General features: G+C 57.4%; 52 protein-coding genes and 1 tRNA gene (1 of these 53 only partly in view). 23 read left to right on the plus strand and 30 right to left on the minus strand.

Features of this window, described 5'->3' with window-relative positions; genetic code table 11:
- From VA599_RS06420 to VA599_RS06440, 5 genes are all read right to left on the minus strand, one after another.
- Positions 1-1764 (minus strand): ABC transporter ATP-binding protein, encoded by a 1764-nt coding sequence (locus tag VA599_RS06420; protein ID WP_166439565.1) that lies wholly within the window; start codon positions 1762-1764, stop codon positions 1-3.
- Positions 1754-3496 (minus strand): ABC transporter ATP-binding protein, encoded by a 1743-nt coding sequence (locus VA599_RS06425; protein WP_346787994.1) that lies wholly within the window; start codon positions 3494-3496, stop codon positions 1754-1756. Before VA599_RS06425 ends, VA599_RS06420 begins: the two co-directional genes overlap by 11 nt.
- Before the next feature lie 67 nt (positions 3497-3563).
- Positions 3564-4481, minus strand: coding sequence for a bestrophin family protein (locus VA599_RS06430; RefSeq protein ID WP_346787995.1), 918 nt, complete (start codon positions 4479-4481; stop codon positions 3564-3566).
- 96 nt (positions 4482-4577) lie between these two features.
- Positions 4578-6416, minus strand: a complete 1839-nt coding sequence (locus VA599_RS06435; RefSeq protein WP_346787996.1) for a lipoprotein N-acyltransferase Lnb domain-containing protein — start codon at positions 6414-6416, stop codon at positions 4578-4580.
- Entirely contained in the window at positions 6416-6778 is a 363-nt protein-coding gene (locus VA599_RS06440; protein WP_021478321.1) for a hypothetical protein, read from the minus strand. The genes VA599_RS06435 and VA599_RS06440 overlap by 1 nt, the downstream gene beginning before the upstream one ends.
- 737 nt (positions 6779-7515) lie before the next feature.
- Here VA599_RS06440 and VA599_RS06445 point away from each other — a divergent pair.
- Both VA599_RS06445 and VA599_RS06450 read left to right on the plus strand, forming a co-directional pair.
- A complete protein-coding gene (locus VA599_RS06445; RefSeq protein WP_104945506.1) occupies positions 7516-8160 on the plus strand; it encodes a hypothetical protein in 645 nt (214 codons plus the stop codon).
- Between the two features lie 49 nt (positions 8161-8209).
- Complete coding sequence (locus tag VA599_RS06450; RefSeq protein ID WP_346787997.1) at positions 8210-9292, plus strand: radical SAM protein; 1083 nt, start codon at positions 8210-8212, stop codon at positions 9290-9292.
- 26 nt (positions 9293-9318) lie between these two features.
- On the opposite strand, the gene VA599_RS06455 is transcribed toward VA599_RS06450, so the two are convergent.
- A complete protein-coding gene (locus VA599_RS06455) occupies positions 9319-9678 on the minus strand; it encodes an NADH-quinone oxidoreductase subunit A (RefSeq protein ID WP_021478318.1) in 360 nt (119 codons plus the stop codon).
- A 552-nt stretch (positions 9679-10230) separates the two neighbouring features.
- On the opposite strand from VA599_RS06455, the gene VA599_RS06460 reads away from it, so the two are divergent.
- Positions 10231-11709, plus strand: a complete 1479-nt coding sequence (locus VA599_RS06460) for a hypothetical protein (protein ID WP_346787998.1) — start codon at positions 10231-10233, stop codon at positions 11707-11709.
- A gap of 31 nt (positions 11710-11740) precedes the next feature.
- Here VA599_RS06460 and VA599_RS06465 read toward each other — a convergent pair whose 3' ends face one another.
- Entirely contained in the window at positions 11741-12148 is a 408-nt protein-coding gene (locus VA599_RS06465) for a hypothetical protein (RefSeq protein WP_346787999.1), read from the minus strand.
- 232 nt (positions 12149-12380) lie between these two features.
- Entirely contained in the window at positions 12381-12785 is a 405-nt protein-coding gene (locus VA599_RS06470; RefSeq protein ID WP_346788000.1) for a DUF1484 domain-containing protein, read from the minus strand.
- Positions 12786-13054: 269 nt separating this feature from the next.
- On the opposite strand from VA599_RS06470, the gene VA599_RS06475 reads away from it, so the two are divergent.
- Positions 13055-13318: a helix-turn-helix domain-containing protein gene (locus VA599_RS06475; protein WP_346788001.1), complete on the plus strand. Its 264-nt coding sequence runs from the start codon at positions 13055-13057 to the stop codon at positions 13316-13318.
- Between the two features lie 686 nt (positions 13319-14004).
- On the opposite strand, the gene VA599_RS06480 is transcribed toward VA599_RS06475, so the two are convergent.
- From VA599_RS06480 to VA599_RS06505, 6 genes are all read right to left on the minus strand, one after another.
- Positions 14005-14700, minus strand: coding sequence for a methyl-accepting chemotaxis protein (locus VA599_RS06480; RefSeq protein ID WP_346788002.1), 696 nt, complete (start codon positions 14698-14700; stop codon positions 14005-14007).
- Positions 14697-15002: a hypothetical protein gene (locus VA599_RS06485; RefSeq protein ID WP_346788003.1), complete on the minus strand. Its 306-nt coding sequence runs from the start codon at positions 15000-15002 to the stop codon at positions 14697-14699. Before VA599_RS06485 ends, VA599_RS06480 begins: the two co-directional genes overlap by 4 nt.
- 1774 nt (positions 15003-16776) lie before the next feature.
- On the minus strand, positions 16777-19629 hold the full coding sequence (locus VA599_RS06490) for a DUF927 domain-containing protein (protein WP_346788004.1): 2853 nt from the start codon (positions 19627-19629) through the stop codon (positions 16777-16779).
- 105 nt (positions 19630-19734) lie between these two features.
- Positions 19735-19911, minus strand: a complete 177-nt coding sequence (locus VA599_RS06495; RefSeq protein WP_346788005.1) for a hypothetical protein — start codon at positions 19909-19911, stop codon at positions 19735-19737.
- A gap of 589 nt (positions 19912-20500) precedes the next feature.
- Positions 20501-20713, minus strand: coding sequence for a helix-turn-helix transcriptional regulator (locus tag VA599_RS06500; protein ID WP_346788006.1), 213 nt, complete (start codon positions 20711-20713; stop codon positions 20501-20503).
- Between the two features lie 25 nt (positions 20714-20738).
- Positions 20739-20945, minus strand: coding sequence for a helix-turn-helix transcriptional regulator (locus VA599_RS06505; RefSeq protein ID WP_346788007.1), 207 nt, complete (start codon positions 20943-20945; stop codon positions 20739-20741).
- Between the two features lie 589 nt (positions 20946-21534).
- Here VA599_RS06505 and VA599_RS06510 point away from each other — a divergent pair.
- Positions 21535-21987 carry a hypothetical protein gene (locus tag VA599_RS06510; RefSeq protein WP_346788008.1) on the plus strand — a complete coding sequence of 151 codons (453 nt, stop codon included), beginning with the start codon at positions 21535-21537 and terminating at the stop codon, positions 21985-21987.
- Between the two features lie 630 nt (positions 21988-22617).
- On the opposite strand, the gene VA599_RS06515 is transcribed toward VA599_RS06510, so the two are convergent.
- From VA599_RS06515 to VA599_RS06530, 4 genes are all read right to left on the minus strand, one after another.
- Positions 22618-24630, minus strand: coding sequence for a T6SS phospholipase effector Tle1-like catalytic domain-containing protein (locus VA599_RS06515; RefSeq protein ID WP_346788009.1), 2013 nt, complete (start codon positions 24628-24630; stop codon positions 22618-22620).
- Between the two features lie 2 nt (positions 24631-24632).
- Positions 24633-25343: a DUF3304 domain-containing protein gene (locus VA599_RS06520; protein WP_346788010.1), complete on the minus strand. Its 711-nt coding sequence runs from the start codon at positions 25341-25343 to the stop codon at positions 24633-24635.
- A gap of 643 nt (positions 25344-25986) precedes the next feature.
- A complete protein-coding gene (locus VA599_RS06525; protein WP_346788011.1) occupies positions 25987-26715 on the minus strand; it encodes a DUF4123 domain-containing protein in 729 nt (242 codons plus the stop codon).
- A gap of 53 nt (positions 26716-26768) precedes the next feature.
- Positions 26769-29384, minus strand: a complete 2616-nt coding sequence (locus VA599_RS06530; protein WP_346788012.1) for a type VI secretion system Vgr family protein — start codon at positions 29382-29384, stop codon at positions 26769-26771.
- 476 nt (positions 29385-29860) lie between these two features.
- On the opposite strand from VA599_RS06530, the gene VA599_RS06535 reads away from it, so the two are divergent.
- The 3 genes from VA599_RS06535 to VA599_RS06545 all read left to right on the plus strand — a co-directional run bounded on the left by VA599_RS06535 (position 29861) and on the right by VA599_RS06545 (position 33283).
- Positions 29861-31735 carry an ATP-binding protein gene (locus tag VA599_RS06535; protein WP_346788013.1) on the plus strand — a complete coding sequence of 625 codons (1875 nt, stop codon included), beginning with the start codon at positions 29861-29863 and terminating at the stop codon, positions 31733-31735.
- Between the two features lie 242 nt (positions 31736-31977).
- Entirely contained in the window at positions 31978-32865 is an 888-nt protein-coding gene (locus VA599_RS06540; protein WP_346788014.1) for a DUF6731 family protein, read from the plus strand.
- A complete protein-coding gene (locus tag VA599_RS06545) occupies positions 32849-33283 on the plus strand; it encodes a hypothetical protein (RefSeq protein ID WP_346788015.1) in 435 nt (144 codons plus the stop codon). Before VA599_RS06540 ends, VA599_RS06545 begins: the two co-directional genes overlap by 17 nt.
- 317 nt (positions 33284-33600) lie before the next feature.
- On the opposite strand, the gene VA599_RS06550 is transcribed toward VA599_RS06545, so the two are convergent.
- The 4 genes from VA599_RS06550 to VA599_RS06565 all read right to left on the minus strand — a co-directional run bounded on the left by VA599_RS06550 (position 33601) and on the right by VA599_RS06565 (position 37931).
- Positions 33601-35094 carry an aldehyde dehydrogenase gene (locus VA599_RS06550; protein ID WP_346788016.1) on the minus strand — a complete coding sequence of 498 codons (1494 nt, stop codon included), beginning with the start codon at positions 35092-35094 and terminating at the stop codon, positions 33601-33603.
- Between the two features lie 72 nt (positions 35095-35166).
- Positions 35167-35913: a class I SAM-dependent methyltransferase gene (locus tag VA599_RS06555; protein WP_346788017.1), complete on the minus strand. Its 747-nt coding sequence runs from the start codon at positions 35911-35913 to the stop codon at positions 35167-35169.
- The gene (locus VA599_RS06560) at positions 35910-36605 is read right to left on the minus strand and encodes a helix-turn-helix transcriptional regulator (protein ID WP_346788018.1); all 696 of its coding nucleotides are present in this window, start codon (positions 36603-36605) and stop codon (positions 35910-35912) included. The genes VA599_RS06555 and VA599_RS06560 overlap by 4 nt, the downstream gene beginning before the upstream one ends.
- 30 nt (positions 36606-36635) lie before the next feature.
- Entirely contained in the window at positions 36636-37931 is a 1296-nt protein-coding gene (locus tag VA599_RS06565) for an MFS transporter (RefSeq protein WP_346788019.1), read from the minus strand.
- A gap of 366 nt (positions 37932-38297) precedes the next feature.
- Between VA599_RS06565 and VA599_RS06570 the strand changes: the two genes are divergently transcribed.
- Positions 38298-38705, plus strand: a complete 408-nt coding sequence (locus VA599_RS06570; protein WP_346788020.1) for a hypothetical protein — start codon at positions 38298-38300, stop codon at positions 38703-38705.
- A gap of 209 nt (positions 38706-38914) precedes the next feature.
- On the opposite strand, the gene VA599_RS06575 is transcribed toward VA599_RS06570, so the two are convergent.
- The 4 genes from VA599_RS06575 to rsmI form a co-directional block, all read right to left on the minus strand.
- On the minus strand, positions 38915-39424 hold the full coding sequence (locus tag VA599_RS06575; protein WP_346788021.1) for a hypothetical protein: 510 nt from the start codon (positions 39422-39424) through the stop codon (positions 38915-38917).
- Between the two features lie 253 nt (positions 39425-39677).
- Positions 39678-40889: a tyrosine-type recombinase/integrase gene (locus VA599_RS06580; protein ID WP_346788022.1), complete on the minus strand. Its 1212-nt coding sequence runs from the start codon at positions 40887-40889 to the stop codon at positions 39678-39680.
- A 532-nt stretch (positions 40890-41421) separates the two neighbouring features.
- A tRNA-Leu gene (locus tag VA599_RS06585) sits at positions 41422-41506 on the minus strand.
- A gap of 58 nt (positions 41507-41564) precedes the next feature.
- Positions 41565-42461: a 16S rRNA (cytidine(1402)-2'-O)-methyltransferase gene (gene rsmI / locus VA599_RS06590; protein ID WP_346788023.1), complete on the minus strand. Its 897-nt coding sequence runs from the start codon at positions 42459-42461 to the stop codon at positions 41565-41567.
- On the opposite strand from rsmI, the gene VA599_RS06595 reads away from it, so the two are divergent.
- From VA599_RS06595 to VA599_RS06610, 4 genes are read left to right on the plus strand one after another with little or no spacing between them, the layout of a single operon-like run.
- Positions 42456-43598, plus strand: a complete 1143-nt coding sequence (locus VA599_RS06595) for a penicillin-binding protein activator (RefSeq protein ID WP_346788024.1) — start codon at positions 42456-42458, stop codon at positions 43596-43598. The two genes, rsmI and VA599_RS06595, sit on opposite strands and share 6 nt — an antisense overlap.
- The gene (locus VA599_RS06600) at positions 43595-43933 is read left to right on the plus strand and encodes a YraN family protein (RefSeq protein ID WP_021475807.1); all 339 of its coding nucleotides are present in this window, start codon (positions 43595-43597) and stop codon (positions 43931-43933) included. The genes VA599_RS06595 and VA599_RS06600 overlap by 4 nt, the downstream gene beginning before the upstream one ends.
- A gap of 24 nt (positions 43934-43957) precedes the next feature.
- A complete protein-coding gene (locus VA599_RS06605) occupies positions 43958-44548 on the plus strand; it encodes a phosphoheptose isomerase (protein WP_021475806.1) in 591 nt (196 codons plus the stop codon).
- Positions 44549-44551: 3 nt separating this feature from the next.
- On the plus strand, positions 44552-45139 hold the full coding sequence (locus tag VA599_RS06610) for a BON domain-containing protein (protein ID WP_046158529.1): 588 nt from the start codon (positions 44552-44554) through the stop codon (positions 45137-45139).
- A 61-nt stretch (positions 45140-45200) separates the two neighbouring features.
- On the opposite strand, the gene VA599_RS06615 is transcribed toward VA599_RS06610, so the two are convergent.
- From VA599_RS06615 to tsaA, 3 genes are all read right to left on the minus strand, one after another.
- The gene (locus tag VA599_RS06615) at positions 45201-46403 is read right to left on the minus strand and encodes a sensor domain-containing phosphodiesterase (RefSeq protein ID WP_021475804.1); all 1203 of its coding nucleotides are present in this window, start codon (positions 46401-46403) and stop codon (positions 45201-45203) included.
- Positions 46404-46573: 170 nt separating this feature from the next.
- Positions 46574-47590, minus strand: a complete 1017-nt coding sequence (locus tag VA599_RS06620) for a Tim44 domain-containing protein (protein ID WP_346788025.1) — start codon at positions 47588-47590, stop codon at positions 46574-46576.
- A gap of 54 nt (positions 47591-47644) precedes the next feature.
- Positions 47645-48343, minus strand: a complete 699-nt coding sequence (tsaA, locus tag VA599_RS06625; protein WP_346788026.1) for a tRNA (N6-threonylcarbamoyladenosine(37)-N6)-methyltransferase TrmO — start codon at positions 48341-48343, stop codon at positions 47645-47647.
- A 130-nt stretch (positions 48344-48473) separates the two neighbouring features.
- Here tsaA and VA599_RS06630 point away from each other — a divergent pair, with 130 nt between their 5' ends.
- Complete coding sequence (locus VA599_RS06630) at positions 48474-48932, plus strand: hypothetical protein (RefSeq protein WP_346788027.1); 459 nt, start codon at positions 48474-48476, stop codon at positions 48930-48932.
- 61 nt (positions 48933-48993) lie between these two features.
- Here VA599_RS06630 and VA599_RS06635 read toward each other — a convergent pair whose 3' ends face one another.
- Positions 48994-49755: a GNAT family N-acetyltransferase gene (locus VA599_RS06635; RefSeq protein ID WP_346788028.1), complete on the minus strand. Its 762-nt coding sequence runs from the start codon at positions 49753-49755 to the stop codon at positions 48994-48996.
- Between the two features lie 193 nt (positions 49756-49948).
- Here VA599_RS06635 and mnmG point away from each other — a divergent pair, with 193 nt between their 5' ends.
- The 9 genes from mnmG to VA599_RS06680 form a co-directional block, all read left to right on the plus strand.
- Positions 49949-51847, plus strand: a complete 1899-nt coding sequence (gene mnmG, locus VA599_RS06640; RefSeq protein ID WP_346788029.1) for a tRNA uridine-5-carboxymethylaminomethyl(34) synthesis enzyme MnmG — start codon at positions 49949-49951, stop codon at positions 51845-51847.
- Positions 51844-52473 (plus strand): 16S rRNA (guanine(527)-N(7))-methyltransferase RsmG, encoded by a 630-nt coding sequence (gene rsmG / locus VA599_RS06645; protein ID WP_021474880.1) that lies wholly within the window; start codon positions 51844-51846, stop codon positions 52471-52473. The genes mnmG and rsmG overlap by 4 nt, the downstream gene beginning before the upstream one ends.
- Positions 52470-53261: a ParA family protein gene (locus tag VA599_RS06650; protein WP_021474881.1), complete on the plus strand. Its 792-nt coding sequence runs from the start codon at positions 52470-52472 to the stop codon at positions 53259-53261. The genes rsmG and VA599_RS06650 overlap by 4 nt, the downstream gene beginning before the upstream one ends.
- 4 nt (positions 53262-53265) lie before the next feature.
- On the plus strand, positions 53266-54123 hold the full coding sequence (locus tag VA599_RS06655; RefSeq protein WP_346788031.1) for a ParB/RepB/Spo0J family partition protein: 858 nt from the start codon (positions 53266-53268) through the stop codon (positions 54121-54123).
- 91 nt (positions 54124-54214) lie between these two features.
- A complete protein-coding gene (locus VA599_RS06660) occupies positions 54215-54577 on the plus strand; it encodes an ATP synthase subunit I (RefSeq protein WP_021474883.1) in 363 nt (120 codons plus the stop codon).
- 10 nt (positions 54578-54587) lie between these two features.
- Positions 54588-55400 (plus strand): F0F1 ATP synthase subunit A, encoded by an 813-nt coding sequence (atpB, locus tag VA599_RS06665; protein ID WP_021474884.1) that lies wholly within the window; start codon positions 54588-54590, stop codon positions 55398-55400.
- Between the two features lie 64 nt (positions 55401-55464).
- Positions 55465-55752, plus strand: coding sequence for a F0F1 ATP synthase subunit C (atpE, locus tag VA599_RS06670; protein ID WP_021474885.1), 288 nt, complete (start codon positions 55465-55467; stop codon positions 55750-55752).
- 58 nt (positions 55753-55810) lie between these two features.
- Complete coding sequence (locus tag VA599_RS06675; protein ID WP_021474886.1) at positions 55811-56281, plus strand: F0F1 ATP synthase subunit B; 471 nt, start codon at positions 55811-55813, stop codon at positions 56279-56281.
- Between the two features lie 7 nt (positions 56282-56288).
- A protein-coding gene (locus VA599_RS06680; RefSeq protein ID WP_021474887.1) for a F0F1 ATP synthase subunit delta crosses the window boundary here: on the plus strand, positions 56289-56343 show its start. Its footprint extends 482 nt past the window's final position; the window shows 55 of its 537 coding nt (coding positions 1-55); the start codon lies at positions 56289-56291; its stop codon lies off the right edge, out of view.

A 56343-nucleotide genomic window follows, 5' to 3' on the forward strand; every position in this document is an offset into this window, starting at 1 on the left:
TCACGCGTCTTCTTCCTCCGGCTGCAACTGCTGCAGCAGGTAGAGCTTGTGGTAGATGCCGCCGTGCCGCATCAGCGCGTCATGGTCGCCGGATTCGGCGATGCGGCCGTGGTTGAGCACGACGATGGCGTCGGCGTCGCGGATGGTGGACAGGCGGTGGGCGATGGAGATCAGCGTGATCTTGCCGGCCAGCCGCGCCAGCGCCTGCTGCACCAGCTGCTCGGTTTCGCTGTCGATGCGCGAGGTGGCCTCGTCCAGCAGCAGGATGCGAGGCTTGCCCGCCAGCGCGCGGGCGATGGCGATCAGCTGCTTCTGGCCGCTGGACAGCCGCGCGCCGCTCTCGCCCATATCGCTGTCGTAGCCGTTTTCCAGCGACAGGATCAGCTCGTGCACGCCGGCGGCGCGGGCGGCAGCCTCTATCTCGCCTTGCGGCAGGCCGCGGCCCATGTCGATGTTTTCGCGCGCGCTGGCGGCCAGCAGGAACGGGTCTTGCGGCACCAGGCCGACGCCGGCGCGGAAGGCGGCGTCGCCGATGTCGTAGAGCGGCTGGCCGTCGACTAGGATCTCGCCTTGCTGCGGCCGGTAGAAGCGCAGCAGCAGCGACAGCAGCGTGGATTTGCCGCTGCCGGTGTGGCCGACGATGCCGATGAAGCTGCCGGCCGGAATATCCAGGCTCAGATCGTGCAGCACCGGATGCTCGGCCTGGTAGCCGAAGCGCAGGCCGCGGAAGCTGACCGCGCCGTCGGCGATATGGCCGGCTTCCGAGGCTTGCGGCGCGGCCGGCTCGGCCAGCAGCTGGCTGACGCGGCTGGCGGCCACCACCGCCTGCTGCAGCTGGCCGAATTGCAGCGTGATCTGGATCAGCGGCTCTACCACCCGGCCGATGTAGCCAACGAAGGCGTACAGTACGCCGATCTCCAGCCCGTCCAGCGGGCGCTGGCCGTAGCTGTGGATCACCGCGACCAACAGCAGCACGTTGAGCAGGTCCAGCGCCGGGCGCAGCAGCCAGGCGTTGGCGCGCAGCTCGCGCAGCCGCGCGTGGTAGTAGCGCTGGTTGGTGTCGTCGAAGCGGCCGATGAAGCGGCCCTCGGCGTTGCTGGCTTGCAATACCGAGATGCCGGAGATGGATTCCGCCATCTGGGCGTTGATGTCGCTGCGCAGCGCGCGGGCGCGGGCCACCGATGGCGCGCTCAGCCGCTGGTACAGCCACACGATGGCGAGGGTGGCCGGGAACAGCAGCAGGGAAACCAGCATCAGCCGCCAGTCCAGCCAGGCCATCGCTGCCAGCGCGCCCAGCACCACGATGCTGCTGTTGAGGATGACGAACAGCGCCTGCACGTACAGCGCTTTGACGGATTCGGTGTCGTTGGTGACGCGGCTGACCAGCTGGCCAGTGATCGCCTTGTCGAAGAAGGCCATCGGCAGCCGCATCACGTGGCCGTACACCCGCTCGCGCAGCCGCAGCACCGCGCGCATCGCCACGCCGGCCAGCCGCACCAGCTGGCGGTAGCGCAGCGCGGCGGCGGCCAGGCCCAGCAGCAGGCTGCCGGCCAGTAGACCGGCGATGGCGCTCCAGTCCAGCCGGTGCGGCAGCAGGTAGTTGTCTATGAATACCTTGCCCAGCAGCGGCGCGCCGGCTTCCAGCAAGGCGGCGATCATCAGCCAGAATCCGCCCCGCCACAGATGGCGGCGGTCCGGACGGGCGGCGTCGATGAGCAGGGAGACCGCTTCGCGGGTTTGCAGGCGGTTGGCGTCAGATTTCATCGAGGCTGGCCTCCAGTTGTTGATAGCGCCATTGGCTGGCGTACCAGCCGTTTTGCCGCAGCAGCTCGTCGTGGCTGCCTTGTTCGGCGATGCGGCCGTGGTTCAGCGCCACGATGTGGTCGGCGTCGGCCACCGCCGACAGCCGGTGGCTGACGATGATGACGCTGCGGCCGCGCCGCGCCTCGTGCAGATGGCCGAGGATGCGGCTTTCGGTATCGGTGTCCACCGCCGACAGCGCGTCGTCCAGCAGCAGCAGCGGCGCGTCGGCCAGCAGCGCGCGGGCGATGGCCAGGCGTTGGCGCTGGCCGCCGGACAGGGCGACGCCTTTTTCGCCCACCGGCGTCGCGTAGCCTTGCGGCAGCCTGAGGATGTCGTCGTGCACCGCCGCCAGCCGCGCCACCCGCTCGATCTCCTGCGGGCCGGCGTCCGGCCGCGCCAGCGCGATGTTCTCCGCCACGCTGGCGGAGAACAGGAAGGCTTCCTGCGGCACCCAACTGATCGCGCCGCGCAGGGTGTGCAGCGAGTAGTCGTCGATGTCGGTGCCGCTCCAGCGTATCGCGCCCTGCTGCAGCGGATATTGCCGCATCAGCAGCTTCAGCAGCGTGGATTTGCCGCTGCCGGTGGGACCGACCACGCCCAGGGTCTGGCCGGGCGGCAGTTGGACCGACACCTGGCGCAGCGCCGCGGCGGCGTCTGTCGAATAGTGGAAGGTGAGGTCGTCGAAAACCAGCGCGCCGGGCGCGAGCTCGGTCCGGCCGCCGTCATCGGCGACGTCGGGCTCGGCGTCCAGCACCGGCTGCAGCCGGCGCCAGGCGGCGGCGCCGCGCTGCAGCAGCGACAGCACCCAGCCGGCGGCGAACATCGGCCAGATCAACTGCACCAGGTACATGCTGAAGCTGGTGAGCGCGCCTATGGTCAGTTGGCCGTGCCAGACCAGGTAGCCGCCCAGCGCCAACGCGATGGCGGTGGCGGTGACCAGGGCGACGCCGACGGCGGGCTCGAACGCGGCCTCCCAGCGCTGGGCCTCGAAGCTGCTGTCCGACGCCGCAGCCGCCAGCCGGGATAGCTCGGCGTCGTTGCGCGCCTCCAGCCCCAGCGCGCGCAGCGTGCGCACGCCGGACAGGGTTTCCTGCACGTGGTCGTTGAGCTGGCCGAAACGGGAGAGGGCTTCGCCCCATTCGCGGTGGATGTGGTCGGAAATGCGGGCGAAGGCCCAGGCCATGAAGGGAAAGGGCAGCAGCGCCGCCAACGCCAGCCGCCAGTCCACGCCCAGCGTCATCATCGCCAGGACCAGCGCCAGGGTCAACAGGCCGTCGAAACCGGCCAGCATCGCTTCGCCCGCCGCCATCTCCACCGAATCGATGTCGTTGGTGGCGCGGGCCATCAGGTCGCCGGTGCGCTGGCGCTGGAAGAAGGCCGGGCCTTGTCCGGCCAGGCTGCGGTACAGTTTGCCGCGCAGCTCCACGCCCAGCTTGTATGAGGCGGTGAACAGCTGCAGCCGCCAGCCCACGCGCAGGGCGTAGATGGCCAGGCCCATCGCCAGCAGCCGGCCCAGCTCCATCAGCAGCGCATCGCCGGACAGCCGCCGCGTCACCAGCGCGTCGACGATATGGCCCACCTGGCGCGGGATCATCACGGTCAGCACCGCCACCGCGGCCAGCATCAGCGCGGCCAGGATGTATGAGCGCCAGTGGCGGGAGACGAAGCTGAACAACAGGCGGGTCAGGGACATGGCGGCGCCGGGAATAGTTCGGAACCGCCCATTCTATGCAAACTCCAATGTCATTGCCACCCGACGCTCAGTGCAGGTATACGCCGCGCTTGGGCGGCGGCGGCGCTTCCATCGGCAGGCCCTGCATCTCGCGCAGCGACGATTCGATGGTGTGGCACAGCGTGGACAGAGGCAGGTCGTTGCCCTCGGTGCCGAACGGCTCCTCCAGCTCTTCGGCGATCTGCTCCAGCGCGAAATAGGTGTAGGCGATGAACACCGCGATCGGCGGCGTTAGCCAGCCTATGCTGCTGGCCAGTCCGGCGGGCAGCAGCAGGCAGTAGATGGTCACCGTGCGGTTCAAGAGCACGCGGTAGGTGAAGGGCATTGGGGTGGTGGCGATGCGCTCGCAGCCGCCCAGGATTTCCGACAGCGTGTTCAGATTGCGGTCCAGCGCATGCCATTGCAGCTCGCTCAGCCGCCCCGCGCGCTGCAGCCGCTGCGCCTCGCGGCCCAGCCAGGCCAGGATCAGCGCCGGGCGGAAGCCGCCGGCCATGATCCGCTCCCGCTCTTCCGCCGGCAGCAGCCGTTTCAGGTGCTGGTCGGCGTCGTCGCCGCGCAGCTGCGCCTTCAGCGCGTAGGCGAACGCGCAGGCGGCGTCGATAAAGCGGCGGCTGTCGGCGTCGTCGCCCAGCGCCGCCAGCATCTGCCGCCCCAGCGAGCGGCTGACGATCAGCAGACTGCCCCACAGCTTGCGCGCTTCCCAGAAGCGGTCGTAGCTGACCGAGTTGCGGAAGCCGAGAAAAATCGCCAGCGACACCCCCAGCAAGGTGAAGGTGGGGATGCCCAGCGACGACTCGCGCAGGCTGGCCAGCCACCAGTGGCGGATGGAGGCGGCGGCGATGGCCACCGCCAGCACCAGCATCAGCCGCGGCAGGATGCGCGGCAGCACCGAGCCTTGCCAGACGAACAGCAGGCGGAACCAGGACGGAATGTTGCGGACTATCATGGCGGAACAGGCGGGATGGGTACGTTAAAATGGTACACAATAATCCCGGCCAGGTTGTTACGTGTCGGGAATATTTCCGCTTCGCCCGCCCGTTTTTCAGAACAGCTGCTTGTAGCCCAGCTGCCATTCGCGGCGGACGCGGTCGCCAGACTGCTCCTGTTTCCAACTGGCCGACAGGCTCTGGTTCCGGTTCAGGTAGCGGATCTGCCGCAGGCTGACGCGGCTGAATGCGCTGCCGCTGTCCGCCTGATTGAAATGCCGGCTGACCGACAGCCAGGTTTTCATGTCCCATAGTTCGCGCACCATCACGCCGCCTTCCAGTTCGCCAAAGGCGTAGCCTTGCCTGCCGGCGGTAGCGAGCCCGCCGCCCGCCAGCGCGTAGAAGTCCGCGTCGCGCTGGACGCGCCGGGCCAGGCCGAGCGCGCCGTTGATCTGCGCGACGGACCGTTCCTGCAAGTTTTGATCCAGCTGCTGTTGGTAGGCGATGTTCAGCCGTCCCGCCAGACCGCCGGCGATCGGGTCGCGCGGCAGCAGGGTCTGCATGCCGTACAGCACGAATTGCCGCAGCCTCGGCGATCCGCCGCGCAGAGGCATCCGGAACGTCGGGGCCAGGATTTGCAGCTCGTTCTCCTGGTTGTAGCCGCGGTTGTCGTCGTCCAGGCGGTGGGAGGCGGGCACCAGGCTGATTTCCAGGTTGTCTTCGCCGTCGCGCCGCAGCCAGGACAAGCTGGCCTGGGAGGAGGGCGGCGTGAACATCGGACCGAATCCCTTGCCCATGTCCAGAGACATCCCGGGGTAGCGCTCCCGCTCCAGGGCTTCGAGCCGCGCGGCGTTGGACAGCCAGCGTTCGCGGGCCAGCTGTTGTTCCAGGTACAGGTGCTGGTTGAGCGCCTGCGCGTGCTGCAGTTGCAAAAAGCCCTCAGGGTTGGGCGGCTGCGCCAGGTCGGCGGGTATTTCGCCCTCCGCCAGCGCGCGCTGGTTTTCCCGGCGGCGGGCGGCGGGCAGCGTTTCATCCAGGGTCCGCACCAGCCAGCGGCTGGGCGCGATCATCCTGCTGGCCTGGATCAGTCCGGCGTCGCTCGCTTCGCGCACCAGCTCCATCGGCGCCAGCCAGCGCTTGGCCGGCAGCGGCTTGCCGCTCAATCCCATGATGAAGTGGATGACAGTCGCGCAATTGTACTTCTGGAAAAAATAGGTCAGCCGCGCCCGCTTCAGTTCCAGCAGGTGCAGCCGGACCAGCTCGCGCTGCCAGGCGTCGAACGACAAATCGTATTCCCAGACGCTGCGCTGCTCCTGATCGACGTAGCGCCGCAATTGCTCGTGATAAGGCGACAGCGCGAAGTAGCCGGTCTTGCCGATGAGCAGGCTGTCCACCAGCAGCTTGGGCAGGTTCCAGGTATCGGCGTCGGTATAGAAGGAGATCGCGTGTTCCAGGGGTTTTCCGTCCGGCTGCGTGCCGGCAATCTTCAGGAAAGCATGCCCCAGCATGCTGGCGGGCAAAGCCTGGTTTTCGCTGGCGAATACCAGGCTGATGCGGTCCATCGGCGCGCGCGCGCGGAAATCCGCCACTTCCCGGCATTGATCCAGCGGCAATTCCGGCGCGTCCAGCGTTTTTCGCAGCCACCAGTAGCGGGCAGGGAAGCGGCAGACCGCGTCCTGAGCGCCGCCGTACAACAGGCGCAGCGTCGCGTCGAGCTCCCGGGCTGCGGAGAAGGGCTGGCCGGAGAGGAGAAAATCCGGATCGGCGACGAGGGGCTCGCCATTCTGGCTATGCAGCAGAGATTGCCACTCTATGGTTTCGGCCAGACGCGCGGAGCGAGCCGTGGCGATCAGCTGCTCGGGCAGGCTGTCTTCGGCCTGGGCGCACTGTCCCGCCAGCAAGCAAAAAAGGGCGGCAATGCTGCCGCCCTTGGCGATGATATCGCGTAGATTCATTATTTCCGGCAAGAAACAACGATGTTGTCCGAGTACTTCCACATTTTTTCGGTGGAGTAGTCGGTGGTGGAGCCAAATGCACCGCCGCTCAGGATGTTGATGAAGAATTTCGGATCGACCGTTTTTTCCGCGACGGTTTGCTGAGCGCAACCTTCGGTTTCGGTCATGATGATCTTGTTTTTGTTTTCACGCTTCAGGTCGACGATGCCGGGCGCTTTGAATGCTTGGCCATCGATGGTGCCCTTGATTTCAGTGCCGGTGGAGCTGGACACGTTAACTTGTTGGGTTTGGTCGTTCAGAATCGAGGCGCAACCGGTCAGGCCGAGGGCCAACAGGGCGGCGGGCAGCAGCAAGTGTTTCATTTTATTTTTTCACGGAAATTAAGGCGGGAATGCCTAGCTTTACGAGGGTGTCCCCGTAAAGGGCGTTGATGCTAATTGAAAAAATATTGGGGCGCAACTTGAATTATTTACCAACCAGATTGTTGCGAATCTGATTTTTTACTGCCGCAGGTAAATCACACTTTACGCATGTAAATTTTTCTGAATATTTGAATTGTTTTAAGTACGCCGAGTGAATTCTGAGTATGCCATTGATGATGGCGTCTCTTTTAAGTTAGAGCATATATTTTAATTTTATAAATTGAAGTAATTGCTCTTTATTATATTTCGTCTTTGCGATTTGTATTGGACGGAATTACCTTTAATGAATTCCGTTTGGCATTTTTGTTCCACTGGGTTTTTCATGTCGGCGCAAGAGCTTAATGTAGTTTTTGCTCTAAATGGCGGTGAAGCGCTCTGCGCGCGATGCTTGCTGTTTAAGCAGCCATGGCCAATGGCATGGGAGGCCGGCGCATTCTGGCCGCGGCGGCGCGCCGGGGGGGCGAGCGACGCCAGCCGTTGCAGGGCGAAGATATGGCGTAACTGTCATAAAGAACAGGTTGTTCTGATAGTGATGGTTCTATCATGAACGAATTGCGCAAAGGGGATGTCCGCGCGGCCAGTTCTGGGCGCGCGATGTGCCGCGGCGATGCGGACGGCGGCTCCGCCGTTTTCACGCCACCGCCGCGGAAGTTCCGTGTTCCCTAACGGGAGGCATCATGAAGACCACCACCATCCAACCGATCAAGTCCGCGCGGAGCGCGCCGCTGGTTTTGCCGGCCGCGCAGCTGCGCAACAATGCCCAGGCGCTGTTCGCCCAGTTGGACAAGGATCCGGCGGCGCGCGCCGAATTCATCCGCAACCCCACCGGCGTGTTGACGGCCAAGGTCAGCCAGCGCCAGCTGCCTGCCCAACAGGTGTCAGACGTCAACCGTCTGCTGTTTTCCATGCTGGCCAACGACGGCTTCCGCCAGTGGATGGACGATTATCCCGCCAGTCCGGCAGGCAAGCCGGTCAGCGAGGAGCAGTTCAGCAAGGACTTCGCCGCCGCCGTGCTGAAGTACGCCGACGCCGACCTGATCCGCGCGATGTTCAAACTGGCCAGCGACGGCTTCGGCCTGCCGGGTTTCGGCAATTCCGCCGAACAGCTGCTGATCGGCCCGGAAAAGAGCGTGGCCACGCCGCCGGCGACGCCGTCCACCTCGGACCAGACCCTGCGCTCCAGCCAGAACTTCAATGGCTTCGCATCCGGCTTGCCGTTTGGTTTCGGCGGCGTGGCCGACGCGGCGCTGCTGCGCACGGTGATCGGCCAGCTGGTGGACCAGGCCAAGCAGATGCAGGCGGCCGGCCAGCTCAAGGTCTGAACTCGGGCCGCTGCGCGCGTTCTCCGCGCGCCGCGGCGGGAGATCGCTAATGAACCTGCCTGTTCCCGGCCTGTTTCGCGGGCCTAAGACCTTATCCATCATGCCCACTTACGCCTGCCCGGCCGCTTGCGAACACTGCGCGTCGATGAGCCATCCCAAGGCGCGAGAGAACCTGGCGCTGCAAGCGATGTTGTCGGCGATAGACCAGGCCAAGGCGCTGGGTTTCTACAACGTGGTGTTCACCGGCGGCGAGGCCACGCTGCGCTGGCGCGATCTGCTGGCTGCGATCCGCCACGCCAGCGGGCTGGGCTTTCCGGTGCGCTTGGTCAGCAACGCCCACTGGGCGGTCAGCGTGAAAAGCGCGGACCGCCGGCTGGACGCGCTGCTGGAGGCCGGGCTGACCGAGATCAATTACAGCACCGGCGACGAGCACGCGCGCTTCGTGCCGCTGGAGCGGGTGGTGGAAGGCTGCCTGGCCGCGGTGCGGCGCCGGCTCAAGGCCTGGGTGATGGTGGAATTGCGCGCCGCGCGCGCGGTGACCGCCGCCTCGGTCACCGGACATCCGCGCATCGCCGCGCTGGCACCGGAGGACAGGGCGCTGATCGAGATCGTCGAAAGCCCGTGGATGCCGCTGGACCCGGGCCTGCTGGAGGACTACCCGCCCGGCGTGGCCGCCGACAACCACAATTTCAAGTCTTTCCGCGTCTGCTCCAATGTGCTGCAGACCTACACCATCCAGGCCGACGGCCGCGTGGGCGCCTGCTGCGGCATCGGCATGCGGCAGATACCGGAGCTCAGCGTGGCCACCGTCGATCAGCCGGACTTCCTGTCCCGCGCGGTGGAAGCGGCGGAAGGGGATTTCCTCAAGCTGTGGCTGCATTACCTGGGGCCGGAGCGAGTGCTGGCCTGGGCCGCCGCGCGCGACCCAAGCATCCGCTGGGAAGGCATGTACGCCCACCATTGCCAGGCCTGCGCCCGCATCTACCGCGACGAGGCGGTGCGCCGGCTGGTGCGCGAGCACTATGAGGAAATGATCGCCGAAGTGCTGCAGGCCGCCTGGCTGGACGAGCATCACGTGCCCAGCCAGTCGCGCGGGATGGCCGAGAGACGGCGGGCCTGCGCGCAGGCTTGAGCCGGCGGATCAAGCCTGGGGCGCGCTCAATCCCACTGCAGCGCGCCCTTTTTCCATTCGTAGACGAAGCCGATGACCAGAATGGCCAGGAACACCGCCATCGCGCCCAGGCCGAACAGGCCCAGTTCATCCTTGAGCGTCACCGCCCACGGGATCATGAAGGCCACTTCCAGATCGAACAGGATGAACAGGATGGCCACCAGGTAGTAGCGCACGTCGAAGCGCTTTCGCGCGTCGCCGAAGGCATTGAAGCCGCACTCGTACGGCGACAGCTTTTCCGGGTCCGGCCGGTTGGGGCCGAGCAGCTTGCCCAGCATCAGCGGCAATACGCCGACCAGAAGGCCGACCAGGATGAACAGCAGGATGGGGAAGTAATTCTGCAGCATGGTTCAGCGGGTTCCTGCGCGGGTGGGGAAACAGGAATAGACCGCCGCAGGCCGCCGAGTGCCGCGGCAAACGGTAAAAGTTTGGTAAAAGCCGGATGGCATGGCGGGAACCGCCGGCCATAACAAAGGCCATCCTGTGGATGGCCTGAGTTGATGTTGTCGCGCAGAGCGCTGGCAATCTGGCGTCGCTGCCGCCTGTCGTCTCGCAGTGTGACCGTTGCCGGAGTCCTTGCCGGAATAGCGGTCTGGTGGGTGCTGCGGATGGCGGTGTGGCGCGGCGCAACCAATCAGAATGCGGGATCGGAAGGTTCGCCTGAGTTTGCCGGTATGCGTCGCTCCATGGTGAGATGATCGGGACTTCTTGTGCTTTATATCGGTCTTTTATAGCCATCCTAAATAGCTGTTTTTCTTATTTTTTGTTACGGCTGGTACGTTTCTTGTCTGGGCCGTTTGCCCTTGTCCAGCTGGCCATGCTGCCACGCCGCCATCCTTCCGGTTTCCCTTCGTCGCTGTTACGGTTATGTCGTTGTCAAAATGCGAATGGGAGCGAATGTGAAATCGATACTGGCTTTGGCCTGCCTGCAACTGTCGCTGGCGCTGCTGCCGCTGGGCGCGCGGGCGGAGGCGCCGCTGGGCGCGGCGCAGCAAAAGACGAATTACCAGGCGACGCGCGCCTATTACCAGCAGCTGCTGGCCGACAAGGGGCGAGGGGCCGAACTGGGCATGCTGATGAACATGCTGCCCAAGGGCGGCGATCTGCATCACCACTACACCGGCGCGCTGTACGCCGAAACCTATCTCGATTGGGTGGACAAGCAGAAGTACTGCGTCTACCAGGCCACGCTGAGAATAGAAACCAAGCCGGAGCAGGCGCAGCCGGGCGCGCCGTGCCTGAGCGGCAGCCAGATCAAGGACGACAACGCCTTGTACCGCAAGCTGCTGACGCTGTGGTCGGACAAGGATTTCGACAACCACAGCCATGACCAGCCGCCGCCGGACAAGCAGTTTTTCGATACCTTCGGTTATTTCGGCGGCGTTTCCGGCTATTCGCCGCGCGAGGGCCTGCAGCTGCTGAAAACCCGGGCCAAGGCGGAAAATCTGCAATATCTGGAAACCATGCTGCGCGGCGCGCCGTCCGGCAACAGCGCGCTGGCCGCCAATCTGGACAGCCTGGCGCCGGACGCCGCCCCAGCCGCCATCGAACAGGCGCTGGGCCAGGCCGCAGCGGCGCTGGCGGCGGACGCCTCCACCGCCGAGCAAGTGCAGCGCTACCGCCAGGACTTGGCAGGCTTCGCCCAGGGCATGGACGACGACGACTTCACGCTGCGTTTCCAGACCTATGTCTCGCGCAACAACAAGCCGTCCGTCACCTTCGCCGGCCTGTACGCCGGCTTCGCCGCCGCGCGCGACAACCCGCTGGTGGTGGGGCTGAACATTGTCGGGCCGGAAAACGGCATCGTGGCGATGCGCGATTACGCGCTGCACATGCGCATGATCCATTTCCTCAAACAGCGCTTTCCCGACGTGAAGCTGGCGCTGCATGCCGGCGAGCTGGTGCTGGGCATGGTGCCGCCGGAAGGCCTGCGCGACCACATCCGGCTGGCGGTGGAGCTGGCCGGCGCGCAGCGGATAGGCCACGGCATCGACGTCGGCCATGAACGCCGGCCGGACAGCCTGCTGAACGAAATGCGCCGCCGCGACGTGGCGGTGGAAATCAACCTCACCAGCAACCAGTTCATCCTGGGCGTGCAAGGCGCCGCGCATCCCATCCTGCTGTACCGCAAGTACGGCGTGCCGTTTGTGATCTCCACCGACGACGAAGGCGTGTCGCGCAGCGACATCAGCAATGAATACCTGCTTTACGTCAACCGCTACCAGCCCTCGTACGACGAGTTGAAGCGCACGGTCTACAACAGCATCCGCTATTCCTTCCTCAGCTCGGCGGACAAGGCGCGGCAGAAACAGCGGCTGGAGCAGCGCTTCGCCCAGTTCGAAGCGCGGGCGGCGGAGCTGCGCAAGATGGGGCGTTGATGCGGAGCGGAAACAAGGGGGCGGCGGGAAATCAGCGCGGCGGCAGCCGGCTGATTTCCATCACGCCGGCCATCTCGCTGTAATAGAAAAAGTCCGACACATTGTCTTGCAGCCAGGGAATGTCGGCGCGAACGCGCTTGGGCACCTGGCAAAACAGATCGTCGCCATTGCCGGCGCATTGCGCCGCCGCGCTGCCCGCCGCCGGCCATCCCATCCTTTGCCAGAAAACGGCCCGTTCCTCTGCCGATAAGTTGCGCAGCGATACGGGCGGGGCTCCGTCATTGCCGCTCAACTCTAGTCCAGCGCCATCCTGGCGCAGGTTCCAGACGGGTTCGCCAGTTTGCGCTGTGTATTCGTGGCCGTATGCCCCGGCCGGAAAGTCCTGAGCCTGGACGAAGCCGCAGCACAGCAGCAGGAAGGTGGCGATGAGTGGTTTCATGGCGGCGTCGCTTGATTTGGAACGGCGGATTATGACGGTAAACAGGCTGACGGGCCATTGGCGGCGGGGCGGCAGGCGTGTCGTAAATGTAGAAAGTAGGGTGCAATACCCGGCCAGAAATCTGCCGATGCAGCTACCTGTCAGCCGGACATGGCACCGCCCGGCAGATCGAAGAGACCAAAACAGCCAGTCGCAGTGAAGCGGCTGGCTGTTGGCTTTTACGGGGCAGGGCTTACAGCACGCGGGTAAGCAGGGCTAGGGACTGGTTCATCCGTTTATCCAGCGGCGCCAGCAATTCCTTGATGCGGCTGGACGGCAGGCGCACGTCGTCGCCCAGGCAAGCCAGAAGATCGATCACGGATTGCAAACCCAACTGGCCGTGGGACAGGTGGCAGATGGACTCTACCACCGCCTGCTCGATGTCGTGGCACAAATGCGCCACGCGCGCGGCAGGTGCCTGATCCTTGCCGGCCAACTGCTCTTGCAAGGCGGCAAAGGCTTCGTGCAGCCGGGTCATGGCCAATAGACTGGGTGGATGAGTGGGGGCGTTGTTGTTCAGCAGCCAGCGGCTGCGGGCGGGGTGATGGTTCTTCAGGGAAAGCGCGAGATGCGACGAACTGCGGGTGATGCTAGGCATGGCAAAACCCTCTTTTCATTGAGCGTTGTCGTGGCTGGCGGACAAGGCTCTGGACGTGGTCAAGGCAGAGCGATAGCGGCAAGACGTTTATGAATCACGAAACGGGAGTCTTCTGCATAAGCGCCTCCATGTGTGGCTGCTACAGCAGCACATAGCACATAATGAGTGTCATGAAGATATCAATAACAATCAAAAAGTCACTTATAGTTATCATTTTGCAAATCATACCGTGTGGTATCAGCACAAGCAAGCGCTGATGCTATCGGGGTATGGAAAACACAACGAAACCTCTGACCGCCCGCGCGGTTTTCGCCCGCAACCTGCGGATCGCCAGACGGCTGAACGACGTGTCGCAAGAGGCATTGGCCTTGCAGGCGGGGATGAGCCGAACCTACGTTTCGGAGATCGAACGGGGCGAGCGCAATGTCTCCATCGACAATATGGGCGCATTGGCCGACGCCTTGGGCGTGGCGTTGAGAGACTTGGTGGACCCGGAGATGTTTGGCGGGCTGCTGGAGAAAGCTAACAAGTAGCAACAGGCTGATGTGTCAGCGTGTTGTTAGGCACTTCTTATGAATCCGCTGCGCGGATGATGATTTGGATTGCCGGGGCTGCCCGGCGCCAGGGAGGGGATATTTGCGTGGCCAAATATCCCCTCCACCCCTAAAGGCCACCCTGCAAGCCTGGCCTGCGGCTTCCCGCCGGGGCCCGTCAGGCCCGAGGCGCGGCTGAACTCGTCCCGCGCTACCGTCGCGGGACTCAAACAGGCAGCCGCTTAAAACCTCGGGCCTGCCACCCGTCGGCAGGCTTGAAGGGACTGGGGCGCGTCGCAAATGTGCTTGCACTTTGTGAGCAATGAACAATGAGCAGTGCCAGGGTATTCCTTGAGGGGTGTTTACTAGGCTGCTGAACCGAACCGACTCATCCTTGCCCCATCAGCGCAAGCCGACTCCGAAGCTATTTTCAAGGTTTTAAGACGCCGGTTGTTCGACGCCGCGCGACGCTAGCGCGCGGCTAGTTCCGGCGGCTCCTTGAAAATAGCTTTGGAGGCGGGGTTTCGCAGCGCTGTTGGGTCGCCTTTTCTTTCGTCCATTTCTTTTGGCGAAGCAAAAGAAATGGACCCGTCCAGCCGGGCGGAACCGGCACCTAAATATTTGTCCGCGAAGCGGACACAAGGCCTTTAATGACGCGGTGGACGTTAGACTTCGCATTGGGCTATCTATTTTAAATGATGTGAGGAAAGGTTGCTAACTTCGTTAATTGAGTTTGCTGTTTGTGCGCTATCTTCTATCACTTGATTGAACATCGTAAGCAATGCGCTAAGTTTGGCGTTATCTAATTGGTCATGTTCTGCTACGTGTGCTTTGGTGTAGCTTGTTAAGCTTTCTATTAAATTTCCTAAATCGTTTGATATTTCCGATATTATTGCTTTTGTCTCATGACTTGCCTCAGCAGCTGCTGGTGGGTGCATAGTGCTTATTTGCAGCTGAGACTCTAAGAGTTTTATCTCACTTGTTGCCTGGGTGGTTCGATCTGCCAGCCGCCTAACCTCTTCTGCTACAACTGAAAATCCATGTCTATTTTCCCCTGATCTGGCAGCTTCAATAGCGGCATTTAGTGCGAGTAAGTTGATTTGATCAGTAGCTGCCGATATCGATGCTGTTACTTCCATATAATCTACCGATTTAGACGGTATGCTTTTTTTGAGTTGTGCTTTTATTGATTGAACTTGTTCTTGCAGACCATGTAGTGCGATGTTTTTTTTATGATCGAAGTCAGGTGTTTTATTTTTTGATGATCCTTGCCTGTTTGTATCAGCTTCACGTATGGATTCATAGGTGGCGATCTCTTCTCGAGATAAGTTTGTTAAGCCAATCCAGTGAAGGAGTTTTAGAATGTACGGTGGGATAGTCATTTTGAAGACTCCAAGGTATTCTTTACATGTCGTGTGACAAAATTACGAATGGCTTGGATGATAGATGCCCATGAGATTCCTATGAGAAATCCGGATAAAAATAATCTGTCTGATAGGAAGTGGGAAAAAACTTCAATTGTTGAATTGAGGGCAAGTGCTGTGATGAATCCCCCGGCTATTTCGCACATTGCCTTAACAATATAATTATTATTTTTGTAGTGCTCATTTAATAGGCCGAGAAGGAATGTTACTAAACCTCCTGCTGCTCCTCCAAGGGCAGCATAAAAGATATTAGATACCACCTTTCCCTCTCTTTCATATTGCCATAGCTCTCTATTTATTAGTCATAGATGTTATTTTCCTTTATGCAAGCCTAGGGATTTTGCATACTATTACATCATTTCTATGCGTTCTTTCAGATATTCAGGGCCGTAAGTTGGACTGAGTAACGCGAAGCCCAACGTTTACCGCGAAAACTTCCAAGCACAGAGACCGTTAGCGAACGTCAGTCTCCACAAGCACTTGTGGAATGGGGAGCGCGAGCAGATAGGAGTAGCCTCATCGAGGCAGGCAGGGGAAGAGGGCATCTTGGATGCCGATGGCGAAGCCAACCTTTCTCCCCGATTGGGGAAGGCGGCTCCGGCCCGAAATGAACAACAAAAAACCGCAGGGCTTGAGCCGTGCGGTTGTTTGCTTCGCTTGATGTCTTGTGGTGCCCAGAGTCTCTATCGAAGTGTTGCGTAAAAGCCGCATGGATAAAGGATTCTAGTCTGCGTGAAAAAGCTAATGGTACACAAAATGGTACACGAAACGATGGCACTGAGCTTTGCGGCGGGCTTGCATGGGTGCTTTTCGAGCAAAGCGTTTGTTTTCGCCAGCTAGCACCGCTCTGAAGGGGGAGGGCGGGAGTCAATGAGGTAGTATGACCTTTTTTGTCGTTTTCCTGTCTGCAAGCTCTCCTATCGTCCCTCCTGCTTAACCCCCCCCTCCTTGAAAATCTCTCTCCATAAAAATCTGTAGTTAGACACTCGGTCTTGTAGATCGGAGAATGGACTTTTCGTCCCCCTCCCTATAGCCGAAATTTGGTTAAGCACGGCCCTACTGTCGGCTTGACGATGGCTTTTTTAAGGGTAGGAAGCTTTTTTGTCATCTGGTATGTCGATTGCCGCATGATGGCCCGATTTAGACCCCCCCCTATGAATTTTCAGCTTGGCCAAATGTGGGGTTAGGCACGCGGTTTTGCCTTGATGCTATTCCTGAAGGATTTCACCCCCCTACCCACCATCGTTTCACTAACTCTTGATAGCTGTCGCTAGTTAGGTGTCGTAGGTTTGACTACCCATGTCTTCTCCTTATTGTTAGGGGCCCGGCCAAAATAAACAGCTTGCCACAGTTCATGCCGCGACTGAGAGCATTTACCCTCCCTTACGGTGGTTTTCCTACCCTGCTTAAAAGAGATAGTGACGATGGTGACGTAGTGACATCATTGATTTAAAAGGATATTTCAATTTATTGCATGGTGACAAAAGCCAATTGTCACTAGTGACAAGCTGAATGCAATCAGGGTGGGGCGGCTTTACTGGCAACTTGCAGGGAAATGCTGAGGCTGCAATACATAAGGGATGTCTAAGTGGCATCTTTATTACTGTTGTGATTCAACGTGATTGTTTGCAAGGTAGGAAGTCAAAACCCGGTAGCGGCTGAATGCGCCGCACCTGGTCTTCATAGGCTTCCCACGCCCACGTGGCTATTTGTTGGGCATCTTTCGGTGGCATGGCCATATGCCAAACGCGGCCATGGTCGTTAAGATCAATGCGCCATAGCCAAACCTTCCCTAGCGCTACCCCGATCCGGCGCTTGAAGCATTGGCAGTATCCGGCCAAGTCAAAGCTTGCGGGTCGCTGATATGCGCCGCAGTGCTGGCCATCGCAGGCCTGGCAACCGCGACAGAGCAAGGGCAAGCCCTCTGTCGCCGGGAGCAGCGCCCCGGCTAGTTCGGAAGCCGCTGCGCTGCCATCGGGTGATGGCGTGGTTTCGGACTGGTCCTGTGGCAATTCGGCAAACCACTCAGCCAGATCAGGCGGCATCGTCGAACTCCTTCGCGTTGTCTGCGAACAGGGCGGATGTGACGCAATACACCTTGGCCCGGCCGCTCTTGCTGTATTTCGCTTCCGGTGTGGTGCGGACTTGCAGCATATTGCCCGCGCCCTTGGTGGTTTCCAGCGCGCCGCGCGCGGTCAGCAGCTTGCACGCCCGGTTCACATCCATCCCGGCGCATACTTCGGAACGGAAGCTTTCCGGCAGCACGTAATACTTGATCAGGCCGGATAGCTTGTCCTTGAGCCGGTAGCCGCAACGGCTGATGGTCTTGGGCGCGTGGTCGTCCGGGTCCGGCGCGTGGCCATCGTGTTCGTGAAGAATGCTTTCATTGGACAGCCGGGTGAAGCGTGCTTCGCCGTGCTGTTCGAAGAACAGGCGCACCTTGGCCAAGATGTCCTCATCCTCGCGGTTGCCTGACGTGCCGCGCATCTTCAGCCAATCGGCAAAGCATGTCTTGGCGGCTTGCCATGCGGTCCCCTTGGGCCAGCCAGTCACGCCCCAGGCGCTGGCCAGCTCGCCGGCAATGCCTACTAGGGCGAAGCGGGCGGCGGCGCGGTGCGCTTGGCCGTGGGCCTCGCCGGGCAAAACTTCGCTGTCAAAGCGCGCCAGCTGCTGGCGGATCAGCCCGGCCAAGCCATCTTTTTCTTGCACCAGCCGTTCCAGATAGGCGCGCGCGGCGCTGCCGTGCTGCTGGATCACCGATGCCTTGATGTGGTCGGATAGGGCTTGGCCGCTGTCCTTGTCATGCAGGGTGTCGAACAAACCGAAGCCCTGGCCGGCGTCGGCTTGAATCGCCAACATGCGGATTTCCATACCGGCCTTCATCTGCTGCTTGGCCTCGGCCATGTGGGCGGCTAGCGTCTTCTCGCCAGACGATAAGAACAGCACGCGCCATTCCGCCACGGCTCCCCGGCTGCCGCCCTTGTCATTGGCCCGGCTCTTGCCGCGCCCATTGCCCAGCATATAGACCGCTTCGCCGATGATGCGGGAGTCGCACTGATGGATTTCATCCAGCGTCAGCAGGCAATCCGAATACGCGGCCGCGATGGCCTCTAGTGCGTTATCGGTGGCGCGCCAGGTTTGCAGATAGCCCGGCCCGCCGAATACGCTGGCGGCGGCCTGCAACAGCGTGGTCTTGCCTTGCGAGCTGTCGCCGTAGAAGTGGAAGCCGCCAGACTCGCTGCCCAGGACGCCCAGCAGCGGCCCGGCGAAAGCGCTGGCCACTGAGAAGGCCAGCCGGCTGTTGCCGATGCAGTAGCGTGCCACCTCGTTTTGCCAGCCTGCCAGGCTGCCGATGCATTGCATGGCTTCGCGTTGTTTCTGTGCCGCTTCGAAGATCAGACGCTCATCGTTTTGGCCAAGTTGGATATCCGGCAGCAAGAACGCGGCATCATGCCAGCCCAGGCGCGGCACGATGGTGGCGCGTTCGTTGCCATCGTAGCGGGCCAGATATTCCAGCAGTCTTTGCCGGGCCTTTGGGCCCGCGCCCAGCAGCAGGCCGCGCGACAGCAAGCCTTTGATCACTTCCGCCCCTTCGCTGGACGCCAGCTGTTCGGACGGGATGTTCCATTCCTTGATGTTGCCGTCCGGATCAGTAAAACGTACCAACAAGCCCCAGCTGCCGGCGTTCTTGTCGCGAGTGCGCGCCAGGATGTCCAGCTTGCTGCAAATCCATAGCGGCGTGTCCATGTCCTCGGTCTGGAAGTAGACGCCGCGTTCCGATACCTTGAAGGGATTGCCCAGGGCGGACGGGGCCGGGCGCGGGGATGCGCTGACCGTAGGTGTGGCGGCTTCTGCTTCCGGTGCACCTTCCAGCAACAGATGCAGATGGGCCGCTGTCCAGCCCCGCGCCAGGGCGTCGGCGGCGTCATCGCCGCTGTCCCATTGGCCCCCATCCAGCAAGGCAGGGGCTTGGCTCGCATCGCTGGGGCGGTAGGTTTCGAATCGTTCGACAGGGACATGGCTGACAGAGGCCGCGCCGACTGTGGCCAATTGTGCCGCGACGGCGGTCGCCGCTTCCCAGCCCGGTGCGTCGTAGTCGCGCCAGATCAGGCAATGACGGCCGGCCAATGGTCGAAAGTCGGCCTTGTTGACGGCTTCCGCGCCATTCATCCAACACACGGAGACATGGTTTGGCAGCAACTGCGCGGCGGCATCGGCGGCCTTCTCGCCTTCGCAGATCACCACCGGAGCATCCGGCCGGGCGGCCAGACGATCCAGGCCATACAGTGGGCGCGGCGCGTTCAGGTTCTTCCAGCGCCAGGCAGTCTTGCCATTGTCCGCGTCTTTCCAGACGGAGAGCGGGAAATAGTCCTTGCTGCGGCCATTCTGGCCTGGTTCCAGACGCACCACGAACACCAGGGGTTGCCCGGCGGCATCGTTATAGCGCCAGAATTGCACCGGTCTGCCGGGATGATGCGGCTTGCTGCGCGGCATCTTGCCCATCAGCGCGGCCGGGATCGGCAATACCGCCTCGGCGGTGGGAAGCGCAGCCGGCAGCGGCATAGGCGCGACAGCGGCAGACGCTTCGCCGTTCACGATGCCCAGCAAACGGGCCAAGTCCTTGCAGGCTTCGCCCTGGCCGTAGGACTTCAAGTAAGCCACCAGGGCAATCACGTCGCCTCCCTTGTCGCCGCTGGCGAAGTCCGCCCACACGCCCGTATTGGCATTGATCGAGAACGAGCCATAGCCATCGTCATTGCTGCGAGTCGGGTTGATCATCTGGATTTCGTGATGCACCTGTTTCCAGTGCACCCCGGCCCAATCCAGCACGCGGGGCAGGGCGGCCAGGGCGGCGGCTTTGACCAGTTCAAATGGCAGCAACTTCATACGGTTTCCTTGGCGTGTTGGGTGAGCGAGTACGAGAAATACGACAAGCCGGTGGCCTCCCGCCCGTTGCAGGGGAGGGTGATAGAGCGATTCATTTGGTGTTCCTTAGGAGGCGTGCGGCAGGCTTGGCGCTTTAGCGGCCATTGAGGCGTGATGCATGGCCGGGGCGGTATTCACTCGCGCGCAGGCGGGGATGCAAGTCAGGATCAACACCAAGGTAATCACGCGCGGGTGGTAGCGCAGCCGGTCCAGCCGCAGGGCGGATGGCAAGGATTTACGCATGGCAAGCCTCATGGTGTTGTCGTTGGGCGATGTTGTGCGCCACGCTGGCCCGGTATGGGCCGCTGCTGCGTACGCTCTCATAGCAAATCGGGCAAACCGATGCATGGAACACCTGACCAAACAAGGGCAGGGCCAATGTTTGCGAGCCTTGCCGCCATTGGCCGCAAGCGGCACAAAGCTGCGTGTTGCTGGCAAAGGCGCGGGCGTTTTGTTGGTAGTTTTGGCGCTTAGCCGCGCGTCGCGGTCCATCCTGCTGGGCAGGGGGAAAGTGCTGGCGCAATTCGACAAAAGACCCGAATGCAACGGCCTTACGTGTTCCCGAACGAGGCTTTTTTGTTTTGTGGTTTGTCATGTCTTATAGCTCTGGAATGGAAATGTTTCGGTCAAGCATGCAGCGCTCCATCCGCCGCATCTGGAGGGCATTACCTTCTCTTGAATACTGGCGATATCTCGCGTAGAGAAATTCAGTTGCCCAATGCGCTGTTATGCGGGGGGCAGAAACGACAAAGCCCGCTTGCGCGGGCTTGTCTGGGGGAGGGGGATATGGCAAATCGGGTGGAAGATCATATTTCATCCGGCTATTTCCTTATCACGCGGTTTTCATGTCGCGGGCGGCATTTATTCGCTCTTCCAGCCAGCTGTCTACGTCAGAGGACAGCCAAGCCACGGCACGCGGTCCTAGCTGGATTTGACGTGGGAATTGCCCTTGTTTGATCAAGGCATACAGGCTGCTGCGGCTCAAGCCCGTTACTTTCATGACATCGGGCAAGCGGAGCATGTAAGAGGTGTTCGAATTGATCATGATTGTGTCCTTTATTGAGTGTGGATTACAGCGGGTGAACAGCTCTAGACGCGATGAAAGCTTGAATATCGGAAAGGCGATACATGCATTTCCGGCCGATGCGGTAGTAGCGCAGACCATAGCGGCCGGTGCTGGCCCATTCATTGAGTGTGTACGGCGATAGCCCCAGCCAAGCGGCGGCCTCGGGCCGACTCAAAAGGCGGTCTTTGCTATCGGAAAGGGAAATTGACACGAGAATATCCTCCAAACGAAAAAAGCCCGCGAAAGGCGGGCTTGTGAGACTGGCAAGGCCAGAATGCAAAAAGGCCCAAGTGGAAGCCTTGGGCCATAACTGTCTAAGCATGTCCATGCCCATAACGGCGCAAACATTCGAGCAAATGAAAAAAGCCCGAAGGGTTAGCTTCGGGCTTTATGGGCGCAATTGTGGTAACTGCAATCTAAGCGTAAGTGTATCACTGCTTATAAGCAATACACATGCAGTTTTGATTTCAAGCGATTGATTTTAAATGAAGAATTGGTGACATTTTATCGTGACGCTGTTATGTTTTCTTGGCTTGAATGAACGCAAAAAAGCCCGAAAGATTAGCTTCGGGCTTTGTGGACGTCATTGTTTCAAACGTAGCTGAATTTGGCCATAACCCGGGCATCGTTGTTAATAGTACGGTATGCGCGGTCGATGAAGTGCGGTAAAACAAAAGCCCAAGAGGAAATCTTGGGCTGATTTAATTAGGCGCAACTATGGCGGTGTTCATTACATGGTAATTGCGGAGTGGAAGAGCGTCAAGTTTGGGCTGGTTTTCTTTGTAGTGGGTTGATTTTAAATGAAAAAGTTTAGGGTTAATAACCGTAACGCTGTTACGATTCGTGAGGTGGCTACGACGCCAAGTGATGCGGCTCTGTTGGCAACTTTGGCGGCTTCCAAGTTGGAGGGACTGGAGGGGCAGCAATTGTTTGCTAGAGTGCATATTGCGAGTAGCTTGCGGAGAGCGGCGCATTTTGTTGTCGCAGACCCGCATTATGAGGCAATACCAGAGCCTTATGATGGTATGCCTAGTTGGTTGGCTTATATCAATCGAACAGTGAATTCGAGTTTGTCTGTGGAGCAGCGTAATGCAGTCATGGCAGCACTCAGACAGAGGCGGTCAAGAGCACGGCGAAAGTTGGTTACTCTCGAGATTAGAAGCGAAACATTAACTAGATTGCAGGCTTGGAAAGTTGATAGTGGTAGCTCAAATTTAGATATGGCAATTTCGGCATTGTTGGATAAGGTTTGATTTTATTAGAATGGGTAATTTTGCTATATCGGATAATTTCATTATTTATGCCAGTGTTCCTGATGATGTTATTCGGAATGGCTGCCTCGATGACAGAGCTAGGCAAGTTGTGGTGAGTGTTAATGTATTCGGAAGATAGACAGGCACTGCCATTGGTCTTGAAAATTTGTATGGAGGAAGTGGAGCGACACCGCTGTTATCTATTGCAGCGGGGACAGTCCACTTTCATCCACTAGACCAAAAGCGGTTCACTTTTTCCAAATGGTCTCAGCCTGTGTTGCTTACCAGAAACTATGAGGAATGATGGTTGCAAAGCCATGAGGATTGACCAAAACCATAAAAATAGCGCCCAATACTATGCACTTCCATATCTTATCTATCAATGCTCGAAAGATGAGAACAAAAGAAGCGTAAAAACTTAATATAGTAATGGCATAGGCGACGTATCGATACATCATTCCATTTGCCATGCAGGATCCATCGCCGCATGAGTAATCCAGATTTGGCAAAAGGTACGAAGAGTATGAAAGCAGCAATGCGATAAAGAACGTAATTGCTGATGCTTTTATGTAATAGCTTTTAGATTGCATTTGAAAATATCTTTTATATCTTTAGAGTGCATGATGAATTTTAAAGGCCAATGCTGCTTTCTACTGATGAGACAAGTTTCTTTATTTTTTGTCTTACTCTTTGAACCTTGACAAGTGGGTGATCCCCTGCGTAAATCTTGCGCCAGCGCAGATAGCCCCACATGTAATATGGTTCATGTCCGCCATCGGCGATAGCGTAACTTTTCTTTTGTTTTAAATCATCAAGACGCTTCTGTATTTCTTGAGTTTCTCGTTCTATTGCCTGTTGTCTCACACCAACAGGAGGATACGAGAGTTGAGCGGAGCTATTGTTGTTTAGATATTTTTTCTCTGCAGCTAAACGATTGAGTCGGTTTTCCAGTTCTTTAATACGTTCAGGTTGATACTTCCGTAAGCTGTCGATGCTGTCGTCGTCGCCAAATGGCTTGAACCAAGCGCGAGAATCATGAACCAATGTCTCGAACAAAATTTCCTCTGCTGGTTTCACAGGGGTCGGATCATGCCAAGCCTTAGAGACACCATCTTTCCAGTCCGAGCTTTTTCCAAGGAAGGCGGTGATATTTTTCAGACTAATACCAGAGCCATCCAATAGTTTTAATTCTTCGCTGAGTTCTTGATCCGTAAGTTGGAAGTCGTGTATATCCTGAGTTTTCTTTTCCACTGGGTCAGCGGACTGCTTTAAGCCTGGAAGTAAGTGCACTTTACCCAGCATGCTCTTTCGCCAACGGAGGAAAATGCCATAGTGACGTCTAACTATGGCTTGCACCGGTTCCAAGGGCTGCGTTTCTGTCAACCATAATTTCTTATCCGGCTGCCCGCTACCATTGCGCGTAGTTTCAATATAGGCATTGAATGCATTAATGGTGGAAGGATCTATTTTGAACATGCTCTTGTGAGCTTCTTTAAAATCGCCCTCATCAAGTAATGGTACGCCAGCTATAAGAGCCTCCCGATACATTTGCGCTAGTGAAATCTGCGATAGTTTCTTGGCGTCACCAACAGCCCCCGCCCCAATGGAGCGACCTTGGTCATTCGGCGTATAGCCGCCACCTACATCCGAGTGGACACCAGGGTAAACTACTTCCTTTACATTACTTCCTGGCGCGGAATCCAAGGGGAAAGACCCACGAACCTCATGCGCAGAAACCAAATGAACACAGCGTTTAATAGCCGGATGAATGGCCAAATTGTCAGGCGTAGCCCAAGCATAATGCCCATCTTGAGTCGGTACCGAGTGAGCAATGCCAACCGATGCTACCGTATCGAAAATGCCAAGAAAATCTATAACTAATGGCAGTCCGGCATAGCTGCTGCCTAAATATTTTAATACCCAGTTGCAGAATACCCTCGCCTCAGCCGCGCCACGAGAAAATCCAAAAACAGACAACCTGACTTTCCTAGGAGTTGGCTTATTCTTCAAGCGGCTTGCAATCGACTTCTTCAACGTCGCTTCACGTTGAACGTGTAACTTTGTGCGAGCATCTTCCCGCTCATCATCTTTACCTAATTGTAGCTTGCTCGCTGCTTTGGCATCGTCAGCCAACGGAGGAGACAATGGATTTCCCGTTAATGCCGCTGCAATCTGGTTGCCAACTTGCAATAACGCCCAGTCCAATCTGACTTCGCCATGTTTGGCCATGGCGAGGCCAAATGTAGCATCCACGCCCTTGCCACTATCTCCCAACTCGACGAATGGCGTACCTACGCCTGGAATATAAGTCTTTCTGTAATATTGTTGCGCGTCTGCTGCAACATCTGCTCGCCACGATGGCGGCATGTCCGGAGTAGGTGCACCTTGGCTTCCGAGTTGCAATTGCGGCATGGTGGGTCTGCCGGTATATACTTCGTAGAGCCTTGCAACATTGCTATGCGAGAAGTGGGGTTTATCCCTATATTTGTTATTATTTGTGCCATCGAAGAAGAAGCCGATGAATATGTCTTCTTCGCATTTCAAGCAGCTAGGTATGTTTAAATTTTTGACGCGACTGGCAGCTTCTATATATTCAAGACTTAAATGTGATTGTCTGCATTTTTCAGAAAAGCGAGCGGCCATTTTTATTCCTTATAGTCTAGATCGCACATTTTTTTATCAATATTCCATTTTGCTTTACATTCGGCCTGCCATTCTTTGCAGCCCTTTCCATTTTCTTCTGGGTTGGAAGATGAGCTTATTGCCGATTCGGTGCATGCTCTCCTCATCATTCGGGCTGATTCTTCCCAAGATCCTGAGCGATACTTTGGTAGATTGTTATTGCATTCATTTTTCGAGTATTTGGCTATGCATGCTTGATAGGGGGTGTTCTTTTCTTTTCCTGTCCAGCCAGGATGTCCAGGCTCAATACGGGAGACTGCAATTTCAACCTCATCGCGAGGATAGAATAGAACATAAATATCGCCAGGCTGCTTATATTTCGGCACCTCTATAATTTTGACTCGGCTAATAGGGTCCGTCTGATTTTTATTAGATTTTTTCCACTCTACTTTAAGCTGAATGCCTGGCTGCCATTTTATAGGTAAGCTTACGCAGCAGCCTTTAATACCTGGCCCTTCTAAAACATCTACAATGCCGCCACCGATGGCTTGATTGCTTTTAATATCAGTCAAGGTGTAGTCCACAGCCCAGTCATGCATGTAGTTGACCGCATCAGTAGATACCGTTAACTTGTCTGATTTTTCTGGCGACATTGAGAGTGTATTATCCTGGTCGCACCCTGCTAAAAGAAAGGCTCCTAATAGAAAACACACAATCTTCCTGATGAGTTTCATATCGTATATTCCATTGGTGAGGCCGTGTTTAATTTTTTCCGACCTGCAGGGGTGTTATTTTCTTTTCGCAAAGCGTGTGAGTATTTCATTCTTGGTAGTTGAATTAAAGATTTTTAATACATTGTTCTACCTTGAATTTTATACTAAATGTCGATATCTATTTCTGATTGCTTAATTTTATATTTCCGAGGGCTGGCTGGCCCGCAAACCCTAAGCAATATCGTGTTGGATAGATAGAGCAGTATAATTTTATTGACTATGGAAATGGAGTGTTGCCTCTATTAGAGAATTATATCTGCTTCCTTTTATTTTTCTGTTTAATTGATTCGTATGTGATTATAATGATTTTTACCAATATAAGCAGAAGGAAACTTACAGCCAAACTAGCTCCAGCCAAAAAGACTAGATATATTGGAATGTAAATGTTAGCTAGTGAAGTGCTGCCTGAGCTTATCCCTACGATGAAAATAACTATGGCTGCCGCGAGGCATAATATTGCTGGGTAAGCGCTGTATTTTACAATCTTGGAAAGCGTGCGGCTCTGTTTCTTTAGAGATGCAATGCCAACAACAAAAAACTGTATTAGTAACATAAGAGCAATAACGAAGACTGCATCCATGTTAATCCTTTTGATTATTCCATCTTAACGATTTGAGATGGGAACTTTCTCCCAGAGTGCCTGTTTGCAAAAAATCTCTTTTTCCATTGGCTCTACTAAACCTTCTTGTTCCGCTTGTCGGCATAATTGAAGCAGCTGCTCATATTGCTCAGAAGGGCTGATCATATGCCATGAGTGTCCGTCCGGCATGTTCAGTTGGGAGATGATCTGGTCCGGTATGCTGTCATTCCACATCTGGGAAAATTGGTCTGCATCCAGTGCCAATGCTTTCCGATTGGTTTGATTTGTCGGTATGTTTGAAACTGCGCTGATGTTGCCAGCTCGATCAAAATACGTCAGTTGCTCGAAGGGCCCCATAAATTGACTATGCTGTTTTTCATTCAAAGCGCTGAGCAGTGATGGCAGGGTACGGGTGTCGGCATATCTCAGTAGGTAGATCAGTTTTTCCGGAAGAAGCTTTACGTCGGTGTAGCTGACGAAGTGCTGATATATCGATTCAAAATCTAGCGAAGAATGCCACAGGCTCAACATGGGTTGGCCTTTGCTGATTTCCAACAAGGTGGATATCTGTTGTCGCCATTGATCGGTGCTTTTAGATTCCATACCGCATAGAAGCGGTGATATGTCGGCATCGCCACCGGCTTCTTCATACAGTGAGCGCCAGTGTAGCAGCCCATTGAGTTGGCTGGTTAGTGACTTATCTGGGATGAAGCTATGATCAAGAAGGGCATAGCAAAGCAGATCCGTAGGCATGATGGAGTCCAATGCCTCTTCAATGTCGTCCTGATAAAAATCAATTATGGGGTTCATGTTTTTGAAGCGAATGGGCTGCCAGCATTTTTTGCCTTGAGCACACATTCTTTACAAATTTGATTGGGGAATTGTGGCAGTTTGGGGGGCATTTGTGCAGGACCGCTGAAATTATGTTCAACGCCTTTAAGGCTGACAGTGCCAGGAGCATGGACTTCAATATTGCCTCCGGCGATGCGGAAATAGGCTCCACCTGCAGTAAGCAGGATCTCCTGCTTGGCGTTGACCTCAATGCGTTCCTTGCAAGAGGTGATGGTCACGTCCTTATCCGCCGTGATCTCCATGGCGTCACTCTGCGCCTGGATCTGTATCTTGCCCTTGGCAGCGATCAGCTTCATGGAGATTTTGTCTTGTACTCCGGCCACAAACAGGCTGATGCTCTTACCGACGTTGTGAATCCAGCGTCGGCCAGTCGTATGGTTGGCATCGCGTTGAGCAACCAAATTGAGGTTCTGTTCGGCAATGAGCGTTTGGCTCTGCTCGGTCAGGCTGGCGATGCCTGCCGGGCCGGATAGGATCAGCAATGGCTGTTGGCCCTCTTGCTCTTTGGCCGTTTTGCCATTTTTGTCGGTGTTAGTGCCAGCTTCCCAAGCTGCCAGCGCATCCAGCTGGTGATGCAGATGCCCCTTGTCCTTTTTGCCGTCCTTGACTGTATCGTCGCCAATAGCATTCGGGCCAGTTTCCATGGAGTCAGCTAGTTGCTCAGTAGCAGTTTCCGCCAGCGCCTGGCTTAGCGCGACGGCTGACTGCAGCTGGCTTTGCGCGTGCTCGCGCGCCAGCTGTTTGCCGGATGCGCCGTTCTGCGCTTCGGTGGTCAGCAACAGGCCGTGAGCGGCGCGAATGGCGCCATGGTCATCGGTACGCAGCTCGAAGCCTTGCCCGCGCGGCTGGGCCTTGCCGTTGCTTCTGGGGTGAGTCAGGAACCCTTGGTTGAGCTGGGTCTTGCCCGGCTCGCTCGATAGCTTGGCGCGGACTTCGCCCGGCGTGTCGTCGAACAGCAGCTCGTTGTAAGCACCGCCTTGATGTTCCTTGGATTTGATACCGGATAGCGTCTTGTTGGCCGGTAGGCTGCCGGCACCGCTGAAGTCCGGTGGCGGATGGCTGCCGTTGTACAGCACGCCGGTGATCAAGGGGCGGTCGATGTCGCCCTCGATGAAGTTGACCAGCACCTCCTGGCCGATACGCGGGATGAACTGGTGGCCCCAGGCCGCGCCGGCAGAAGGCATCGCCACGCGCAGCCAGCAGGAAGACTTGTCATCCATCCCCGCGCCGATGGTTGGGTGTTCCTCCGGCCTCTGCCAGTGGAACTGCACTTTGACACGGCCTTGCTCGTCGGTATGCACTTCTTCGCCGGCTGGCCCCACCACGGTTGCGGTTTGGCTACCCTGGCTAGTCGGCTTGGCATGCGTGGTGCCGGCATAGGCCGGGGTCAGCGGGATGCCGCGGCGTTGTGCCTGGATCGAGGTAGTGAACGGAGCGGCATCCTGCTCCACGCCGATATGCTGCGCCAAGTCGGTCGGCAGGTTGTTGCGGGCCTGGAAGGTTTGTCCGGTGACGACAAATTCGCGGCTTGCGGGTGCATCGCTATCGTGTGCAGGATGTTCGTCCAGACGAAACCACTCACCTGGCAACAGACCACGCACCGAACCCGTGCCGCTGAAAGACTTCGCTTGAAGGTCATTGGCCTGCTGCCGTAGTGCGGCGTATTGGCCCAGTTGCTCCTCATCGCCAGCGTAATACAGCCCTGGCGCGTCGTAGTGCGTCAGGCTGCTTTGCAAAGACTGGCCGGCTTGTCCTTGATCGATACGGCTTTGGTCGCCGCTCTGCAGGGCGTAGACCGGTTTGTAGTCGTAGCTGGCCAGCGCAGTGCCTCCGGGCACGATCTGGCGCGCGGCTTCCCAACCGGTTAGGCCATCCTCTTCTTCCGTCGCATCGCTGCGGTGGAAACGTACCCGTTCCAACTTGGAGCCCGGCAGACTGTGGGCATCGTCGAAAATGGCCAGTTCGACTTGCGGACCGTCATCATCCAAATGGAGGAAGCGCCAGGCGTAGCCTTCCTCGTGGAGCAGCCTGACGATGAAATCGAAATCGCTCTCGCGGTACTGCAACGTATAGCTGCGGGGCTGGGCGGGTTTGACCTGGATATCCAGCGTCTGTACCCGCGCAAAAGCTGGATTGGCAGCCTGATGTTCTTCGATGATTTGCTTGACGATATCTGGGACCGACAAGTCCTGGAATACACGGGAGGTTTTGCGATGGCGTAGCAGCGCGAACGGCGGCTCAATGGTCAGCTCATACTTTGCAAAGCCGCCATCCGATCCCGCCAGCCTGGCCTGGCTGACGACACCACAACGGATGGTCTCGTCGCTATCGGCGTCCTTGATGCCAAGGCGAGCAGGTTGGCCTAGCAGTGTCTTCAGCTCGAGATTGCCGTCTGGAGACAGGCAAGTCAGCGTGTAACGGTAAGATCGAGAGATTCCCTCGTCCCCGTCCAGGCTTAGCGGCAACAGCTGTTCAGAGGCGATGTGGCCGCTACCGAGCTCTAGTGTGAGCAGCCGTTGCTCTTGCTTAAAGGCGGAGGCGAAGCTGGCTAGGAGGGCGTTCAGATCCATCAGGAACCTAAATAAAAATACCCTCTGAAGAGGGTATGTCATTGAACTGAAACAGTTTAAACATTGTATGGAGTAACTGAGACACCAACAAGGTGATTACACTAAATAGTTAACTTACCTGCACTAAAGGACAGCAATATTCCGCCTTATGAACTGCACCGGGTTCCAGCTCTTGCGTAGCGGAAGACCGCCAGCCACAGCAGCTACTGGTCCAAATGAATGGGATGAACTGTGTTGACAATGCAGTTGTCTAGGCAGCTGTGCTGAGAGCGCGCATTGGGGGCTGAAGTTTTTTACTGTTTTGGTGAGCAAGGATTCCCGTGCATGGCTTCAAGAATCCCCATCGCCAAGATGCCAATTGGGTTATCCTGAGGAGTGACAAGGACAGAACACCACCGAACAGCAATGGTAGCCTTCTTTGCATGCAGTACGCAGTGCAAGCCAGCAGGCAGGAAAACAGCTCCCCGGGATGAGAAATGGATATAGAGACCTCCAGCGCAATCAAACTTTTTTTCCCTAATCCGTCTTTGGCGTTGGTTTACTACGAAGCCGTCGCCAATGCTTTGGATGCTGGGGCGACTGAGATTGGCATTATAATTTCGATCCAGGCTTTCACTGCATCTGAGACCCTCAATGTTAAAATTATCGATAACGGCACTGGGTTCACCGATGAAAGTTTTGGTCGTTTCAGGACCCTTATGAAACCTAGAGATGGGTTTCACAAAGGAATTGGGCGGCTCGTTTTTCTAAATTACTTTGACAGTGTCGAAATTGCCAGCGAATGGGAAGATAAACGGCGCAAATTCGTTTTCAAGGAAAATTTTGATGGAAACGCCGAAATTGAACTCCTTTCAGACGTTGTGTCTAGAAATAAGACAACACTGCTTTTCACGAAATTCTCAAAAGATAAGGTTAAATCCTACGACGATCTGAAGCCAGGTTGTCTGAAGGAGAAAATTATCTCCCATTTTTTGCCGACGCTCAACGATCTTCGCGACAGAAAAATAAATTTCAAGATCACTATTGATCTCGAAACTGACGAGAGCAATGTGCAAAAAGAGTTTTTTTCCAGCGCTGTAACCATTAGTAATGATGATTTGCCAGAGTTAAAAATCAAAGAAATTCGGGACGATGCAGTTGATGCTAACTCGAGCATTAATATGCATTACTATATAAAAGAAACAACCGCCCCGGCCAATATTTTAACTGCCGTGAGCATTGATGGGCGAACGATCCCTATAAATCTTATTCAAGCTTCATCCATTCCGTACGGGTATTCGGTTGTTTTTATTTTCTCTTCAGATCTCTTTGGTGCAAGCGCAGATAGCTCGCGTCAAAAATTGCTGTTACCGGACGGGCTGTCAGAGTCAGTTCTCTATGCTTTATTCCGTAGGGAAGTTGGAAATACTCTTGTGGATAGTATTCCAAAAATATCAGAAACCAATGCAAAGACGAGGAGAAAGTTTGAAGACCAGTTCCCGCATTTACTGGGGTACTTTGAAAACTCAACAGTAGGCTTGATTGACCGTGAAGAGGCCTTAAATGGTGCGCAGCAAAAATTCTTTCGAATTCAGAAAGAAATATTGCAATGCGAGAACCTGAGTGATGCAATCTACGAAAAATCGCTGGAAGCCTCAGCTAGAACGCTTACAGAATACATCCTTTACCGTGAAAAAATCATAGCCAAGATGAAAGCTATGACTCCGGGAAATTCTGAGGAAGAAATTCATAATCTTATTGTCCCAAGATGGCAAAATTTTAATCAGAATGACATTGTTAGTGATGTATACCAAAACAATGCGTGGTTGCTTGATGATAAGTTCATGACGTTTCGTACAGTATTGAGCGAAGCTCGCATGGACAAAGTCATTGATGCCATTCGGCTCAGCGATGAGACAGAAGAGGAGTCCGGAAGGCCTGATATAGCAATGATATTTTCGGCAGACCCAGAAGACTCCACCCCTGTTGATGTTGTAATTGTTGAGATTAAAAAGAAAACCGATGACGAAAAAGAAAATCAATACGCTGTAAATCAGCTACTTGAGCGAGCTGACAAACTAGCACAGTATTGCAGTAATATTCAACGTATTTGGTACTACGCGGTACTCGAAATAAATGACTCATTCGCAAGAAGTCTGCGGCAGCAGAAGTGGGCTCCTTTATTTTCTAAAGGGAGGGTTTATTATCAAGAATTTCCAACTTATCGTAATGACCAAACTGTTGTACCAACTCCAATTTTTGTAATGTCATTTGATGCCATTGTATCGGACGCAGCAGCACGAAATCACACTTTTTTGGAGATACTTCGTTCCGCTATGAAGCAAAATTCTGAAGGGTTTTTGAAAAGTTAAAAATAGCTATGGATCCTAATCTGATGGTTGGTTGTTTCCAAATATAATAGGGGTTCTTTTGAATTGCCTACTATAGAGAATAGATTGCACCTTCATCGATTAAAAGGTTAGGGTGTTCAGTGTAAGTCTGTTGAGCATAACCATGTAAAACGCTTCTAGAAATAGGAGAAAGTTATCAAGTTGTAGAAGAACGCACAGTCAAACACTAGCAACACAAAAACTTATTCAAATCATCTGAACACATGAAAACTAAGACTTATACCATTCGCTATTACATCCCACGTGTAGGAGCAGACGGCAAGAGAGGGACTGTTGCTGCTACCCTAGATAAAGTGGCTACGATGCCTGAAGGAGTCGGTCTGGTTCGCGAAGCTGGCAGCATGGTTCATCAGGTGCGCATCCACAACATCAATGCTGAAAAAACCGAGTATCGGGCTGCCTTCGTAAGGTTCCGGGATGAGCTCCCCTTGGTGGGGAAGAGATCATCAAGCACAGAGACCCCTCCAAAGCTGGATGATGACGATGAAATTATTGAAAAGAATCACTTTACGCTGTTCGTCGATGAGTCAGGTGTCGAGGTGATCGCTTACCAAGTGTCGATGGAAGGGTCAGATGTCGCTGCGTTAGCTCGCTACTTCACCTTCGCGGGTGGAGGAGAACATAACGTGTCCTTTGATGAAGTACTAACTGGAGATGCTTTGGAGAAAATGAAAAAAGGCATCCTCAAAGCAGTTGAGTTTGAAATTGCTAAACCACGTAAAAAAACATATGCACCGGATCCAAACGATACTTGGACATCTGAAGCAATGCAATTTATGTCTAGCACAGGAGCGACGCGCTTCAGGGCTAAGATCATGACAACGTCGAAGCAAAAAGGTTTGCTTGCAAACATAAAAGATCAGATTGGTTTGTTGCTCCAATCAACTCAGACCAAGAAATTGAAAGTTAAATTATCAGAGGTTGATCACCCGATTGATTTGTTTGCGGACAGGGTATTTGACAAAGTAACAATTGAACTTCATCAAGGTAGGCCTGATAGTACGCAGATGTTTACAGAGATTGCAACTGTGAAGAAGGCTAATACAGGACTGGAGCCGTACTTGGTTAAAGGCAATGAAGCACTGGACTAAATGGAGCGTCTTGATCTGCCTACTTATTGGCTGGGGAGTCTGGAAGTACAATCTCCTGAGCCGACTGAGTGCTAGTGATGCCAGAACATTTCTTGGCTTACTTGCACAGGTATCTGTCACCATGCTTGGTTTTTTGTTGGCAGCGCTTGCAATCTTGGCATCAATTGCTGGACATAGACTGGTCAGGAATATGCAAAAGACTGGACATTATCGGGTTCTTCTGTCCTGCTTTTTTATTGATACTGTCGCATATGGCTTTGCTGCGGCAGTGGCGTTGGTTGCCTATTTGGCAAATACGCATCTTATTCTTGGGACCTTACTTGCCATGGTGAGTTTTCTTTTTGCATCTTTACTACTGCTTGATGTTGGTTGGCGTTTTTGGCTTGTACTCACCCATCTAGGCCCCGACAACAACTGATCAGCCTACTCTAAATCTGATTAAATACCCTTTTCAGTAATGCAATCTGTGCTGGTAGTATTGTTTTCGTTAATACTCGAATGAAGTAGATCTAAATTTTTGCAGTGACAGGCATCATAGGCGATTGTATCGATTTCCTGCTTAGACAGAATTGCTAACAATTTAGGTGTGCGCATCAAGCAGTTACATAGATTTCAACAAATTTACGCAAAATTATCTTGGCTTTGTCGATGAAAAACGATCTGCTTCATTCAGGGCTCCATCTTTTCTGAACTTTTGCTACATGAGATAAGAGCCCTGCCGGTATCGGGAATACGCTATAGCTTAATCAGCGTGCTTTTCAGCTCGGTGTACTTCTCAAGAGCATGTAATGATTTGTCGCGACCATTCCCAGACTGTTTATAGCCGCCAAATGGCAAATTCATGTCCCCACCTTCTTCATAGCAATTGACCCAAACTGTACCGGCTCGCAGTTGACGCGCCACTTTATGCGCTGTCGAAACATCCTGGGTCCATACCGCCGCCCCGAGCCCATACTGGCTATCATTGGCAATCCGCACAGCCTCCTCCACATCGTCAAAGGTAATCACCGACAAGACGGGGCCAAATATTTCTTCACGGCAAATCGTCAAGTTAGGCTGCGGGCAATCAAAAAGAGCAGGCTCAATAAATAAGCCATCTGGATGGAGAGTTTGGACAGCAGCACCACCCTGCAGCAGCTTAGCGCCTTCTTTTTGTCCTTGGGCTATATAGGACAAGATCCTATCGAACTGCCTTTGATCGACGACCGCTCCCAAGTTCGTTTCAGGTGACAATGGATCTCCAGGACGATAATCAGCCATCGCCACTTTCAGTTCAGACAAGAAGGCTTCGCGTATTTCTCTAGCCGCCAAGACACGAGACCCTGCCGTACACATTTGACCAGCGTTATAGCAAATTGCACCAGCTGCTGCTTTCGCGGCTGCTTTAAGATCCTTGCAGTCTGCCAAGATAATATTCGGGCTTTTCCCGCCCAACTCCAACCACACGCGCTTGAGATTGCTTTGCGCTGCATAGTTAGCGATCTGCTTGCCAACAGCAGTTGAGCCGGTAAAGGCGACGCAATCCACATTCAGATGTGACGCCAGAGCCTGGCCAACGTCCCCCGCACCCGGCAAGACCTGAAAAATACCAGGCGGAATGCCTGCTGCTTCAGCGAGAGCCGCAACACGGATTGCGGTAAGGGGAGACTTCTCAGAGGGCTTCAGAATGACCGCATTGCCTGCAGCCAACGCCGGAGCAAACTTCCAGCTTGCCATCAGCAAAGGGAAGTTCCACGGCACAATGGCTGCCACCACGCCGACAGGCTCGCGCGTCACCATGCCAAGCAACGCCGGATCGACAGGCACAACCTCACCCGGAACCTTATCAATCAGCTCGGCAAACCAACTGATGCAGTACGCCGTATTAGAAATGTCAACGCTTAGGGCGTTGGCGATGGGTTTGCCAACATCCAATGATTCCAAAAGCGCTAATTCTTCAATATTGTCCTGGATGAGCGAAGCAAATCGCTTCAGGATTTCCATCCTGGAACGCGGTGCCAACTCGGACCATGCGCCCCCATCAAATGCCCGCCTCGCTGCGCGCACTGCCAGCTCGACATCCTCTTCACCGCACCACTCAATAGATGCCAACACCTTGCCAGTTGCGGGATTAATGGTTGTGAATTCTTTGCCGCTCAGTGCTTTCCGATAAGCGCCATCGATGTAAGCGCGACCTTCGAAATGCAATTGCTCTGCTTTTTTCTGCCAATTGATCGTACCGGTAGACATGTATGCTTTCCTTTTTTGTACTATCTCTGGTTTACGTGCAAAAAATCACAACTCTAAATGATGTATTATTTATCAGGCCTGCTTTACCGCAATCACCCCAACACTATCTCGACCATCATCGGACAAACACTCAACGGGGAAAACACCTTGTCGATTGATGTATGAGGCTTGCTCAATCAAAAAGCCATGGTCAGTGAATAGTTTTTTAAAACCATCAAGATCAAATAGATGTAAAACATCAGGAATTTGATTCGAAAACGCTATGCTATCGTGCATGCGATGATTTTCGATCAAACCAGGATAAGGATGACCAGCAGCAAGCCTTGCTTCATATTCCGGCCTGAAAGACTTCCAATTAGCAATGAATGGCGTCTCGACAGTTGCATAAATCCGTCCATTGGGTATTAACAATTTAGACATGGCATTCAGCATTTTATCAATGCCTTGTCCATTGAAAAAGTGTAAAACCCGGCAACACAGAATGGATGAAATAGAGTTTTCTGTCAGATCAATTTCATCAGGAAAGCTACCATCCAGAAATGTAATCCGTTTCAACATTTCAGCAGGCACACTCCTGCTAGCAATCTCCAAATGCTCTTTGCTCAAGTCATTGCATATGACCGTGTGCCCATTTTTCAAAGCTGAAATAGAATTCGAACCAAATCCTGCTCCGATCTCAAGTAGAGGAAAGGCAGATACCGGCTGATTGCAAAAAGCAGTAGAAACAAAATCCTTACTGTCGGTGATGACGCCTGTGTTGTTGAGGGTCATCGCACAGCCAGCAGCTTCAAACAGGGCATGACTATCAGATATCATCATGGCAACCTCATTATGTCCATGTAAACTACACCAAAGTTATCCGAAGCACGACTATGCAGAAATGGCTGCATATTGTTGGCATTCATTGTTCTGATAATATCGAAGTTATTGCTGATATTGAGCGAAGATTTTATTCTTGCTAGTGCTTTGGAAATCGAGGAAACTGAAGTATTGGTAGCAAATGCAATTTCCTTTGGTTGTTTCCCTGCGCAAAAAAGCTCTAGAATCTTAAATTCTTTATCGGTTAGATTAGATAGGCACTTCAGTATCCTTTCTCGACCACTCTCACTGTCTTGCTTGCCTTCATCAATTTGATTTGATGTATCTACCTTCAAATAGTTCAATGTCCTAAAATAAACCCACTCCAATTTATTTGAAGAGGAATATAACGGCTCTTTGATGTAGGTAATTTCATTGTATACCGACCCATTCCGGAAGCAGTGCAATGAAATGACGGGCCGCTCCTCTCGCAGCACAATCCCATCTTCGGCATCATAATCGTGCCCTTCCGAAACTGAATTGATAGGAAGGTCATACGTGTGCCTGCCTAAAATCTCCTCCAGGCATGAGGCTCCCACAACAGAAAGGTATTGACTATGCGCATAAAGAAACTGGTGCGTTTTATTTTTTACTCCACAACTATGTCTTGAGGAGTCTATTTGCGTTTTTATGAGATCTGGCAAATCTGACATTGCAATATATCTCCATTGATATCATCAATATCAGAAAGCTGCAGCACGCTGGTTTTCTGTAAAAGCAATGTGAATCACAAAAAGTAAAATCACAGCCAATCCCATAAAGCCGGACATGATTACGATACCAAGCTGCGGGCTTCCCGTTGCCTTGATGACGTATCCCATCATGATAGGCGACATAAATCCAGCCAAGCTGCCAATTGAATTGATCACAGCAAAGATGACTGCCGCAGCCTTGCCTTTAAGGAAATTGACTAGCGACCAAAATACCGGATAGGTCAGCATAATCGCTGTGGTTGCAACCGAAATTAGACCAAGCTTTGTTGTGACGCTTATGCCATTAATCAAGATGGCAGATAATGATAAGCACCCGATTCCGTACAACAGGGACAAGACAAACACTGGCCGTTTTATGGTTCCGATCATCAAAAACGACGTCGCCAGCACGACAAGCGCCAGGCCCCATGGGATGGCATTGATAAAACCGATATGCAATGTATTGGTGACATTAAAGGATTTGATGATCTGCGGGAGCCAGAATGAAATGCAATACATGGAAAACGCTGAGGCAGAAGTCACGATTGCATATATCCAGACTTTCAAGTCCAACATCGCCTTCAGCGGCGATCCAATCACAGCTTTGGTTTCTTCTTGTGCTTGTATATGCGCGCTGAGCTGCAGCTTTTCAGAATCGGTTAAATACTTTACAGATTTGACGCTCTCCGGTAGCACAAAGAGCAGTGCAATACCAATAAAAATGGTCATAAGACCTTCTGTCAAGAACAACCACTGCCATGCAGCCATGCCTAAGTAATTCGATTTAGAAATCGTTTCCAACAACCAGCCTGAAAATATACTGCCGATCACTGCGGATAGTGGAATAGCGGAGATGAAAAGGAAATTGGTTTTGGCACGATTCTCTATTGGAATGAAGCGCGTCAAATAAAACAACACTCCAGGATAAAATCCTGCCTCACACACTCCAAGCAGAAATCTGACAATATACAGCTGAGTATCTGTGTGGACAAAGTAAGTTGACATCGTGACCACACCCCAGCTGATCATAATTCTTGCCAGCCATCTCCGAGCGCCGAATCTAAGCAACAACAAATTACTAGGAATCTCTGCGGCAATATATCCGGCAAAAAATACTCCTGCAGCCGTTCCAAAAACCAATGGATCAATTCCGAAAGATTTCGTCAAGGAAAACTGTGCAAAAGCCAGGTTGGTTCTGTCGATGTAGGCCATGGTTAGGCAAATGATCAGCCAAGGCACAATTCTAACTGTGATCTTCTTTGCTGCAATCGCAGGTACGCTTTCCATTGGAAGCCTCTGATTGAATTAAGTAGGCGTATCAATACTAGGATGGTTACATTCGAAACCAATGCTATTAATATTGATCTTTATCTTGAGTTGAAAGTGACTCATGACCACAAAACACTGTCAAGGAAAATTATTTTCCTTGAGGCAACGTCTTATCGTTTGCATTATGCGCAAACCAATCTGATGCCGTTTGAATATTATTCTACACCTTATCAGTTTTCATCACGACTGTATATTGGCTAGACATTAATATTTCGCACTAAGTCACTTACTCGACTTATTGCTGGCTTAGCAAGCGTAGTCAGCTGGACTGGCGGCAACCGGGCAGACAGATGGATTAAAAACTAATAAAACGAGGTGCGGATAATGAACTCACAGGAGCTGAATTTAACAAGCGAACTGGCACGGCTTTTGTACTATACGGCTCACATTGCGACCACCATTCGACAGCATAGCAAGCAAGCGACTGGCCGCACTCACCGCTTACGAAACGGTAAAGATATTTGGCAGCTCGCGGATACGCTGCACAACTTTGACCTGCTGGGCCATGCCATCCTGGTTAACAATCCTCAAGCCATGTTGCGGGTTTGCGATCTATTGCTAAAGGACTACCAACGCTACATTGAGCGCTATGCAGTGCCGCTTGCCAATGTAGAAATTTCAGGAAATATAAAAGCAGGAAACTATATGGTGGATTTGCAGGAAGGCATGGAAATTATTACGGAAATAAAATCCAGAGTTAAACCATTCACCAAAATGGCAAGTGCACATTAAGGTGGCCGATCTTAAAGCCTTACGCTTACCCATCTGAATCACATTTTGATTTCTACCCTTGCCCCATTGCTGCACATGGGGCTTTTTTCACTTCTTAGAGACGCTAACAAAACCCCTGATTCTGCGTTACGCCTCCTTGTCGTATGACTGGCACTGCCTGCGTCGGCGTGCCTTGGTGCAGGTTTTCTACGAGGTTTTGTTAGCGGCTCTTAGCAGTCGTAGCTATTGGAATATTTCAGCTCAACAGTGTTTAGGTTTTTAAAGATGATGCACATAACATTTTCACTTCTTATGTGGCCGTTTGGAGTGATGCGTGGTATGCGGGGAGGGAGCTTTACCAAAATTTGTTTTGTGACGGCAGGGGTTAATACTTTTCCGTCTACTAAAGCTCCATCAGCGCCAAGTACAGAGGGTTCTTTAATAGCGGCCCAGCGCATTTCAACTTTTACAGGCTTATTTAAATTAGTTACTGTAAAGCAACACATAGACCCTGAACTTCCGGGTTTTTCACTACTTCCTGCATCTGCAAGTCCTCCTCCATTGTGACCATCATCTAGCCGGAAAAACACACTGCGGTTAACATAGTTTGCTGCTGAAATGCTTAACCCGACTCCTTTTCTAAGAAAGGGGTCATTAGATTCCGCTGTGTTTGAGATACTGCAAGCGCTTAATATAAAGGCCAGCGATAAGCTGGCCAGTCGGGGGAGTATCAGTTTCATTCAGCCTCCTGTCTTGGTTGGACATGTTAGAGCAGCTGTAAGCATGCAAGTTGCGCGAAATTAAATTTCAAACAATAACATATTTATTTTTCCTGCACCTGTATTTTGGGTGGATGTTCATGTCGAGGATATGCCTAGTCGATTGTTTAAGAGTCTCAGGTCCGATCTGTAAGAATTTAGGTCTTATGTGTTTACGCCTCTGCGGACAGCATAGCGCTGTTGGCAGAGGCGTAACGAAACATCTCGATGGCTTTTAGCTTGCCCGTTTGAAGTTGACGGGGACGACATTCTTGCCTTGTTGCTGGGCGATGAAGTCGGCCCACCACTGCATCATGCGGCGTCGCTCATGCAGATACTCGGCGCGGTGGTAGGCTGCGCGAACCTTGTTACGCTCGGCGTGAGCAAGTTGGCGTTCAATCACGTCGGGGTCGAAACCCTCCTCATTCAACACGGTAGAAGCCAGTGCGCGGAAGCCGTGTGGCGTTGCCTTTCCCTTGTAGCCCATTCGTCCCATTGCGTAGCCTAGGGTGTTTTCGCTCATGCATTTGCTGTGGTCGGTCATCGCTGGGAATAGTAGAGCACTTCGTCCTGTCAACGGCTTTAGTTCTTCTAGCAGAGCAAGGGCTTGCGCGGAAAGTGGAACGATATGAGGTGAGCGCATTTTCATACGTTCTTCCGGAATGCGCCATTCTTGGCGCTCAAAGTCGAATTCCTCCCAACGTGCGGCCCGCAGTTCTCCCGGCCGTACAAATGTTAGGATCAACAGATGCATTGCAATACGGGTCGGAGCATAGAGGGGTTCGGCTTGCAGGCGCGTGAAGAACTCAGGCAATTCGCCACGCGGCAGGGCGGGACGATGTTCTACTTTGTTGGCTGTAATCGCTCCGGTCAGGTTGATCGCTGGATTGTGTTCGGCTCTGCCGGTTTGAATGGCGTAGCGGATGACAGAGCTTATGCGTTGTAGAACGCGCCCTGCGGTCTCCACCGCGCCGCGTTTTTCGACTTTGCGTATAGTGGCAAGTATCTGTTTTGCCTCTAGCTTGGAGATCGGTAGCTTGCCCAAATCGGGAAATGCGTCATTCTCTAAGGACTCCAGCACTCGGCGAGCATGGTGAGGTGTCCAGCGGGCAAGTTGCTTATCGTGCCATTCACGTGCAACGTTTTCAAACGCATTGGAACAAGCTTCCTTCGCGGCATCTTTTGCCGCTTTCTTGGCAAGGCTGGGATTGCCACCGGCAGCAAGTAGCTTTCGCGCCTCTGCTGCCTTTTCTCGCGCCTCGGCCAAGCTCATCACGGGATATTTGCCCAAGGCCATCTTGCCGGGTTTGCCATTGAAACGGAAGCGGAACAGCCAGCGTTTGCCGCCTGAGGGCGTCACCTCCAAATAGAGTGCTTCGCCATCGGCGATTTGATAGGGCTTGTCTTGTGGCTTGGCTTGTCGGATCGCCAGGTCAGTCAGGGCCATGTCTGAGTTTCTTTCTGTGTACCGTTTTTGTGTACCGTTTCGCGCCGTTAGGTAGGGGCTTGTGCTTATACCGCGTCCGTCTTTGGGGCGGGCGGGGCTAGCAGAGGCTTGGGCTTGGGCCGGTTTCGCTGAAAGTTCGAGGTGTCCCTAGTGACAAATGCTTCATGTCACTGCGGGAGCGAGGGAAATTTCTTTTGAAAACAGGACTGTCACCAAGTCACTACCGTCACCATGGTAGGCAGACGGGGTGGCAAGGCAGACCGATGGCGCTAGCCGTGGGCAGCAGCCAGAATAGGCCTGTTGCGTGTGGCAAGGTACACATAGTTTTTTCTAACCAGAGTATGAGTAGCAAAAGGTGCTAGGGACATTGTGTACCATTTTTTCGCACGGTTGGCGGGTGGTACACAAAATGGTACGCAGAAACTTTGGATGTAGCTGGACGCTTCTGGACGATGTTGAACAACAAAAAACCCGCAAAGCCTTGTGCTGTGCGGGTTTTGTGGACTTCGTTGTACTCTGCTAGATGTCAAAGTGGTGCCCAGAGTCGGACTCGAACCGACACGCCTTGCGGCGGGGGATTTTGAATCCCCTGCGTCTACCAATTTCGCCATCCGGGCGACATCTGCGAGAGAACGCATCTTAACCTTGCGCCAAGCGCTTGTAAATAGTTGGCGCTCAGTCTTTTTTCAGTTTCAGCGCGTGGTCGTACAGCTGCTTGCGGTTGGCGCCGCTGATCTGCGCGGCCAGCGTGGCGGCTTGCTTGGTGGGCAGTTCGGCGGCCAGGATTTCCAGCACCCGCAGCGCCTCGGCCGGCGGCGCGTCGGCGTTGGCTTCGGCGGCGGGGGCGGCGTCGATGATCAGCGCGATCTCGCCGCGCTGCTGGTTGGCGTCGGCCTTCACCCATTCCAGCAGTTCGGCCGCGGGGCGCGCGTGGAAGGTTTCGAAGGTTTTGGTCAGTTCGCGGGCGATCATCACCCGGCGCTCGCCGCCCAGCTCGGCCACAATGTCTTCCAGCGCGTCGACGATGCGGTGCGGCGCTTCGTAGCAGACGGTGAGGTGGGGGGCGGACAGCCATTGCTGCAGCGTTCTGCGGCGCTCGCCGCTCTTGGGCGGCAAAAAGCCGTGGAACTGGAAGGTGGGCGCGGTGAAGCCGCTGGCGGACAGCGCGGCGATCACGGCGCTGGCGCCGGGCAGTGGGCGCACCGGGTGGCCGGCGGCGCGCACCGCCTCCACCAGCCGCGCGCCGGGGTCGGATACCGCCGGGGTGCCGGCGTCGGACACTTGCACCACGATCTGGCCTTCGGACAGCCAGCGCACCACCTGTTCCGCCATGCTGCGCTCGTTGTGCTCGCGCAGGCTGACCAGCCTTTTGGCGCGGATGCCGTAGGCGGACAGCAGCTGGCCGGTGACGCGGGTGTCCTCGGCGCAGACGACGTCGGCCGCCTCGAACGACGCCAGCGCGCGGGCGCTGATGTCGGCCAGATTTCCAATGGGCGTGGCCACCACATATAATGTCCCGCTATGGAAACTATCCCTGGCGGCATCGGTAAGGTGGGCGAACGAGGTATGCAAAGACTGACTCCGCTGTTGTTGGTTGGCGTCTTGCTGACGTGGCTGACGCCGGTCGTGGCGCAAACCCCCGACTATATCATTCAAAGCAATGGCGCGCCGATGCGCGCGCTGGTGCAGCCGCCGGGCCAGACGCCCAGGCTGGCGACGCCGACGCCGGCCGCGGTTCGGGTCGATGCGCCGGCATCCGGCGCGCTGGCGGCGAAACCGGCCGCGCGCGGCAAGATCCGGATCGGCGTGATCCTGCCGACGGAGTCGTCGGCGCTGGGCGAAGCGGCGGCGGTGGTGCGCAGCGGCGTGGAGGCGGCGGCCCAGGTGGACCAGAGCGCCGAGCTCTACAGCGTGGACGCCACCGGGGACAACGTGGTGGAACGCTACCGCGCGGCGGTGGCGGACGGCGTCAACGTGGTGATCGGGCCGCTGTCGCGGGAATCCATCGCCAAGCTGGCGCCGTCGGTGACGGTGCCCACCATCGCGCTCAATTCGATTGACCGGCAGGCGGCGGCCAATCCCAAGCTGTATTCGCTGTCGCTGATCGTCGAGGGCGAGGCGCGCCAGCTGGCGCGGCTGATGCGAGACGACGGCCGTGCCAATCCGTTGCTGGTGGTGGGCGGCGACGCGCTGTCGCAGCGGCTGGGCAAGGCCTTCGCCGACGAATGGCGCGCGGTGGCCGGCAAGCCGGCGCGGCAGATGGCTTTCGACTCCAGCGACATGACTCCGCTGCTGCAGGCGGCCGGCCAAGCCGACGCCGTCGCGCTGGCGCTGGACGTGGCGCAGGCGGCCAAGCTCAAGTCGGCGCTGACGCCGGATGTGCCGGTGTACGGCACTTCACAGCTGAATGTCGGCGGCGCGCAGGCGGAATTGGCCGGCGTGCGTTTCATCGACATGCCGTGGTTCCTGATGCCGGCGCATCCGGCGGTGCAGCGTTACCCGCATCCGGCGGTGCCGCTGACGCGGCAGACCGAGCGGCTGTACGCGCTGGGCATCGACGCCTATAGGCTGGCGGTGCAGCTGGCGGTCAGCCGTCCGGGTGCGGCGGTGAGGCTGGACGGCGTCACCGGCGATTTGAAGCTGGGACGCGACCGCGCGTTCGAACGCCAGCTGCCGGCCGGCGTCATGGGCGGCAACGCGCTGCAATGAACCAGGCCGGCCGGGACGCCGAGGACCGCGCGCTGGCCTTGCTGCAGGCGCGCGGCCTGAAACTGGTGGCGCGCAACTGGCATTGCCGCGGCGGCGAGCTGGACCTGATCATGCGCGACGGCGACGCGCTGGTATTCGTCGAGGTCCGCCATCGCGGCGGCAGCCGCTTCGGCGGCGCCGCCGACAGCATCACCGCGGCCAAGCAAAGGAAACTGATGCTGGCCGCGGAAGTCTATCTAAGCAGCCACAATATCGACTCGCCCTGCCGCTTCGACGCGGTGGTCAGCGTCGGCGGCGCCGAGCCGCAGTGGCTGAAGAATGTGATCACGCAGTAACTGTTGAGAAAAGGGGATTCCCCAATGGATCTGATTGACCGGGTCAACGGCCATTTCCTGGAAAGCATCGCCGCCAAGCAGGAGGCGATGGAGTTGCTGTCGCCCGGCGTGGCTGCGGCGGCCGAGCGGATGGTGGCCTGCCTGATGAACGAGGGCAAGATTCTGGCTTGCGGCAACGGCGGCTCCGCCGCCGACGCCCAGCATTTCGCCGCCGAGATGGTGGGCCGCTTCGAGAAGGAGCGCCCGGGCCTGGCGGCGATTTCGCTGGCCACCGACACCTCGGGGCTGACCGCCATCGGCAACGACTACGATTTCGACATGGTGTTTTCCAAGCAGGTGAGGGCGCTGGGCCATACCAACGACCTGCTGCTGGCGATCTCCACATCCGGCAATTCCGCCAACGTGATCGAGGCGGTTTACGCCGCCCATGAGCGCGGCATGAGCGTGATCGCGCTTACCGGCAAGGACGGCGGCAAGATCACTGAAATACTGTCGCCGGAAGATATACACCTGAACGTGCCGTCGCTGCGCACCTGCCGGATCCAGGAAGTGCATATCCTGCTGATCCACGCGTTGTGCGACGCCATTGATTGCATGCTGCTTGGAGGGGAGTAAGGAATGAAGCGCAACGCATTTGCATTGTTGCTGGCCGCGGGACTGGTCAGCGTTTTGAGCGGCTGCGTCGGCCTGGTGGCCGCGGGGGCCGCCGGCGGCGCGCTGGTGGCGTCGGACCGCCGCACCAGCGGCGCCTATGTCGACGATCAGGCGATTGAGCTGAAGTCCGGCGAGCAGATCGCCAACCGCCTGCCGTCGGCCCACGTCAACCGCACCAGCTTCAACCGCGCGGTGCTGCTGACCGGCGAGGTGCCGAGCGAGGAGGCCCGCCAGCAGGCCGAGCTGATCGTGCGCGGCCTGCCCAATGTGCGCCGCGTGTACAACTACACCACGGTGGGCCCGGTATCCGGCTTCTCCGAGCGCAGCAACGACACCTGGATCACTAGCAAGGTGCGCACCCGGCTGCTGGACGGCAAGGGCGTGAATCCGAACAACATCAAGGTGGTGACCGAGCGCGGCGTGGTCTACATGCTGGGCCTGGTGACCCAGGGCGAGGGCGTCGAGGCTTCGCGCGTGGTCAGCGAGACGGCCGGCGTGCAGAAGGTGGTGACGCTGTTCGAGTACATTCAGGACGTGACGCCGGCGCAGTAAGCGCGGCGCGCAATGAGAAAGCGGCCCATCCGGGCCGCTTTTGTTTTGTCCGCGCCGCCGCTTAAAGCGTGTCGTGCTGCGGCACCAGCAGGTCGGCGCACAGCACATGCAGGTTTTCGTCGATCTCGATCGCCATCGACATCGTCACGCAGGAGCGCGGGTCGGTCATCGACAGATAGGGCTCGCTCATGTACAGCACGCCGGGCTGGTCCACCGCGTGCTGGAAATAGCTGCGGCGCGACCACACCGCGCCGGTGGTGTCGGCCAGCGGGCTGTAGCGCGGGTCGGTGCTGGAGGCGGACTGGCGGCTGTTCAGGTTGCGGCCGATCTGCCGGCCCTCGCTGTCCAGCAGGAAGCAGCGGATCACGTCCGGCAGCGACAGCATGGGCTTGGCCGCCAGGTCGAACGGCGTGCTCTGCATCAGCGAGATCGCGCTTTGCACGAAGCATTGCCGCGCCAGCTCGATCTGGCGGCGGGTGAGCTTGCGCTTGAGCAGCGCGTGCGCCATCAATTCGTCCCAGCGCTCGTCCAGCCTGGGGGTGATCAGCTCGTCGGCGTCGGGGGCCTCGGCCGGCTTGGCGATGAAAAATCCCTGGATCAGATCGCAGCCGGAATCCATCGCCACCAGCACGTCGCGCTCGGTTTCTATGCCTTCCACCACCACCAGCGCACCGATTTCGTGCATCAGCCGCACCAGCCTGGACAGCAAGGCGCGGCTGCGCGGCTGGACGATGGCGTTGCGCAGCAGCTGGCGGTCGAACTTGACCAGGCTGGGCTCCAGCTGGCATACCCGCTCCAGATTGGAGTGGCCGACGCCGAAATCGTCTATCGCGATCATGAAGCCGTTGTTCTTCAGGATGTTGACGCCTTCGATCAGCGCCTCGTCCACCTCCAGCACGTGCTCCAGCACTTCCAGCACCACCTGGTGCGGCTCCAGGCCGGCCTGGCGGATGTGGTTGACCAGCGCCATTGCGCGGTCCGGGCGGGACAGCGAGGCGGCGTCGATATTGAGGAACAGCCAGCGGGGATGGTCGGACTGCAGCTGCAGGTAGCGCTGGATATGGGCGCGGCACACCGCCAGGTCGAGCTGGTGGCGCTGCTCGGGCGACACCGCGGTGTAGAAGGCCTCCGCGGGAGAGAGCGCGGTCTGGCCTTGTTCGGCGCGCAGCAACGCCTCTACCCCTATGCTGCGTCGGTGCGCCAGGCTGTAGACAGGCTGGAAGTGGCTGCCGATTTTCAGGCCGGCGTGCTCGAATGCTGTCATCGCGATACTGCCTCCGTGTCCAAGATGCGGGCTCTTTTGGCCCTTGTCCGCTGCTGAAGCAATCGGCATTCCAGTTTAGTGCATGGGCGTAGAAATAAAAAACGGGCCCTAGGGCCCGTCGTCAACGATTGTTAAGCGCGCGGCAAAAACAACAACCGCGCGCCGCCTCGTCAGTCTTGCTGGATGCCGGCCACCAGCCACTTGCCGCCGGTGCCGCCATCCTTCACGTAGTGCCAGGTTTCGGTGAACGGCACGGCCGGGGCGCCCACTTCCTCGCTGACATTGCCGCTGAAGGTGACGCTGGCGATGTAGGCGCCGTTCTCGACGGTGGCGTCGGACAGCTGGCAGTCCAGCTGCGAGAAGTCGGCCACGCCGCTGTTGCCGGCGATGTCGCCGGCCAGCGCGCTGAACAGGTCCGGCGTCATGTACTTGCGCACTTCTTCCAGGCTCTCGGGCGTGTTCAGGCTCTGCAGGTGCAGGAAGGTGGCCTTGGCCTGGCGCAGGAAGTGAGGGGTCTCGGTGCCGTCCGGCAGGCGCGCCGGAGCGGGCGCCGCGTTGAAGCCGCCGCCGAAGCCGTTGCCGGCCGGGGCCGCGCCGCCGTTCATGCCGGAGCCGATCTTGGGAATGGCGTCGAAGTTGGACTGGCCGTGGTTGTCGGCCATGCCGCGCGGCATGCCGGCCGGCTGCGGCGCGTTGGCGGCCGGGTTGCCGGCCTTGCGGCGGAAGAACATCATGCCGCCGACCAGAACCAGGCCCAGCAGCGCCAGCATGCCCCAGGGCATGCCGCCCTTTTCAGGCTGCTGCGCGGGCTGGTGGGCCGCTTGCGATTGTTGGTCGGCCGGAGCGGCGTTTTGCTGCTGGCCCTGTTGGGCGGCCTTGTCGTTGCCGGATGAGCCCGCCATGTAGCCGATGGCGGCGCCCGCCACCGCGCCGGCCGCGCCAGCCGCCAGCGCGGTGCCCACGCCGCTCTTGGCCGGAGCCTGCGCCGGAGGCACGGCTGCGCCGCGCGGCGCAGGCGCGGCCATCGGTTGCGGAGCCGGGGTGCTCGGCTGGTAGCTGCGGGTGGGGGTGGAGCGCTGCATGCCTGCGCTCTTGCCCTTGCCCAGGCGCGCGGCCTCGGCAAACGGGGTGGCCAACACGGAAACCATGGTGAAGGCGAGTACGATCGTCTTCGCGCGAGTGGTCATGTTTTATTTTCCTGGTAGGTTTGAATTGCCCGGATATGACCGGGCCGATGCGAATTAGTTTTGTGCCGCCGGCAGAATTTCAAGCACGCGCGCGACGCCGCCGGCGATGCCGAAGCGCACATTGTAGCAATACAGCGACACGCCGTAGATCCGTTCCGGATCGTCCTGGTAGGCCGGGCGCGGGTCCTGCGCCAGCACCTGCTCCACCAGCTGCGCGAAGCCGGCCGGCGCGTCCGCCTCGGCCAGATGTCGCCGCGCGGCCTCGCTCCATTCCACCCGCAGCAGCGGGGGAGGGCCGTCGACAAAGCCGCCGGCCGCATCCGGCCTCGATTCCACGAAGGGAATGTAGGGCTTGATGTCCAGCACCGGGGTGCCGTCCAGCAGGTCGGCGCCGGCCAGCTCCAGCGCCACGCCATAGTCGACGCTCACCGAAACCAGCTCCACCAGCGACAGACCCATCGGGTTCGGGCGGTGGGTGGAACGGCTGGCGAACACGCCCACCTTGGCGTTGCCGCCCAGCCTGGGCGGCCGCACCAGCGGCTGCCAGCCCCGGTCCATGGTTTGGTGGAACACGAAGCTGATCCAGACATGCGAAAACTCAGCCAGGCCGCGCACGCAGTCCGGGTGGTCGTACGGCGGCAGCAGCTCCAGCCTCACGCGGGCGGCGCTGACCAGCGACGGCTGGCGGGGAATGCCGAATTTCTCGCGATATGGCGAGCGGATGACGCCTATCGGTTCAAAGCTGTAGTTCATGCCGGGATTGTAGCATCTGCGATGGCTTGGGTTTTTGTCGTTGTTTTTTATTGTTTCGTGAAATAATTTTCATTTTTGCTTTGGTTTTTTAAAGAAAATTGGCGGGAGGCGGCGGGTGGAGCGCGGGAAAATGGAAACGCAGGGCGTCGCCGTCCGGGATGGCGCGCGCGGGATGGGCGTCTGGCTGATCACGACGGCGGGGCTGGTCGGGCTGGGAAGAGCGTGGCCGGCCATGGGTGTCGGCCTCGCTGTGCTAGGCATCGGCTTGGCGATATGGATGGTGTTTCGCGGGCGGCGAGCCGCAAACCGCTTGGTGGTCTGGGAAGCGGCCGGCAGGCTGCATCTGCGGGGGCTCTGGCTTACCCGAATCATTGACTGCGCGGAGCTGGCTGCCATCGGATTTTATTACCGAGGCCATGAGCCTGTCGGCATCAGGGTGTCGCTGCGTAGCGGCGGCGCAGTCGATTGCGCGTGCCTGGGGCCTTGGACAGGAGTGGAAGAGCGGGTGGCGTTCGCCGATGCGGTCGAGGCGTTCTGTCTCGACCGGGGCTGGCGTTTCGATGCCGGCAGCGGGCGCTGGCGGCCCTGAGCGCCGCGGCGGAAGCGGATGCAAGCCGGGCAGGGCGGCGGCCCGGCTTGCATCCGGCAGGTCAGGCTGCGGCCGCGCCGATGAAGTGCTTGTTGTGGCGCGCGCTGAGCCGGCTCAGCGGCAGCAGCATGAAAAAGTCGGCGCAGTTGAAGTCCGGGTCCCAGGCGGGCTCGCCGCAGACATGGGCGCCGGCGCGCAGGTAGCCCTTGATCAGCGGAGGTAGCGGCACCGGCGCGCTGTCGTCTATCAAGCGGTCCAGCGGCAGCGGCAGGTGGGGAAACACCCGCCATTCGGCCGGCGACAGATATTGGCCTTCCAGCTGGCGGTACAGGCTGACCGCCTGATGGCCGCCGTCGGTCAGCGACACGCTGGCGCAACCGGCGAGATAGGCGCCGCCTTGCTGCTGCACGTAATCGGCCAGGCCGGACCACAGCAGCGCGATCACCGCGCCGGAGCGGAAGTCGCGGTGGACACAGGAGCGGCCCACTTCGATCAGATTGTCGCGCAGGTTGGAGAGGCGGGAGAGGTCGAACTCGTGTTCGGAGTACAGGCTGGGCGCGCGGCGGGCGGCAGCCGGGGGCAGCATGCGGTAAGTGCCCACCACCATGCCGGTGTTGTGGTCCTCGACGATCAGGTGGTCGCACAACTCGTCGTATTCATCGCGGTCTATGCCCAGTTCGGCGGAGGTCAGTTCCGCGCCCATTTCGCCGGCGAACACTTCGAACCGCAGCTTCTGCGCGCGGCGGATATCCTCGGCGCCCTGGGCCAGACGCACGGCCAGGCGTGGTTTGCTTCTGCTTGCAAGCTGTTCATTTAGCAGCATGTTTTGCCCCTCGTTGTGGTTCGTCACATGCTAGGGGGGCTGTTTGACGTTGCGATGTCCATATCATGACTATGCGGTGAAGGGTCTTTGACGTTTCGGTGACGGCAGCGGGGTTATTGAAATCAAAGACTTATCAGCCAAACTGTTTTGGCGTAAAATAACCCGTTTTTCCGTTCGGTTTGCTCTTTCAGCCATGATTTATCCGACAAGCTTCGACGTGATAGTGGTGGGCGGCGGTCACGCCGGCACCGAGGCCGCGCTGGCGGCCGCGCGCATGGGCTGCGCCACGCTCCTTCTTACGCACAACATCGAAACCCTGGGCCAGATGTCGTGCAATCCGTCGATCGGCGGCATCGGCAAGGGCCATCTGGTGAAAGAGGTGGATGCGCTGGGCGGCGCGATGGCGCTGGCCACCGACATCGGCGGAATCCAGTTCCGCACGCTCAACGGCTCCAAGGGCCCGGCGGTGCGCGCCACCCGCGCCCAGGCCGACCGCGTGCTGTACAAGGCCGCCATCCGCGAGATGCTGGAGAACCAGCCCAACCTGACGCTGTTCCAGCAGCCGGTGGACGACCTGCTGATCGAGGGCGACCGCGTGGTCGGCGCCATCACCGCCATCGGCATCACCTTCCGCGCCAAGACCGTGGTGCTGACCGCAGGCACTTTCCTGTCCGGCAAGATCCACGTCGGCATGGAGAACTACACCGGCGGGCGCGCCGGCGACCAGGCGGCGAGCACGCTGGGCGAGCGCCTGCGCGAGCTGAGCCTGCCGGTGGGCCGCTTGAAGACCGGCACGCCGCCGCGCATCGACGGCCGCAGCGTGGACTTCTCGGTGATGGAAGAGCAGCCGGGCGACACGCCGGAGCCGGTGTTTTCCTATCGCGGCAAGCGCGAGATGCATCCGAAGCAGCTGCCGTGCTGGATCACCCACACCAACGAGCGCACCCACGACATCATCCGCAGCGGCTTCGACCGCAGCCCGATGTTCACCGGCGTGATCGAAGGCGTCGGCCCGCGCTACTGCCCGTCGATCGAAGACAAGATCAACCGCTTCGCCGACAAGGACAGCCACCAGGTGTTCCTGGAGCCGGAAGGCCTGACGACGCATGAGTTCTATCCGAACGGCATTTCCACCAGCCTGCCGTTCGACATCCAGCTGGCCGCCGTGCGCTCGATCCGCGGCATGGAGAACGCCCACATCCTGCGCCCCGGCTACGCGATCGAATACGATTATTTCGACCCGCGCGGCCTGAAGGCCTCGCTGGAAACCAAGGCCATCCAGGGCCTGTTCTTCGCCGGCCAGATCAATGGCACCACCGGCTATGAAGAAGCCGCCGCCCAGGGCCTGCTGGCCGGCCTGAACGCCGGTCTGTTCGCCCGCGAGCAGGACGCCTGGTGCCCGCGCCGCGACGAGGCTTACCTCGGCGTGCTGGTCGACGATCTGATCACCAAGGGCGTGTCCGAGCCGTACCGGATGTTCACCAGCCGCGCCGAATTCCGTCTCCAGTTGAGAGAAGACAACGCCGATCTGCGCCTGACCGAGATGGGCCGCAAGCTGGGCGTGGTCGGCGACGAGCAATGGGACGCCTTCTGCCGCAAGCGCGACGCCGTCGAGGCGGAAAAGACGCGCCTGCAGACCACCTGGCTGCATCCGTCCAAGTTGCAGGATCCGGACGCGCTGGCGCGCGTGCTGGGCAAGCCTATCGAGCGCGAATACACGCTGCAGGACCTGCTCAAGCGCCCCAACGTGGCCTACCGCGAGCTGATGGCGGTGCCGGAAGCCGCCGACGGCGCGCCGGAACTGGCCGACGAGGTTGCCGAGCAGGTGGAAATTCAGGTCAAATACCAGGGATACATCAATCGCCAGAACGAAGAGCTGGCGCGCCGCGACAATCTGGAAGACATCCGTCTGCCGGGCGACATCGACTACGGCCTGGTCAAGGGCCTGTCCAAGGAAGTGCAGCAGAAGCTGAACCAGCAGCGTCCGGAGACGCTGGGCCAGGCTTCGCGCATCCAGGGCATCACCCCGGCCGCCGTCGCCCTGCTGATGGTGCACCTGAAGCGCGGCTTCACCGACGCTAAGACCGCATGACACTACATACCACCGAACTGAAACAGGGGCTGGCGCAACTGGCGCTGGATTTGACCGAACCGCAGCTGGAGCTGCTGGAGCGCTATCTGGCGCTGCTGGTCAAATGGAACCAGACCTACAACCTCACCGCGATCCGCCAGGAAGAGCGGATGGTCAGCTATCATTTGCTGGACAGCCTGAGCCTGGTGCCGCACCTGGCCGGCGGCACGCGCATGCTGGACGTCGGCTCCGGCGGCGGCATGCCCGGCATCCCGACCGCCATCGCGCGGCCGGACCTGCAGGTGGCGCTCTTGGATTCCAACCACAAGAAAACCACCTTCCTGCGCCAGGTGGTGCTGGAGCTGGGCCTGCCCAATGTGCAGGTGGTCACCGACCGCGTCGAGGCCTACCAGCCGGAGCAGAAGTTCGATCGCATCACCAGCCGCGCGTTCTCGGAGCTGTCCGAGTTCGTCAAGCTGACCCGCCACCTGATGGCCGACGACGGCCAGTACGTGGCGATGAAGGGCGTGTATCCGTATGAGGAAATCGCCTTGCTGCCGCAAGGCGTGGCGGTTTCGGAGGTGCTGCCGGTAACGGTGCCGGGGCTGGACGCCGAACGCCATCTGGTGAGGATGGTGCTGCAATGAATCCACGCGTGATCGCGGTGGCCAACCAGAAGGGCGGGGTGGGCAAGACCACCACCGTCGTCAATCTGGCGGCCGGTTTGGCCGAGCTCGGCCGGCGGGTGCTGATCGTCGATCTGGACCCGCAGGGCAACGCCACCATGGGCAGCGGCATCGCCAAGCAGTCGCTGGAGAAGTCCGGCTACGACGTGCTGCTGGGCGAGGCCACCATCGAGGAGGCGCGCCAGGACGCCAAGGCCGGCGGCTACCACGTGCTGCCCGCCAACCGCGATCTGGGCGGCGCCGAACTGGAGCTGGTCAACGAGTTGGCGCGCGAGGCGAGGCTGAAGAGCGCGCTGGCCGAGGTGGCCGGCCAGTACGACTACGTGCTGATCGACAGCCCGCCGTCGCTGAACCTGCTGACGTTGAACGGCCTGGTGGCCGCCGACAGCGTGCTGATCCCGATGGTGTGCGAGTACTACGCGCTGGAAGGCCTGTCCGACCTGGTGGCCACGCTGCGCAAGGTGAGGGTGGCGGTCAATCCCAAGATCGAGATCATGGGCTTGCTGCGCACCATGTTCGACGCCCGCAACAACCTGTCGCAACAGGTGTCGGAACAGCTGGCCCGCCATTTCGGCGAGAAAGTGTTCCAGACCGTGATTCCGCGCAATGTGCGCCTGGCCGAGGCGCCCAGCCACGGCCTGCCGGGCCTGGTCTACGACCGCAGCTCGCGCGGCGCCCAGGCTTACCTCGCGCTGGCGCAAGAGCTGGTCGAGCGCCTCGAACCCGCAACCGCAACTCCCACCGTCTGACAATATGGCCAAACTCAAAGGATTGGGGCGCGGACTCGACGCGCTCCTGTCCACCGTTGACGCGGTGGACGACAGACTTTCCACGCTTCCCATCGACAGCATCCGACCCGGCAAGTACCAGCCCCGCAGCTTCATGAACGAGGCGGCGCTGGACGAACTGGCCGCGTCCATCCGCGCCCAGGGCATCATCCAGCCGCTGATCGTGCGCGAGCTGGGCCTGGGCGACTACGAGCTGATCGCCGGCGAGCGCCGCTGGCGCGCGTCGCGCAAGGCAGGCCTCTCCGAGGTGCCGGTGGTGATCAAGAGCGTGCCCGACGAGGCTGCGCTGGCGATGGCGCTGATCGAGAACATCCAGCGCCAGGAGCTGGACCCGATAGAGGAGGCGCAGGGCATCAAGCGCCTGGTCGACGAATTCGGCCTGACCCATGAGGCCGCCGCCGACGCGGTGGGCCGCTCGCGCAGCGCGGTGTCCAATCTGCTGCGCTTGCTGGCGTTGCCGCAGCCCTTGCAGCAGATGATGCACGAGGGCCAGCTGGAGATGGGCCACGCGCGCGCCTTGCTGAGCCTGCCGACGGTTTTCCAGCTGGAATTGGCGAACGAAGCGGTGCGCAAGGGCATGTCTGTGCGCGAGGTGGAGCGCCGAGTACAACAGCATGCTGCGCAAAAAACCACAGTTGCGCCGCAACAAAAACGCGTCGATCCCGACGTGGCGAGGCTGGAGGAACAGGTTTCCGAAGCCATCGGCGCCCGTGTCAGCATCCGCCAGGCATCCGGCGGATGCGGCAAGCTGGTCATAGATTATGCGAGTCTGGACGAGCTGGATTTCCTGCTTGAGAAACTGCAAAAAAATCCTAAGAAATGAGTTTGTTGCAACGCAAAAAGTCTGCTGGAGCAAAGTTGACGCAACTCAAGCCCAAAGCCTATAATCCAGCGGTTTTTTTGCACTGGCGATCATGATCTATTCGGAAGTGAAGCGCGTGCTGCGCCTGCAGGCCAGTTTGGTCGGCCTGGCCGTAGTGGTCGCGCTACTCGCCAGCGCAGGCAGCGTGACTGTCGCCGTGTCCGCCCTGCTGGGCGGTTTGGCGGTGCTGGCGCCGGCCCTGGTGTATGCCAGGATCGCTTACGCCAAGCGTCACGTGGCGCCCGCGGCGCTGATCAAGGCGCATTTTCTGGCCGAGGCGGTAAAGTTTTGCCTGACCGTACTGTTAAGTGGTGCGGTTTTGGCCAGTTTCAAGGATTTGTCCGTAGTTGGATTTTTGGGTGGGTTCTTTGCCGCCACCTCCGGCTACGGCTTCGGGCTTCTAATCAAAAATTGAGAAAAGAGCGATGGCAAGCAACGCAACCGATTACATCAAGCACCATCTCACCTTCTGGAATTCGGATCCTTCCGCCGGTTTCTGGAGCCTGCACGTAGACACCTTCTCCATTTCGCTGGTTCTCGGCTTCCTGTTCGCCGCCGTGTTCGCCGTGGTGGCGCGCCGCGCCAGCATCGAAGCGCCGGGCCGCCTGCAGCTGTTCGTCGAGATGATCGTCGAGATGGTGCAGACCCAGGTTCGCGAAGTGTTCCACGGCAAGAGCAAGATGATCGCCCCGCTGGCGCTGACCATCTTCTGCTGGGTGTTCCTGATGAACTTCATGGACTTGTTCCCGGTAGACCTGTTCCCGATGGCCGCGCAGTGGATCGGCTACACCTTCTTCGGCCTGGAGCCGCACCACGTGTACTTCCGCGTCGTGCCGTCCGCCGACGTGAACTCCACTTTCGCCATGTCGCTGTCGGTGCTGATCCTGATCGTCGGCTTCTCGATCAAGGCCAAGGGCCTGGGCGGCTGGGGCAAGGAACTCTTGACCGCTCCGTTCCACAGCTCCCACCCGGTCGGCGCCATCATCCTGGCCCCGCTGAACTTCGCGTTCCAGCTGGTCGAACTGGCCGCCAAGCCGATTTCGCTCTCTCTTCGTTTGTTCGGCAACCTGTACGCCGGCGAACTGATCTTCATCCTGATCGCGCTGCTGCCCTGGGGCCTGCAGTGGGTGCTGGGCGCGCCGTGGGCGATTTTCCACATCCTGATCATCACCCTGCAGGCCTTCGTGTTCATGATGCTGACCATCGTGTACCTGAGCCTGGCGGTGGAAGCGCACTGATTTACCGTAGATTCATCCTTCTTTTTACCCAACCATCCTTGCTTTAAGTCTTAGGAGATACACAATGGAAGCACTCGTTTCTCAGATTCAGTCGATGACCGCTATCGCTGCCGCTCTGATCATTGGCCTCGGCGCTCTGGGCACCGCTATCGGCTTCGCCATTCTGGGTGGCAAGTTCCTCGAGTCCTCCGCTCGCCAGCCGGAAATGATCCCGGTTCTGCAAACCAAGCTGTTCATCATCGCCGGTCTGCTGGACGCGATCTCCATGATCGGCGTTGGTGTTGCCATGCTGTTCACCTTCAACAACCCGTTCCTGTCCGCTGCCCTGGCTATCGTTAAGGCGGCTCACTAATCCGTTTCCGACGGATATGTAGACGGTTGTTGCAGTCATACTCTGGAGGAAAACAAGCGTGGAATTTAACGTAACACTACTGGGCCAGGCGATCACGTTCGCCATCCTGGTATGGTTCACCATGAAGTTTGTTTGGCCTCCGCTTACCAACATGATGGATGAGCGGGCCAAGCGTATCGCTGATGGCTTGGCCGCCGCGGAACGCGGCAAGCAGGATCTGGAAGCCGCTGAAAAGCGCGTTGCGGACGAAATCCGCAAGGCGAAGCAGCAGGCTACCGAGATCGTGGTTGCCGCCGAGAAGCGTGCTAACCAGATCGTGGACGAAGCCAAGGAAGCGGCGCGCACCGAAGGTGCCCGCATCGTGGCCGACGCCAAGTCTGAAATCGACCAGGAAGTGCTGCGCGCCAAGGAATCCCTGCGCGCGCATGTCGCCGACCTGGCCGTTTCCGGCGCCGAGAAGATCCTGCGCAAGGAGATCGACGCCGCTAAGCACGCCGACCTGCTTGCCTCCATCAAAGCGGAGTTTTAACTAACTCATGGCAGAACTCATTACCGTCGCAAGGCCCTACGCCGAAGCGGTATACAGCCTCG

The organism is Chromobacterium indicum, from assembly GCF_039708975.1.
Taxonomy (GTDB): domain Bacteria; phylum Pseudomonadota; class Gammaproteobacteria; order Burkholderiales; family Chromobacteriaceae; genus Chromobacterium; species Chromobacterium piscinae.

What these genes read in the sequence shown, in the direction of transcription:
- VA599_RS06420 (WP_166439565.1), bottom strand. Translation starts at nt 1,764, where the DNA reads ATGAAATCTGACGCCAACCGCCTGCAAACCCGCGAAGCGGTCTCCCTG.
- VA599_RS06425 (WP_346787994.1), bottom strand. Translation starts at nt 3,496, where the DNA reads ATGTCCCTGACCCGCCTGTTGTTCAGCTTCGTCTCCCGCCACTGGCGC.
- VA599_RS06430 (WP_346787995.1), bottom strand. Translation starts at nt 4,481, where the DNA reads ATGATAGTCCGCAACATTCCGTCCTGGTTCCGCCTGCTGTTCGTCTGG.
- VA599_RS06435 (WP_346787996.1), bottom strand. Translation starts at nt 6,416, where the DNA reads ATGAATCTACGCGATATCATCGCCAAGGGCGGCAGCATTGCCGCCCTT.
- VA599_RS06440 (WP_021478321.1), bottom strand. Translation starts at nt 6,778, where the DNA reads ATGAAACACTTGCTGCTGCCCGCCGCCCTGTTGGCCCTCGGCCTGACC.
- VA599_RS06445 (WP_104945506.1), top strand. Translation starts at nt 7,516, where the DNA reads ATGAAGACCACCACCATCCAACCGATCAAGTCCGCGCGGAGCGCGCCG.
- VA599_RS06450 (WP_346787997.1), top strand. Translation starts at nt 8,210, where the DNA reads ATGAACCTGCCTGTTCCCGGCCTGTTTCGCGGGCCTAAGACCTTATCC.
- VA599_RS06455 (WP_021478318.1), bottom strand. Translation starts at nt 9,678, where the DNA reads ATGCTGCAGAATTACTTCCCCATCCTGCTGTTCATCCTGGTCGGCCTT.
- VA599_RS06465 (WP_346787999.1), bottom strand. Translation starts at nt 12,148, where the DNA reads ATGAAACCACTCATCGCCACCTTCCTGCTGCTGTGCTGCGGCTTCGTC.
- VA599_RS06470 (WP_346788000.1), bottom strand. Translation starts at nt 12,785, where the DNA reads ATGCCTAGCATCACCCGCAGTTCGTCGCATCTCGCGCTTTCCCTGAAG.
- VA599_RS06475 (WP_346788001.1), top strand. Translation starts at nt 13,055, where the DNA reads ATGGAAAACACAACGAAACCTCTGACCGCCCGCGCGGTTTTCGCCCGC.
- VA599_RS06480 (WP_346788002.1), bottom strand. Translation starts at nt 14,700, where the DNA reads ATGACTATCCCACCGTACATTCTAAAACTCCTTCACTGGATTGGCTTA.
- VA599_RS06490 (WP_346788004.1), bottom strand. Translation starts at nt 19,629, where the DNA reads ATGAAGTTGCTGCCATTTGAACTGGTCAAAGCCGCCGCCCTGGCCGCC.
- VA599_RS06495 (WP_346788005.1), bottom strand. Translation starts at nt 19,911, where the DNA reads ATGCGTAAATCCTTGCCATCCGCCCTGCGGCTGGACCGGCTGCGCTAC.
- VA599_RS06500 (WP_346788006.1), bottom strand. Translation starts at nt 20,713, where the DNA reads ATGATCAATTCGAACACCTCTTACATGCTCCGCTTGCCCGATGTCATG.
- VA599_RS06510 (WP_346788008.1), top strand. Translation starts at nt 21,535, where the DNA reads ATGAAAAAGTTTAGGGTTAATAACCGTAACGCTGTTACGATTCGTGAG.
- VA599_RS06515 (WP_346788009.1), bottom strand. Translation starts at nt 24,630, where the DNA reads ATGGCCGCTCGCTTTTCTGAAAAATGCAGACAATCACATTTAAGTCTT.
- VA599_RS06520 (WP_346788010.1), bottom strand. Translation starts at nt 25,343, where the DNA reads ATGAAACTCATCAGGAAGATTGTGTGTTTTCTATTAGGAGCCTTTCTT.
- VA599_RS06525 (WP_346788011.1), bottom strand. Translation starts at nt 26,715, where the DNA reads ATGCCTACGGATCTGCTTTGCTATGCCCTTCTTGATCATAGCTTCATC.
- VA599_RS06530 (WP_346788012.1), bottom strand. Translation starts at nt 29,384, where the DNA reads ATGGATCTGAACGCCCTCCTAGCCAGCTTCGCCTCCGCCTTTAAGCAA.
- VA599_RS06535 (WP_346788013.1), top strand. Translation starts at nt 29,861, where the DNA reads ATGGATATAGAGACCTCCAGCGCAATCAAACTTTTTTTCCCTAATCCG.
- VA599_RS06540 (WP_346788014.1), top strand. Translation starts at nt 31,978, where the DNA reads ATGAAAACTAAGACTTATACCATTCGCTATTACATCCCACGTGTAGGA.
- VA599_RS06545 (WP_346788015.1), top strand. Translation starts at nt 32,849, where the DNA reads ATGAAGCACTGGACTAAATGGAGCGTCTTGATCTGCCTACTTATTGGC.
- VA599_RS06550 (WP_346788016.1), bottom strand. Translation starts at nt 35,094, where the DNA reads ATGTCTACCGGTACGATCAATTGGCAGAAAAAAGCAGAGCAATTGCAT.
- VA599_RS06555 (WP_346788017.1), bottom strand. Translation starts at nt 35,913, where the DNA reads ATGATGATATCTGATAGTCATGCCCTGTTTGAAGCTGCTGGCTGTGCG.
- VA599_RS06560 (WP_346788018.1), bottom strand. Translation starts at nt 36,605, where the DNA reads ATGTCAGATTTGCCAGATCTCATAAAAACGCAAATAGACTCCTCAAGA.
- VA599_RS06565 (WP_346788019.1), bottom strand. Translation starts at nt 37,931, where the DNA reads ATGGAAAGCGTACCTGCGATTGCAGCAAAGAAGATCACAGTTAGAATT.
- VA599_RS06570 (WP_346788020.1), top strand. Translation starts at nt 38,298, where the DNA reads ATGAACTCACAGGAGCTGAATTTAACAAGCGAACTGGCACGGCTTTTG.
- VA599_RS06575 (WP_346788021.1), bottom strand. Translation starts at nt 39,424, where the DNA reads ATGAAACTGATACTCCCCCGACTGGCCAGCTTATCGCTGGCCTTTATA.
- VA599_RS06580 (WP_346788022.1), bottom strand. Translation starts at nt 40,889, where the DNA reads ATGGCCCTGACTGACCTGGCGATCCGACAAGCCAAGCCACAAGACAAG.
- VA599_RS06595 (WP_346788024.1), top strand. Translation starts at nt 42,456, where the DNA reads ATGCAAAGACTGACTCCGCTGTTGTTGGTTGGCGTCTTGCTGACGTGG.
- VA599_RS06600 (WP_021475807.1), top strand. Translation starts at nt 43,595, where the DNA reads ATGAACCAGGCCGGCCGGGACGCCGAGGACCGCGCGCTGGCCTTGCTG.
- VA599_RS06605 (WP_021475806.1), top strand. Translation starts at nt 43,958, where the DNA reads ATGGATCTGATTGACCGGGTCAACGGCCATTTCCTGGAAAGCATCGCC.
- VA599_RS06610 (WP_046158529.1), top strand. Translation starts at nt 44,552, where the DNA reads ATGAAGCGCAACGCATTTGCATTGTTGCTGGCCGCGGGACTGGTCAGC.
- VA599_RS06615 (WP_021475804.1), bottom strand. Translation starts at nt 46,403, where the DNA reads ATGACAGCATTCGAGCACGCCGGCCTGAAAATCGGCAGCCACTTCCAG.
- VA599_RS06620 (WP_346788025.1), bottom strand. Translation starts at nt 47,590, where the DNA reads ATGACCACTCGCGCGAAGACGATCGTACTCGCCTTCACCATGGTTTCC.
- tsaA (WP_346788026.1), bottom strand. Translation starts at nt 48,343, where the DNA reads ATGAACTACAGCTTTGAACCGATAGGCGTCATCCGCTCGCCATATCGC.
- VA599_RS06630 (WP_346788027.1), top strand. Translation starts at nt 48,474, where the DNA reads ATGGAAACGCAGGGCGTCGCCGTCCGGGATGGCGCGCGCGGGATGGGC.
- VA599_RS06635 (WP_346788028.1), bottom strand. Translation starts at nt 49,755, where the DNA reads ATGCTGCTAAATGAACAGCTTGCAAGCAGAAGCAAACCACGCCTGGCC.
- mnmG (WP_346788029.1), top strand. Translation starts at nt 49,949, where the DNA reads ATGATTTATCCGACAAGCTTCGACGTGATAGTGGTGGGCGGCGGTCAC.
- rsmG (WP_021474880.1), top strand. Translation starts at nt 51,844, where the DNA reads ATGACACTACATACCACCGAACTGAAACAGGGGCTGGCGCAACTGGCG.
- VA599_RS06650 (WP_021474881.1), top strand. Translation starts at nt 52,470, where the DNA reads ATGAATCCACGCGTGATCGCGGTGGCCAACCAGAAGGGCGGGGTGGGC.
- VA599_RS06655 (WP_346788031.1), top strand. Translation starts at nt 53,266, where the DNA reads ATGGCCAAACTCAAAGGATTGGGGCGCGGACTCGACGCGCTCCTGTCC.
- VA599_RS06660 (WP_021474883.1), top strand. Translation starts at nt 54,215, where the DNA reads ATGATCTATTCGGAAGTGAAGCGCGTGCTGCGCCTGCAGGCCAGTTTG.
- atpB (WP_021474884.1), top strand. Translation starts at nt 54,588, where the DNA reads ATGGCAAGCAACGCAACCGATTACATCAAGCACCATCTCACCTTCTGG.
- atpE (WP_021474885.1), top strand. Translation starts at nt 55,465, where the DNA reads ATGGAAGCACTCGTTTCTCAGATTCAGTCGATGACCGCTATCGCTGCC.